Below are 55493 nucleotides of genomic sequence, written 5' to 3'. Positions count from 1 at the left end.
TCCGGCGAGGCTGCGCAGGAGAACACCCGACGCATCGTCGAATATCACCGCATCCAGGGCAGCCCGATGATGTCTGCGGTCGCCGAACAAGTCGTCCTTCCCCGCCTGAAAGCTGCTGGACTTGAAGCCAGGATCGAGCAGTTTGTTTCCGACGGCAAGACGAAGTACGGAACCTACATTTCGCCCATGGGCTGGGACATGCGTAGCGGCGAGCTATGGGTTGATCAACTAAGGCCCGAGGGCGTTGCCGGCGCAAAGGACTTCAAGCCCATCATGCTCTGCCGCTATGCAGACGTGCCCATGTGCGTCTCGACGTATTCCAAGGGCGGCGAGTGGTCAGGCGAACTGGTGGACGTGGGCAGCGGCGCCAGTGACGCGAATTACCAGGGCGTTGATGTTCGTGGCAAAGTCGCTCTTGCATCTGGTTACGCCGCCAACGTCGTGCGCGAAGCCGTTTTAAAATACGGCGCTGTCGGCGTTGTGATCTATCCCTCCGCGGGTGACCGGCCTGACCATCCGGACATGATTCGCTATAACGGCATCTGGCCGCGCGCTGAAGAACTCGACAAAACCAGCGGCGGCTTCCAGATTTCCCGCAATCAATACGACATGCTCAAGTCGATGATGAAGCAGGGCGCGGTGCGGGTGCATGGCAAGATCGACGCCACACTCAGCCCGGGCAAGCTCACGCTGGTCCATGCTTACATCCGTGGCACGGAACATCCTGAACGAGAGATTCTTATTACAGGACACCTCGACCATCCCAAGTGGAGCGCCAATGACAACGCATCCGGCTCTGGAGCTATGATGGAAGCCGCGCGTGTGCTACAGACTTTGATCGCGACGAAGAAACTTACTCCACCGAAGCTGACGATCCACTTCATGTGGGTGCCGGAATACTTCGGCACGCTGGCTTATGTGAGCAACCATCCCGAAGCGCGCCATTGCGATACTCCATGGGGCGACCCACGCAACAAGCCCGACGCGTTTGCTGAAGGCAAGCCCTGCATCCTTGCCAATATCAATATGGACATGGTCGGTGAAGACACGGTCAAAACCAATTCGCGCTTCTACTTCACCAAAGCGCCGGATTCGATCGTCCACACATTTTTAGACGCTTTGCTATCGGATCTACTGGATCAAACGCGCGAAGCTGATCTCTATGCACAAACTGGCACGCGCAACTACTGGCAGCCAGAGGCTATCCCTTATGCACAAGGCAGCGACCACGATGTTTTCCTTGGGCTTGGCATTCCCGCAACCATGCTGGGCCACGATCCTGACTGGACACATCACACCAGCGAAGACAAGATCGATAAAACCGATGCCAGCGAGTTTAAGCGTGTCGGTGTGTTCGCCAGTGCAGCCGCACATTTTCTGGCTTCAGCAAACAGCAGTGATGCTGAAAAGCTCGGAGCTGCCGACCACGCCAGCAGGGTGAGAGAACTTGCCCATCGTTTGGCTCAGGATGCAACTGCGGACACAAGCAAACCAAATCGAAGAACAACAAGAAATCTCGAGGAGCTTAAGAACCAGGTTGACCGTCTGAACACCTCAGTTGCTCCATCCGGCAAAACTGGCCGCGCAAAAATGGCTGGTAACCCCGGCTCTGGCCCATATCGACTCACCATTCTTCCTCTCGACGCCTCCGCTTTCGAAGGCGTAAGCGCAGAAGACGGCAAGTGGCTCGCCGAACAGGAAGCCCGTTTCGCCAGCGACTCCGAAGGCCTTGCCACAAAACCAAACTTCGCACTGATCAGTTTTGAGGCTGTAAATTTCATGGACGGCCATCGCGGCACCGCAGAAATTGCAGACCTTCTCTCCGCCGAATACTTACTCGACATCGACCAGACCTGGGTGGATCGTCTGGTAAGTATTCTGGAGAAACAAAAATTGGTTTCCAGATAACATGTTTTCCGACGATCTTGAACCTGGCAACGAAATCGTCTTCACAGTAACCGATTATTACGATGGCCCTCTTAATGGGATCGCTAACTTTCAAAGCAAACCACATTTTTACGAGCGCATTTGATGCAGCCCAAGATGATTACTCAGACATGTACCGACTCACGCCGATTGATGATCGGACATTTCGATTAGCTATGGAGGCGTGGGAGATCTGGGGTAGATGGGAACTGGCGCTTCATACCGGCAAGGTTAAAATCGAATCACATCCGGCTTTGCCAGAAGACGTTGCTAGACATGAAGAGTTAAAACATATCCTTGACTGGGCGCTTCAGACTAGTCCCAGCGCAATCATTCAAAGAGGATGGTTCTTCAGCCTTGGGAAAATCAAAGGCTTATGGAGTAAGACAGCTGAAAGTGAAATGGACAGATCAATAAGATTCGCGTCTTTAGCGTTTATTCGCGGCTAAATCCTGTTTGATCTGCGCCCATCCGCTGAATCTGCGGCGCGGATTCTCTACCACTTGAACCGCTTATGTCCCTCCATCACGATCTTCCTTGCTGCGTCCTCATCGGCCCAGCCCGCCATCTCCGTCTTCTTGCCTTCGAGCGCCTTGTAGATGGAAAAAAAGTGCTCGATTTCGTTCACCGTGTGTGAGAACACCTGCGAATAATCATGCACGTTCTTGTAGAGCGGATCGCTTTCCGCCACGGCCAGAATTTTCTCGTCTTTCTTGCCCTGGTCCATCATCTGCAACACGCCGATCGGCCGCACCTCAATCAGGCATCCGGGAAAGCTGGGCGCTTCCACCAACACCAGCACGTCCAGCGGGTCGCCATCCTGCCCGAGCGTGCAGGGAATAAAGCCGTAATCTCCGGGATAGTGCACCGGCGAAAACAAGGTGCGATCGAGCTTGAACACGTGGAGCTGTTTGTCATACTCGTATTTGTTGACTGAGTCTTTGGGAATTTCAATCACCGCGTTCACGCGGTGCGGGGCTTTCTCGCCTATGGGGAGTCTTGTGTAATCGGGCATGCTTTAATTTTTAACCTGCGGCATTCCTCATTCTAGGGTATTTTAGTGGGGCTGTGAGGTGTCCCCATGCGCCTTGTCATTGGAGTCCTTGCTGTTCTGCTTTCGTCCCCGGGCCTGGCCCAGGAATGCACCACCACTGTCGTGGCGTCCTTTTATGATCAGCTCACAAAAGACGAGATTGAGACGCTCAAGCCAGGCGACCTAGAGATAAAAGTCGACGGCCAGAAACTCCCGGTGCTGAGCGCCAGCCGTGACTTCAATAATCGATTGTTAATTCTGCTGGAAACCGAGGGTTCGGCAAAAAATGAAAAACTCGCTGACCTGGTAAGCACCGTCACGCAGCAGGCGCGGCAAGCGCCGGCAGGTAAGCCCGTCGCCTTCGGAGTTTTTGCTGAAAAAGCTTCCTTCACCAAAGGCTTTCCTTCCGAACCGGAGATGCGCACAGCCGCCATCAATGAAGTAGTTGAAAGCGCGCCTCCGCTGGGGAAACGCGTTGCGCTATGGGACGCTCTGCATGAAGCTCTCGCGCTTTTTGGGCCGCACCAGCCGGGGGATACCGTCCTGCTCGTCGGCGATCCCTATGATGACTCCAGCCACCGTTCACCGGAAAGCGTAGAGAAAGAATTTATCGCCAATGGAACGCGGCTGTTTATGATGCGTCGAACGGAGGGCAGCCACGTGGAGCGCGACTTTCTGTGGAGCAATCATGAACTGGAGAAAATGGTGCTGGCACGCACCACAGAGGAAACCGGCGGCCTCCTGAGCATGTATGTTGCTTCACTCATCCGTTTTGCCTGGGCCGGGTACATGCTGGAAATCAAACTACCCTCCGGTATGAGACGGCCGCACAAATGGAAGGTGGAATTCCGCGGCGATGCAGCCCAGACGCACAGGAAAACGAATTTTTATTATCCTGCCCGGTTCCCCGCATGCGAACAGGAAGAGACTCCACCCAAAAAAGAAAGCGCCCATAAGAGCAACTACTAAAAACAAATTCGCCCAAGTACGACGTTGATTCATAAACATGAGGTGTTTTGAAACGCATCATTGTTTTTCTTCACTATTAAAGTGGAGGGATAACGATTTCAATGGTTCGTACCGTCTGCTTCTTCGCCCTTATCGCACTGGCTGCAACCACTGGTTTTGCTCAAACTTGCACTACTTATGTTCTAGTAGACACTTTTAACGACAAAACCCATTTTGGCATTGATGGCCTGAACGCCGAAGACTTTGAGGCGCGAATGGGAAACGCCTCTCTGTCTGTGATCAGCGCCACTCAGAGCTTCAACAATCGCGTATTGGTGCTGACTGAGAGCAGCGGAAGCGCCGACGACAAGGAAGTGGACGCGCTGGTGCGCGGAATCGCCGCAAAGGCGCGTACAGCGCCAGCTGGGCGGCCAATCGCCTTCGGAGCATTTGCTGAAGAGGCGTTCATCGGCAAAGAATTTCTTACTGATCCACAAAAACGGTCTTCTGCCATTGACGAAGTGCTTGCTCAAGCTGCCCGACTTCCGGGTAAATATGCCTCACTCTTTGACAGCTTGCATCAAGCCATTGCCGTATTTGGACCGCACCAGCCGGGAGACACCATTTTGCTTCTGACCGATGGCCATGACAACAAGAGCAAGCGCAATCTGAATGACATGAAAAAGGAATTCGCGGCCAGCGGCACGCGCCTGCTGGTGGTAATTCGGCCGAAATTCACGCCCAGAGGAGTTTTCAAAGACTTCCAGCAGCATGACAGGGAAGAAAATTTGTCCCTGAAGATATTAAGTTTAAGCACCGGCGGCGCCTATACGGGTTTTAGGAATGACCGTTTCTTGGAGTTTGCCTGGGCCGGCTATCTACTGGGCATCCAGGCCCCGGCTGCGCTCAACAAGCCGAAAGAGTGGAAGCTCCAGATCAGGAACTCCAACGGCAAAATTGACAAAAACATACTTCTCTACTCACCCTGGCAATTAACCCCGTGCGGCCCAGTTACCACGGCCGCGCGCTAAGACAAAACGCGCCAAAAATGGCGCATTTTGAAAAGCTGAGTGCAGGCCTTTATAGGCAATTCACGACAATAGACTTGAATCTTTCCAAAATGGGATTTTCGCCCATTTTCGGAAATAAAAAAGCCATCGTTCTGCCGTTGCTCCCGCTTTCTGGAGGATTAGATTAGTTGAAAGTTGTAAAGGAGCTTCAAAGATGAATTATAAAAGATTGCTTTTCAAGTTTGCAGTACTCGCGCTCAGCTTGGCTGCTCTTCATATGATACCTGATCGGGCAAAAGCCTCTTCTCTCACTTGCCAGTTAAGGTTTTGCAGTACCGCCACAGCCGGGGGCCATTGTGGTACATTCGGGTCGGATTGTAATGTCTGCCACGGTAGTGATGGATCCACGGGACCTTGTGGTATCCAGTGAAGGTGAATCGCAGGCTGCCAACTGGTAATAGGGGCAGCCTGCCTTAATGAAGATAGAATCGAATGTGCTGAGTGGCCGTCGCTACTTCTTTTCTTCCTCGCCGCCGCCTTGTTCAGCGGCCGCAGCTGCCTGCTCTTCTTCCATCTGCTTGCGGACTTCTTCCTGGCGCTTGGTGCGGATCTCTGCCCGTTTGGCGCGCTTGGCCTCAATCACCTTTTCACTGCCCAGTAACTCGATGTAGCAGGTTGCTGCGCCATCGCCCTGCCGCCATCCTTTGTGGATGATGCGCAGGTAGCCGCCGCTTCTGTCGCCAAAACGCGGCGCCACGGTTTCAAACAGCCGGCTCACCGATTCACGCGTCATCAGGTAGCTGCCCGCCAGACGCCGCGCGGAAAGGTCTCCGCGCTTGCCCAGTGTGATCATCTTTTCCACGTGCGGACGCATGGCTTTGGCCTTGGCCGGGGTGGTTTCAAGCCGCTCTTCCATGATGAGTGAGGTCACCAGGTTGCGCAGCAGCGCGCGCCGATGGCTGGTGTTACGTCCGAGTTTCTTCGTGTGTCTCTGGTGACGCATAGTCTTAAGTCCTTCACTGAATTTCTTTTGCTCAACAGCTACTAGCTTCTGGGTGCTAGCTTCTAGCTTCTAGTTGAAAGGCCTTTGGCTCTTGGCCATTGGCTATATCTTTTTGGGATTGTGGCATCAGGAGATCGCGTTACAGCTTTGCCGATCTCCCGATCACCCGATCCTAGAATTCCTGCCCGTCGCCGCCAACGTCATCCAGAACACCGCCGCCCATAGACACTGCGGACGGCATCTGGCTGGTGGGTCCGGGAACGGCGTTGCCCTGATCGTCAATCTTCATGCCCAGCGAGAGGCCCATGGAAGCAAGGATTTCCTTGATCTCATTGAGCGACTTGCGGCCAAAGTTCTTGGTCTTGAGCATCTCCGCTTCCGTCTTCTGCACCAGCTCGCCGATTGACTGGATATTCGCGTTCTTCAGGCAGTTGTAACTGCGCACGGAAAGCTCCAGCTCTTCAACGGAACGGTTCAGGTTTTCATTCTTGATCAGCGGCTTCTCTTCACCACGCGACTCCGTCTCTAACTCCTCTTCAAAATTGATGAAGATAGTCATGTGGTCCTTGAGCAGCTTCGCCGCCAGACCCAGCGCGTCAGCCGGGGCAATGGAGCCGTTGGTCCAGATTTCGATATCGAGTTTGTCGTAATCGGTGATCTGTCCCAGGCGGGCCGCTTCCACCGTGTAATTGCACTTGCGCACCGGTGAGTGTACAGAATCGATCGGGATGAAGCCAAGACCCAGGTCTTCGTCAAAGTTCTTGTCGGCTGCCACATAGCCGCGACCGCGCTTCAGGCGCATTTCCATGTCCAGCTTGCCGCCTTCAGAAACCGTGGCAATGTAAACATTCTTGTCCAGGATTTCCACGTCGCCATCCGCCTCAATCATGGCGCTGGTGACCACACCCGGCTGCTCGGCTTTCAGGTAAATAGCTTTAGGACCGTCGCCGTTCAGCTTGAACGGGACCTGCTTCAGGTTAAGAATGATGTCAGTTGCGTCTTCAACAACGCCGGGAATCGATTGAAATTCATGCAGCACGCCTTCAATTTTCACGGCGGTTACGGCCGCGCCTTCAATGGATGACAGCAGTACGCGCCGCAGGGCGTTGCCAATAGTTGTGCCGAATCCACGCTCAAAAGGCTGAGCGTAAAAGCGGCCGTATTTATCGGTGAGCGTCTCGGTATCGGTGGCAAGACGTTTGGGTTTTTGGAAACCTCTCCATAGAACCATGTGCTTTTTTGTCCTTTCAACTCCGCTCCGTTTGGCGCATGCAGCTGGGAGGCGGCAAGGCTGTTCTGGTGCGGGCAATTGTGAAGCTAATGGCTGTGAGCCACTAGCTTCTGGCTAAACCAAATTTTGAGTGGATGAATCAGTTGGAAGTTATTTGATGCTGGATCTCACTTCCTTGATTCATCAGCCGAAACCGGTCTCCCGGCCTCTTTCCGGCTAGCAGCTAGAAGCTAGTAGCTAGTAGCTCTATTTCGAATACAGTTCGACGATCAACTGTTCATTGACCGGCGCATTGATGTCTTCTCTCTTCGGCAGTGACAAAACGCGGCCCTTCAGGTTGTCGCGGTCCACTTCCAGCCATCCGACTACAGGCTGGTGGCTCGAATAATCGCGCGCACCCTCAATCACCGTGAATTTCTTGGCCTTGTCGCGCACCTGGATCTCGTCTCCGGCGCTCACCTGGAACGATGGAATATTCACACGGCGTCCGTTCACGTCAATGTGGCCGTGGCGCACAATCTGCCGCGACTGGCGGCGCGACGTGGCAAAGCCCAGCCGGTAAACTACATTGTCCAGCCGGCGCTCCAGTTGTTGCAGGAGCAGTTCACCGGTGACACCCGGCTTGCGCGCGGCTTTCTCAAAGTAGTTGCGGAACTGGTTTTCCAGGGTGAAATACATGCGCTTGGTCTTCTGCTTTTCCCGCAGCTGCAAGCCATAGCCTACGACCTTGGCCTTGCGGTCCTTGCCATGCTGGCCGGGAGCAAAGTTGCGCTTTTCCACGGGGCACTTGTCAGTGAAACACTTGGCCCCTTTTAAGAACAATTTCATGCCTTCGCGACGGCAAAGACGGCATACTGCACCTTTATAACGTGCCATTATTTCTCCTCTTCGAGTGACGATCGGTTTACGGGGTGGCTACCCTTTCTTCCCGATCCGTTTATTCAAGGGCTCCGCAGCATTGCTGCTCTGCCCTCGCGTTGCGTTCGCGCGGGCCAGCGCTCACTTCATGCTTCACCCGTGCCAACAAAACTTGCAATCAAACGCGTCTGCGCTTTGGCGGACGGCATCCGTTGTGCGGAATGGGCGTCACGTCCTTAATCGTCTTCACGTCCAGCCCTGCGGCTGCCAGAGCGCGAATTGCCGACTCACGTCCTGATCCCGGGCCATTCACGCGCACTTCAACAGAACGCATGCCATGATCGCGCGCCTGGCTGGCGGCATTGCTGGCAGCCTGCTGCGCGGCAAACGGAGTGCCTTTACGCGACCCGCGGAAGCCCAGCGAACCGGAACTCTTCCACGCCAAAGTTTTGCCTTCACTGTCCGTGATGGTCACAATGGTGTTGTTGAAAGACGCCTGAATGAACGCCACGCCATGCGGAACGTTCTTGCGCTCTTTCTTCTTGAAAACTTTTTTCTTGCCTTTTGTTCCGGTCGCGCCGGTGCCCGGTGCTGCTGTTGCTTTTGCCATAGAAGTTTTTTCCTGTATATCTTTCAAAGGCGACTGTCATTGCCAGTCGCGCCCATACTCAAGCTAATTGCCAAATGCCAATGGCTAATTGCTAGGTTTTCGCCGCCGTCTTCTTCTTGTTCGCGACCGTGCCTTTGCGCGGGCCTTTGCGGGTGCGCGCATTGGTGTGTGTGCGCTGTCCGCGTACGGGCAGGTTGCGGCGATGACGATAGCCACGGTACGAACCAATTTCAATCAGCCGCTTAATGTGCATGGAAATGTCTTTGCGCAGATCACCTTCCACGTCGCCTTCGGCTTCAATAGCCTGGCGTATGCGGTTGACTTCGTCCTCGTTCAGGTCCTGGACTTTCTTCATGGGCTCGACCTTCGCCGTGGCCAGAAGCCGCGTGGAACGCGAGTTGCCAATGCCGTAGATATACGTCAGCGCGATGTTCACATGCTTGTTGCGCGGAAGATCAACGCCTGAAATGCGTGCCATGTCTTTTCTCCTGAGGGCTCCGCCGCGTTTCGCTGCTCCGCCCTCGCGCTCCGTTCGCGCGGGACAGCGCTCTCTTCGCGCTTCACCCGTCCCTTTAACTCAAGTGTCGATCGGTTTACAGCCGGCGGCCTTCATCCCGATCCCGATAAATTAACCTTGTCTTTGTTTGTGTTTCGAGTTCTCGCAGATCACACGCACCACGCCTTTGCGGTGCACGATCTTGCACTTGTCACAGATTTTCTTTACCGATGCCCGAACCTTCATGTCTCTGCTCTCTCTGATATCCGAACCGCCGGGGTCTTGCTCGGCCTGAGTTCTTCTTCAATTTGGTAATTGGGTAAATTTGTAATTTGGTAATTGAGAATCCCGAGACGTTCTTCAATTACCCATTTACCAAATTACTCAATTACCAAATCCTCAAAGCTCTTTCACTCACTTGTATCTATACACGATGCGTCCGCGAGTGAGGTCGTACGGTGAGAGTTCCACCGCAACCTTGTCCCCTGGAAGAATACGGATAAAATTCTTGCGCATTCTGCCGGAAACGTGTGCCAGCACCTGATGCTTGTTTTCCAGTTCCACCCGGAACATGGCATTCGGCAGCGGCTCAAGCACCGTTGCCATCACTTCAATCGCGTCTTCTTTACTCACCTAGCTCCTTGGTTTGCAAGCTTCTAGCCGCTAGCTTCTGGCTTCTAGCAAAAGCATTTTGACTCGCTCACCGATCATCTTTCTTCTTACATCCCGCATTGTGCGCAAACTGAGCGCGATTTCTTAAATTCTCCGGCCAAGCGGCTCCCTACTCAGTCAATACCAGCGGCCCATTTCTCGTTACTGCCACGGTGTGCTCGAAGTGTGCGCTATAGCTGCCGTCTTCTGTAACCGCAGTCCATTTGTCATCCAGAACACGCGCTCCCGGCTTGCCGATATTCACCATTGGCTCAATGGCGATGACCATGCCTTCACGCAACCGTGTTCCATGCCCGCGCGTGCCGAAATTAGGGACCTGCGGGTCTTCATGCAGCCGCGTTCCAATTCCATGTCCTACAAATTCGCGCACCACGCTGAACCCGTTGGCTTCAACGTATTCCTGCACTGCCGCGCCTACATCGCCAACGGTTTTGCCCAGCCTGACTTCTTCAATAGCTTTTTTCAGCGACGTCTCCGTCACGTCAAGCAGCTTTTGCAACTCTGGCGCAATCGCCTTGCCCACGGGAACGGTGATGGCTGAATCGCCATAATAACCATCCAGCACTACGCCGCAATCGATGGAAACAATATCGCCTTCCTTGAGCACCCGCTTTTCTGACGGTATGCCGTGAATAATTTCATTGTTCACTGACGTGCACAGCACGCAGGGATAATCGCAATAGCCTTTAAATGCGGGCTTGGCGCCGAACTCACGAATCTTTTCTTCCGCGGCATTTTCCAGGTCCATGGTGGAAACGCCCGGGGCGACCATGGCCTTTACCGCGTCCAGAACCTGCCGGACAATCTGCCCGCTGCGTTTCATCTTTGCCAGTTCGGATTGTGATTTGCAATTAATCATTTTTGCTTCAACTGCTCTTACTTCAGTTACTCACTGCCTGCGGCGGCCGCGCCGCCTTCAATCGCGCGAAACATCTCCGACATCACCTTTTCAACGGGCTGATCCCCGTTGACACAGCGCAACCGTCCCTGCTTCTGGTAAAACTCTTCCAGAGGCTTGGTCTGGCGCTCGTAGCTTTTCAAACGCTCAGATATGACCTCTTCCGTATCGTCAACGCGCTGGAACAACTGGGTGCCGCAGACGTCGCAAACGCCTTCAGTTTTGGGCGGCTGGAGATAGATGTTGTAAATCTTGCCGTCGACAGGACAAGTACGGCGGCCTGTAAGCCGTTGCAGTAATTGATTATAACTTACCTCAACGTCTACGACAACCGTCGGCTTCTTCTCGCCTGCCTTCGCCGCCAACTCTTTATCCAGCCATTCCGCCTGCGCCACAGTCCGCGGAAAGCCATCCAGCACGAATCCTCGATCGCAATCCGGCTGCTTGATCCGGTCCGCAACCATGCCGTTCACCAGGTCATCGGACACCAGGTCGCCCCGTTCCATGACCCTTTTTGCTTTCCTGCCCAGGTCCGTACCGCGGGCCACATTGTCCCTCAGGATGTCCCCGGTAGAAATGTGGGGGATCCCGTAATGTCCGGCAATCAACTTGGCCTGTGTACCTTTGCCTGCTCCGGGAGCTCCCAGCAAGACGATCGGACCCACAGGTATATTTTTTCCGCTCATAGCGTCAACACCCGTTGCCGGCCGGAATTCCGTTTAGCCCCAGCTTCTTCTGCCGCGAACGCGTCCGCTGCGAGAAGTAAAGCCTTCATAGTGGCGCATGACCAATTGTGATTCGATCTGATTCACCGTGTCCATGGCCACGCCCACCACGATCAGCAGCGATGTGCCGCCAAAGTAAAAGTTCACGTTCAATCCGTGCAGCACCCATGTAGGCAGACCGCTGAAAACTCTCGGTCCGATCCATGGGATGTGATCAAGATGGATTCCGGCAATCATCCATTCCGGAATCAGCGAGATCAGGATCAGGTACAAGCCGCCCACCAGCGTTACGCGCGTCAGCACGTCGTTAATGTAGTCGCGCGTGCGATGGCCGGGACGTATGCCGGGAATAAAGCCACCGTATTTCCGCATGTTGTCCGCCACGTCAGACGGATTGAACACGATGGAAACGTAAAAATAAGCGAAGAAGATGATGCCGACAGCGTACAGCAGCGTGTAAAGCGGCTCGCCCCACTTGAGCTGCTCCATGGTGCCGCCAAAATATCGGTTTAGCGTTCCGCCAGGCTTAAACGCGTTTGAAAGCGTAAGCATCTGCGGAATGCTGAGCAGCGACGAAGCAAAAATTACCGGCATTACGCCGCCGGAATTCACGCGCAATGGCAAGTGTGTAGACTGGCCGCCCATAATGCGGCGTCCTACAACGCGCTTGGCATATTGCACCGGAATGCGCCGCTCTGAGCGTTCCATAAAGACGATGAATGCCACCACCAGAATCATGATGGCGACAAGAATCAGCAGAGCTGGAACGGTAAAGCTTCCCCAGGCTGACGACTTCGCCTTTTGCGCCAGATCGACTACGGCTTTTGGCAATCCGACGACAATGCCGGCGAAAATCAGCAATGACATGCCGTTGCCCACGCCGCGTTCCGTAATCTGCTCACCCAGCCACATGATGAAGATGCTACCCGTGGTCAGGGTAATGATCGTCATCAGGATGAAGCTCCATCCCGGGTTCATAACGAACTTCTGCGTCTGCAGCGTAAATGCGATGCCCATGCTCTGCAGCACGGAAAGAATCAGCGTGAGATAACGCGTCCACTGGGTGATCTTGCGCCGGCCCAGGTCGCCCTCTTTTTGCAGGCGCGCCAGCGGCTCCCAAACCACCGTGAGCAGTTGCAAGATAATCGATGCCGTGATGTACGGCATGATGCCCAGAGCAAAAATCGTCAAGCGGCGCAGGTTGCCTCCACTGAAGAGATCATAGAAGCCCAGCAATCCGCCGCTCTGCTGCTCAAACGCCTTCTGCAACTGGTCAGTATTAATGCCCGGCGTAGGAATGTGTGATCCCAGGCGATAGACCGCCAGCATGGCCAGCGTAAACAGCACGCGCTTGCGCAGGTCCGGTACTCGAAAGATATTCGCCAGTTTCTCGAACATTTAGGTCACCTTTTTCTTTAGTTTCGAAGGTGCCTTGCTTTTGCCCGATTGGGGTTCGTCCTTGGCCGATGCCGCAACGGCAGCGCCGCCAATAATCTCAATCTTGCCGCCGGCCTTGGTGATTTTCTCTTCAGCCGACTTGGAGAACTTATGCGCCTGCACAGTCAGCGCCGTTTTTAATTCGCCATCGCCCAGCACCTTGATCAGATCGTTCTTATGTACTACGCCGTTCTTGATCAGGAGTTCCGGGGTAATGTTCTTTTCGCCCAGTTCTACAAGGCGATCCAAATTCACAACCTGGTATTCCACGCGGAAAATGTTGGTGAAGCCGCGCTTGGGCAAGCGGCGATGCAATGGCATCTGGCCGCCTTCAAAGCCGCGCATCATGCGCGAACCTGAACGGGAACGCTGGCCCTTGTGGCCGCGCGTTGAAGTCTTGCCCATTCCACTGCCCATGCCCCGGCCCACGCGTTTCTTGTTGGACGTGGCGCCCTTGGGAGGCCGTAAGTTCGATAAATTCGTTGGCACTTGATTTCCTTTTGCGCAATCACCGCTGACTTGCGATGACTACTCGGTTTCCCTGTTTTTGATTTGGCAATTTACCCAATTACCCATTTACCAAATCTATTTTTCTAAGATCTGCACCAGGTGCGGAACCTTGGCGACCATGCCACGAATGGACGGCGTGTCTTCCCGTTCCACCACCTGATAAAGCCGGGTAAAGCCCAGCCCTTTCACCACCAGCTTGTGTTTCACCGGCGTGCAAATCTTCGAGCGCACATATTGAAGGCGAATTTTCTTTTTAGCTGCCGTCATAATTCCCTTATTCCTTCGAATTCTTATGCACGGGCACTCTTGCCTATGCCGAAGCGAGACTTGGTATTTGGTACTTAGCCGTCAGCCCCCGTCTGTCTCATCTCACCAGAACCGCCTCGGTCTCTCAAACAAGCTAAATATTAAGTACCCAGTATTAAATACTGCCTTCTTACAGCTCCTGCAGCGTCTTGCCCCGCAGAGTGGCCACATCCTGGCGGTCGCGAAGTTTATACAGCGCATCAAACGTGGCTTTGATCACGTTGTGCGGATTGGCCGTGCCAATCGATTTCGTGAGTACGTTCTGCACGCCCACTGAGGTCATCACCGCGCGCACCGCGCCGCCGGCGATCACTCCGGTGCCTTCCGGGGCCGGCTTGAGCAGCACACGGCCAGAGCCAAATGTGCCCAGCACCGCATGCGGAATCGAGGTCTTGCTCAGGTTGACCCGCATAAGATTTTTCTTGGCCGATTCAATCCCCTTGCGGATGGCCTGCGGCACTTCCTTGGCCTTGCCGGAACCGTATCCGACCACACCCGCACTGGGGTCGCCCACCACGACCAAGGCTGCGAATGACATGTTTTTGCCGCCCTTGACCACCTTGGTCACGCGGTTGATGGCCACTACCTGGTCTTTCAACTGATAGTTGCCGGCATCGAGCTTTCTTTTCGTTGCAGTTGCCATTTTATTTAGAACTCCAGACCTGCTTCACGCGCTGCGTCCGCCAGCGCCTTGATGCGCCCGTGGTAGAGATAACCGCCACGGTCAAACACTACTTTCTTGATTCCTTTTTCCTGCGCCCGCTGCGCAATCTCTTTGCCGATTTCCTTGGCGCTGGCCACATTGCCGCCCGTCTTCTTGCCGCCCTTTTTGCCCTTCACCGTGCTGGCTGAAGCAAGCGTGGTGCCGGACATGTCATCAATCACCTGCACGTAAATGTGGTTCAGTGAACGGTACACGTTCAAGCGTGGACGTTCCGTTGATCCGGAAAGCTTGTTGCGCAGCCGCTGATGGATCCGCCGCCGTGTTTTGTCTTTCGAACTATCTGGAATCATGTTTTTACCCTTTGCTTCGTAGCGCTATTGAGCGCCACGATCAAAATTCTGTCTTCTGCTTGCCATCAATCGGGTGATCCGATGATCGGTTCATCGGTTTCAGATCACTCCATCTTGTTACTTCCGCTCACCCAGTCTTGCAATCGGCCCGATCTGCGATCTTCACTCGTAACAATCTTCGGGGGTCGGCTTTCAGATCACCCGATCACGCGCGATCACCCGATCTCCCGATCTTTATTTCGCTCCGGTCTTGCCGACCTTCTTCTTCAACTTCTCGCCCACATAGCGGACGCCCTTCTGCTTGTACGGGTCCGGTGGCCGCAAACTGCGCATGTCCGCCGCAACTTGACCCACTTTCTGGCGATCAATGCCTGATACCGTCAACTTGGTCTGTTTGGGATCCACGGCAACCGTTACGCCGGTGGGCAGCGGAAACTCAATCGGGTGCGAATAGCCCAGCGTAAACACCACAGTGTTCTTGCCTTTCAGCTCCGCGCGATAGCCAATACCGACGATTTCCAGATCGCGGTTCCAGCCCTTGGTGACGCCTTCCACGGCGTTATTCACCAGAGCCCGCGCCAGTCCATGGACTGCGGCATGATGATCGTCCTTGCGGGTGACTTGTATGTGTCCGTCCGCCTGCTTCAGTTCAACGCCGGAAGGAAGATGCGTCTGCACCTGACCCTTGGGACCCTGCACGACCACGGTGTTGCCCTTTACTTCAAACTTCACTCCCTGTGGGAGCGGAATCGGTTTCTTTCCGATACGAGACATTTTGCTCTACCCTTCTCTTGAAGCGAGTCCTTCAAGCCGCTTGCGGCTGAATTCCACGCTGATTCTTAGCTGCTAGCGGCTGGCTTCTAGCTACTAGCCAAACCAAAGTAACTGTTAGTGCAATCGCCACTTGCAACAATGCATTCAATCTTGCCGAAAAGCACTTTTCGCCTTTCGGTCCTGCTAGCAGCTAGAAGCCAGTGGCTAGCAGCTGGTAAGCCGCGTAGCGGGTTACCATACCTCGCACAGTATCTCGCCGCCCAGGCCCTGTTTGCGCGCCTGGCGTCCCGTCATCACGCCCTTGGGAGTGGTGAGGATGTTGATCCCCAGCCCGCCGAGCACGCGTGGAATATCGTTGCGTCCCACATACACGCGGCAGCCAGGCCGCGAAATGCGCTGCAGGTTCGCGATGGCGGCATTGTTGTCCTGCCCGTACTTCAGGTAAATGCGCAGGACTTTTCTGCCCTCTTCCTCTGTTGGCTTGAAATTGGCGATATAGCCTTCTTCTTTCAGGATGCGCGCAATTTCCAGCTTCAGCTTGGAAGCCGGAACATCAAGCTTCTGGTGCCGTGCATGGATCGCATTGCGAATGCGTGCCAGCAAATCTGCGACCGGATCGGTCAAACTCATCTTCGTTTATCTCCTCTTATCGTCACCCGTTTGCTCCGACTCCGCCGGAGAACCTGCCGTGACGTACTGCAAAACCGGCTATTGGCTCTTGGTACTTGGCCTTAAGCGATCTGCTTTCTTATCTAACCGACTTCAACTTGCTGCCGGCCAACCAAATACCAACTACCCAATACCAATTACCACGACGACTTCGAAACCCCGGGAATCTCACCCTTGAGCGCCAGTCCGCGGAAGCACAGGCGGCAGAGGCCGAACTTGCGCAGAAAAGCGCGCGGCCGTCCGCAGATGCTGCAGCGATTGCGGTGCTGGGTGGAGAACTTGGGTTTCTTGTTCGTCTTGGCGATCTTCGCTGTTGTTGCCATTGTGTCCTTTGCTAAATACCAACTACCAAATACTAAGTACCGCTCTTTACTGCCTGAACGGCATCCCAAAATGCTTGAGCAACGCCCTTGCCTGGTTGTCGTCGCGCGCCGTGGTCACGATCGTGACATTCATGCCCTTCAGCTTGTCCACTTTCGCGTAATCGATTTCCGGAAAGATCAACTGGTCACGCAAGCCCAGCGTGTAATTGCCGCGACCGTCAAATGACTTCGTCGAAACCCCGCGAAAATCGCGCACACGCGGCAGAGCAACGTTGATCAACCGATCCAGAAACTCATACATGCGCGGACCGCGCAGCGTCACCATGGCGCCAATCGCCATGCCTTCGCGCACTTTGAACGCCGCAATCGACTTCTTGGCCTTGGTCACTACCGGCTTCTGCCCGCAGATTTCACCCAGGTCGCGCACCAGCGGATCAAGCATCTTGGTATTCTGCGTGGCTTCGCCTACGCCCATATTCACCACGATCTTATGCAGTCGCGGTACAGCCATGGGATTCGTCGTGCCCAGTTCCTTGGCCAGCGCCGGAGCAATCTCTTTATCGAATTTGTCCTTCAGTCTTGCCGTTACCTTTGTGGTTGCCATTGTTTCTCTGTACTTCCTTCTCCCACGGTTTCGGAGTGGTTACCGGTTCGTAGGGTCATCAATTCTTGGTTCAGTATTTAGTACTTGGCTGCTCGGAGCTGCTTCGCTTTCAGCAACATTCCCTTGTCTTTCACACAAGGCCAAATACCAATTACTAAGTACCGCCTTCAACTATTTATCCAACGGCGCATCGCAACGCCGGCAGATCCTCACATGCCGGCTGCCGTGCATTTTGTGTCCAATGCGCGACGGTCCGCAGCTCGGGCATACAACCATGACGTTGGAGATGGAGATGGGCGATTCCTGCTCCGCGATTCCGCCCTTGATGTTGCGCTGCGGATTCGGGCGCACGTTCTTTTTCACCATCATTACGTGCTCCACCAGAACTTTGCTGCTGCCGGGGAAAACCCGAAGCACGCGGCCCTGCTTGCCCTTGTCACGTCCGGTGATTACTTTCACCGTGTCATTGCGCTTGATATCGACTCTTGTATGCATTGTCTGCCTTCAACCATTTGGCGGCCTCAACCTTGCATCCGCCGGAAATCTTCCTGTCTTGCCGTATTCGTCTCCCTTACAACGCCTCGCTGTTACAGAACTTCCGGCGCCAGAGAAACAATCTTCAAAAACTTCTTTTCCCTGAGCTCGCGGGCCACGGGACCGAACACGCGCGTGCCAATCGGCTCGCCGGTTTCATTAATCAGCACTGCCGCGTTTTGATCAAAGCGGATATATGTTCCATCGCGGCGGCGATGCTCCTTGCGCTGGCGCACGATCACGCATTTCACCACCGTGCCCTTCTTGGCCGTGCCGTCCGGCGACGCTTCTTTCACCGCAGCCGTAACCACGTCGCCCAGGCTGGCGTTCAGGCCGGTGTGGCCGCCCAGCGGCAGGATCATCTGCAGCCGGCGCGCTCCGCTGTTGTCGGCCACATCGAGAATGCTTCTCATCATGACTGCCATGGTTTTGTCCCCTTATCAAATCTGTTTCATCAGCGATTCGGCCCGTTTGGCCGCCGAATCGCGCAGCAACGAGCGCTGAAATCCTTGCCCACGATCCGCACTCTTAAGCGGTTTTCGAATCGACGTTAACTGCTGACTTCTGCTTCCTCGCCGCCCACCAGCTTGGCCTTCTGGATCACGTTCTTCAACCGCCAGCGTTTCAGTTTGGACATGGGGCGTGTCTCTTCAATCTCCACAAAGTCGCCTACGTGCGCCGTGTTCTTCTCGTCGTGCGCGTAGAACTTCTTTGACTTGGCTACGACGCGGCGATAGAGCGGATGCGCTTTCTTCATGATCACCTGCACCACGATGGTCTTGCTCATCTTGGTGGAAGTCACACGTCCGATCTTGGTGCTGCGGCTGCCTTGTTTTTTTTCTGTCGTTGTCTCTGCCATTTACTTTTTCCTCGCCTTGGCTGCGGTCTTCTTCTTTGCCGGCTTGGCTGTTTTGCCCTTGGCGGCAGCCTTGGTCTTCTTTTTCTTGGCGCTCTTGCCGGCAGCGGCCTGCTTCGAACTTGGCTTTGGCTCGGCTTCACCCGCGGCGGCTTCAGTTTTGTGGCCGTTGCTGGGCGCTGCAATTCCCAGTTCCTTCTCCCGCATCACGGTATGAACGCGCGCTACGTCCTTGCGCAGGCCACGGATCTTGGTCAGGCTCTCCGTCTGTCCCATTTTCAACTGGAACTTGAGGCGGAAGAGCTGGTCATTGAGCTCCTGCTGCTGGTGCAGCAGTTCGGCATCGGTCAGATTTCTAAGTTTTTCGACATCCATTGTCTTTTCTCTTTTGGCTGCTAGCACTAGCCTCTGGCTTTTAGCCCTTAGCTTTTTGCCTGGGCTTTAATACTTTTAAATCCTTGCCTTGGATCCCTTCGTTTCCGGCTGCTCAATCTTGAACATTCAGCCCAAACTACGTCTCCGGCTGGGTGCTTGCTCAAGCCGATGGCAAGAAGCTAGTGGCTGTCGTGTCGGGCCACAAACTTTGTCCGCAAGCCCAGCTTGTTTGACGCCAGCCGCATTGCTTCCTGGGCATCCGTGCGGTTCACGCCTTCCATCTCAAACAGGATCTTGCCCGGACGTACCACGGCAACCCAGTGGTCCGGCGCGCCCTTGCCTTTGCCCATACGGGTTTCGGCGGGCTTCTTGGTCACAGGCTTGTCCGGAAACAGGCGGATCCAGATCTTGCCGCCGCGCTTCACAAAACGCGTCATCGCCACGCGGCTGGCTTCGATCTGCCGATCGGTGACCCAACCCGGCTCCATGACTTTCAACCCGAAATCGCCGAAGGAGAGCTCTCCTCCGCGCCAGGCCTTACCGCACATGCGACCGCGCTGCTGCTTGCGGTACTTAACTTTTTTCGGCATTAACATAAGTTCGAATCCTTGTAGCTGCTCACTTTTTCGCCAAGTACTTAGTAGTTAGTATTTAGCTGCAAGCTCGCGGCAATTTTGCCAATTTCAAGCCGCATCAGTCTTCTACACAAAGCTAAATGCTAAGTACCAAGTACTAAATACTGCTTTCTTAAAATGCTCCGGCACCCGCGCGCTCAGGCTGCCGCCTCTTCTGTGGCAGAATGTCGCCCTTGTACACCCAGCACTTTACGCCGATCACGCCATACGTGGTGCGGGCCTCAGAGAAACCAAAATCGATGTCGGCGCGCAGCGTGTGCAGCGGCAGACGTCCCTGCAGGTACCATTCGGAACGCGCGATTTCATTGCCGTTCAACCGGCCGGACACGCGGACCTTGATGCCCTTGCAGCCGAAGCGCAGCGCCGAATCCACTGACTTGCGCATTGCCCGGCGGAAGCCGACGCGCTTTTCCAGTTGCAGCGCGATCCCTTCCGATACCAGTTGCGCGTCCAGCTCCGGCTTGTGCACTTCCTGGATGTCGATAAACACATCGCGGTTCGTGCGCTTCTGCAGCTCGACCTTCAGCTTGTCGATTTCCGCGCCCTTGCGCCCGATGATGATTCCCGGACGCGCGGTGCGAATGATGATCCGGAGCTTGTTGCCCGGACGCTCGATTTCCACCGAGCTCACGCCCGCAGACTTGAGCTTGTCCTTCAGCTCGTCCTTCAGCTTCACGTCTTCCAGAAGAAGCTTGTCGTAATCTTTCTCAATGAACCAGCGCGACCGCCAGGGCTTGGTGTATCCCAGCCGAAATCCGTAAGGATGGACTTTCTGTCCCATGCATTTACCTCTTGTAATCTTTCTTCCGCGTAACTAATTGCGCTACAAAACTTTTTCCGAACCGAAATTCTTTACCGCGCCGCCGCGGTCTTCTTCTTGCCGGCTGATTTCTTCTTTGCGCCAACAGCTTTCTTCTTGGCCGTGGCCTTGGCCGGAGCAGCTTCTTCTTCGCCGACTACCGTTGCCAGTTCCTGCTTGTTCTCCGCGCCTTTTTCCGCCAGCACAATTTCCATGTGCGAGATGCGGCGTTGATAACGGAACGCGCGGCCCATCGGCGCCGGACGAATGCGCTTCATGCGCGGGCCTTCATTGGCGATGGCGTGCTTTACGTAGAGCCGGTCAAGGTCAACGTCCATGCCTTTTTCCTGGCTCAGGTAATTCGCGTTCTCCACCGCCGAGCGCAGCAGCTGAAAAATTGCCGGAGCAATGCGCTTCTTGGTAAAGGTAAGCGTGGTCAGAGCGTCTTCCACGCGCCGGCCTTTAATCAAGTCCAGCACCAGCCGCGCCTTCTGCGGCGATACTCGGGTGAATCGGGCTTTCGCTGTAAATTCCATGTCGGTTAACCTATGCTCTCAATCTTTGCTATTTCGCTGGGGGCGCTGACGATGCTGCCGGAGAAATCGCTCCCGGACCACCCGGCACACCCGCTGGCTTGGCGGAAACTTCCGCCGCCGCCTTCATCGAGTGACCTTTAAAGATCCGCGTAAAGGAGAACTCGCCCAGCTTGTGTCCCACCATGTTTTCCGTGATGTAGACCGGAATAAACTTTTTGCCGTTGTGCACCGCAATGGTGTGTCCCACCATCTCCGGCGAAATCGTCGAACGGCGTGACCAGGAACGGATGACCTTCTTATCATTCTTAGCGTTCAGGTCTTCAATCTTCTTCAACAGATGGCCGTCAATGTGCGGCCCTTTCTTTAATGAACGAGCCATTATTTCTGTCTCCTGCTGACAATGAACTTGTCTGTGCGCTTGTTGTTGCGCGTCTTGTAGCCGCGTGTCGGCTGGCCCCACGGCGTCACCGGATGGCGTCCGCCTGAAGTCTTGCCTTCACCGCCGCCGTGCGGATGGTCTACCGGGTTCATGGCCACACCGCGATTCACCGGCTTCTTGCCCAGCCAGATATTGCGTCCGGCTTTGCCGATGGCCACGTTCTCGTGGTCCACGTTGCCTATCTGTCCGATCGTCGCCATGCAATCGATCAGCACTTTGCGCGTCTCGCCGGAAGGCAGTTTTACCAGCGCATACTCATCTTCTTTTGCCACGAGCTGCGCTGACCCGCCGGCGGAGCGTACCATCTGCGCCCCTTTGCCCGGCTTTAGTTCAATGTTGTGGATCGTTGTGCCGGCCGGAATGTTCTTCAACGGCAGCGCGTTTCCAACAAGAATGTCGGCTTCAGGGCCGCTGACGATCTTCTGCCCTACGTTCAATCCCACGGGATGAAGGATGTAGCGCTTCTCGCCGTCGGCGTAGGCGATGAGCGCGATGCGCGCCGAGCGGTTAGGATCGTACTCGATCGAAACCACGGTCGCCGGGACGCCATTCTTGTCGCGCTTGAAATCAATGTCGCGCAGCTTGCGCTTGTGTCCGCCGCCGCGATGCCAAATGGTGATGTCACCCGCGTTGCGGCGTCCGCCGGTGCGCAGCTTGATGCGCGTGAGCGGCTTGTGCGGCTTGTCGGTCGTCAACTCATCGTTGGTCAGCGTTGTTTTAAAGCGCAACGACGGCGTAATCGGTCTGTATGTCTTAATTGCCATGTAAAACCAGCCTCTAGCTGCTAGCCTCTAGCCGCTAGCCTTTTTCTTCTACGGCTTCGAATCTCACGAAGCTCAAAATCGTGTCTCACTGCTTGCGTCAACCAGCTCTGGCTAGAAGCCAGGAGCTAGTCGCTAGCAGCTATATATTGGCCGCATACTCGGGCATTTTTTCGCCCGCCTTCAGCCTTACGTATGCCTTTTTCCAGTCCGGACGGTAACCGGCAAACTTACCCCGGCGGCGTTCCTTGCCTTGAAAGTTCGCGGTGCGCACCGAATCAACCTTCACCTTGAAGATCTTCTGGACGGCTTCTTTTACTTCCGTCTTGGTGGCCGCTGCGTTCACTTCAAAAACCAGCGTGCCCTGGTTCTCCTTTACGCCCAGCCCTTTTTCCGTGATCACCGGCTTGCGGATAATCTGATAGGCCGACTTCATTACGCCACCTCCGCTTTGTGCTTGGGCGCTGAGGCCTTCAGCGAATCCTGCAATTTCTCAAGAGCGGGCTTGGAGAAGATCGCCGTCTCATAACGCAGCAGGTGATAAGGATGCACTTGATTGCCGGGAATCAATTCCACTCCGCGAATGTTGCGCGAGCTCAGCTCCAGGTTGCGGTTCTCTTTTGCGCCATCCACCAGCAGCGTCGTCTTGCCAACGCCCAGCTTGCCCAGCGTCTTGCGGAAAGTGTTGGTTTTGGCTGCGTCCAGCTCGAACGCTTCCACCACCATCAGCTTGCCGTCAGAAAGCTTGGAAGCCAGCGCGGAACGCAGCGCGCCGAGCAGCTTCTTTTTGGGAAACTGGTAATCGTAGGAGCGGGGCTGCGGTCCGTGGACCGTGCCGCCATGACGCCACAGTGGCGACCGGATGGAGCCCACGCGCGCGCGGCCTGTGCCCTTCTGTTTCCAGAGCTTCTTGCCCGCGCCAGACACCAGCTTCTTGTTCTTGGTGGCGTGCGTGCCTGCCCGCTGCGCTGAGCGGTAATGCTTTACCGCTTCCCAGAGAAGGTCTTCATTGATACCGCCAAAGACCTCGTCGGCCAGCTCCAGTGAGCCTGTCTTCTTGCCTTCGAGATTTACAACATCGATCTTAGCCATATTGAACTCTTGTGGACCGCAGGCGCCCTCGCCTGCGTCCTAAAAATTATTTCTTCGACTTGCCAGCAGCGGCTTTCTTCGCTGCCTTTAGAGGATCAAGCGTGGTCGATCCTGCAAAGCCACGGCGCTCGCGAGGTGGTTTCTTTGCTTTCAGAATCACCACATACGCGCCCTTCGGACCGGGTACCGCGCCTTCCACTAATAGAAGGTTGTCGTCGGTATCAATGCCGCGAATCTTTAAATTCCGGACCGTGACCTGGTCCACGCCCATGTGGCCGGACATGCGCATTCCGGGAAACACGCGCGACGGAAACGACGATGCGCCGATGGAACCCTGCACCTGGAACATGTGTCCGTGGGCTCCGGGGCCGCCGCCAAAGTGATGGCGTTTCACGACGCCGGCAAAGCCGCGTCCCTTGCTTACGCCAATCACATCAACAAACTTTTCATTGGTGAAAATATCCACCAGCACCTTGCCGCCGACCTTCAGCCCATCGCCATTGCTCGCGGCTGCTTCGCCTTCGGCGGGCTGCGCTTCGGCTGCGGCTGATTCAGTGCCGTCCAGCATGGCAACTTCACGCATGAACTTTACCGGCGGCAGATCGTGCTTGCCAAAGTGTCCCTGCATGGCTTTGCTCACGTTCTTGCCTTTTACAAATTCCACCAAGCCGATCTGCGCGGCTTCGTAGCCTTCTTTGTTATTGCGCTTGATCTGCGTGATCACGCATGGGCCGGCCTGCAGGACGGTGACCGGGTGAACGTCACCCTTGTCGTCAAACACCTGCGTCATGCCGATTTTTTTGCCTAGAATTCCGTTAATCATTGTTTCCTCTCCTCATCATTCCTGCGCTGTTAGCAGCTTTCAGGAACTGTAGGTTTGGTACTGGTATTTGGCCATTGGTATTTGGTACTTAGCCAAATACCAACTACTAAATACCAAGTACCTATTTATGTTCTTTCCCGAACGCCTTGATCTCCACGTCCACGCCGGCCGGCAGGTCGAGCTTCATCAGCGCGTCCACCGTGTTCTGCGTCGGCTCCAAAATGTCAATCAGGCGCTTGTGCGTGCGGATCTCAAATGCCTCGCGCGACTTCTTGTCCACGTGGGGGGAGCGCAGCACGCAATATTTGTTCTTCACCGTGGGCAGCGGAATCGGTCCAGCAATCTGTGCCCCGGTACGTTTGGCTGTGTCAACGATTTCGCCCGTGGACTGGTCCAGGATGCGATAGTCGTACGCTTTCAGCCGTATGCGAATTCTCTCTTTGCCTATCACTCGTTTTATCCCTCAAAGATCCTTGCGGTCAGGCCAGTGTTGAAAAGATCGAAGGTCGCTGCCGCTTTTGATTTTGTGGCACAGGCACTTCTGCCTGTGCCCGTTAGCTACTGAATAATCTCGCTGATCGTTCCCGCGCCCACCGTCCGTCCGCCTTCGCGGATAGCGAAACGCAGTCCCTTTTCCATGGCCACCGGCGTAATCAGCTCGATCTGCAATGAAACGTTGTCGCCCGGCATCACCATCTCCGTGCCCGCAGGCAGTTCAGCCACGCCCGTCACGTCTGTGGTGCGGAAGTAAAACTGCGGACGATAGCCCTTGAAGAACGGTGTATGACGTCCGCCTTCTTCCTTATTCAGGACGTAGATCTCGGCCTTGAACTTGGTGTGTGGCGTGATCGATCCCGGCTTCGCCAAAACCATGCCGCGCTCAACATCGTCTTTGCCGATGCCGCGCAGCAGCAGTCCAGCGTTATCACCGGCCATGCCTTCGTCCAGCTGCTTCTTGAACATTTCCACGCCCGTGACCACGGTCTTTCTGGTGTCGCGGAAACCCACAATCTCAACTTCCTCGCCGACTTTTACCTTGCCGCGCTCAATACGGCCTGTTACCACGGTGCCGCGGCCGGAGATGGAGAAGATATCTTCAATCGGCATCAGGAACGGCTTGTCGATATCGCGCGCCGGCAGCGGAACGTACTTATCGACGGCAGCCATCAGCTCGTCAATCTGCTTTTCCCACTTGGGATCGCCGTTCAACGCGTTCAGCGCCGAAAGACGAATCACCGGAACATCGTCGCCGGGGAACTTGTAGCTCTTTAGGAGCTCGCGGACTTCGAGCTCCACCAGATCGAGCAGCTCGGCGTCATCCACGGCATCGCACTTGGGTTCGGCGTCTCATATTCCACGTGCGCCGTGGCGATGGTAATACCGCGCTCGCGCTCTTCCGGCGCATTATCAATCGAGGCAAAATCGCGAAACTTGATCTTCGGATTGTGCTTCGACAACACCTTGGTGATCGCCGCAGTCAACGTCGTCTTCCCGTGATCAATGTGACCAATCGTGCCTACGTTTACGTGCGGTTTGCTGCGATCAAATTTTTCTTTTGCCATTGCCTGAAGCTCCTCTAACTTTTGCTAAGCCAGAACGCGCCCAAACGCGTTTCTGATTCCGTTAAACCTTCAAATTCTTTGTCCAACCGCTCATACTCGGCCAGGTTCTGCTCGCGGAAGCGCTTGAACTCTTCTTCCGACTGCCAGTAATCCAGCGTGAGATAGCGAAAATCAACAGCAACATCTCTTACCAGCTCCGTTCGAATGTAGCCTGGGGACATATCGTCAGGCGCCCCACGGAAGAAACGCGCCCAGTCTCCCTCAGGCCCGTACTTCTGAACAAACTCTGCTTCCCTTGCCCGCCGTACCCGAAATTCCCAGACGATCACGTACTCGCCTGCGCCGATCATCACCTTGCTGCCGGCTTGCCCTGCACCTTGGCGACAATCTCTTCCGTCACCGCGCGCGGCGCTTCATCATAATGCGCAAAGTGCATGGAGAACGTCGCGCGCCCCTGAGTGTTCGAGCGCATGTTTGTGGCGTAACCGAACATCTCGGCCAACGGCACCAGGCTCTTGATTACCTGCGAACCGGCGCGATGCTCAATGCCTTCAATGCGGCCACGGCGTGAATTCAGGTCGCCGATAATGACGCCCATGAACTCTTCCGGCACCACAACTTCAACGCTCATGATCGGCTCCAGCAGGACCGGCGAAGCCTTGCGCGCCGCTTCCTTAAAGCCCATGGAAGACGCGATCTTGAACGCCATTTCGTCGGAATCTACTTCGTGATAGCTACCGTCATAAAGCGTGACCTTGATATCAACCATTTCATAGCCGGCCAACACGCCGCCTTCCATGGCCTGCTTCACGCCCTGCTCAATTGGCTTGAAGAACTCGCGAGGCACCGCGCCGCTCTTGATCTCATTGATGAACTCAAATCCTTTGCCCATCTCATTGGGATCAATGCGCAGCTTCACGTGGCCGTAATGGCCCGAGCCGCCGGTCTGGCGGATGTACTTGCCTTCCGCTTCAGCATGCTTGCGAATGGTTTCGCGGTACGCCACCTGCGGCTTGCCCACATTGGCTTCCACTTTGTATTCGCGCATCATGCGGTCAATGATGATTTCCAGGTGCAGTTCACCCATGCCGCTGATGATGGTCTGTCCGGAATCCGGGTCGGTTGCGACCTTGAACGTGGGATCTTCCTGCGCCAGACGGCCCAGGGCAACGCCCATTTTTTCCTGGTCACTCTTGGTCTTGGGCTCGACGGCGACGGAGATGACCGGCGCGGCGAACGTGATCGACTCCAGCAGGATCGGTGCTTTGTCCGAACAGATGGTGTCGCCGGTGGTGACGTTCTTGAGGCCGACGCAGGCGCAAATGTCGCCGGCGTAAATCTCGCTAATCTCTTCGCGCTTGTTGGCATGCATTTTCAGCAGGCGGCCAATGCGCTCAGACTTGCCTTTGGTTGTGTTCAACACGCTATCGCCGGTTTTTAACTGGCCGGAGTACACGCGCACGAACACCAACTGGCCGACAAACGAATCGGCCATGATCTTGAATGCCAGCCCGGAGAACGGTTCATTGTCCGCCGGTTTGCGCTCCAGCGCTTTTTCCGGATGATCGGGATCGTGGCCCTTCGTGGCTGGGATGTCCAGCGGCGAAGGCAAGTAATCGACCACCGCGTCCAGCAGAGTCTGCACGCCTTTGTTCTTGAAGGCCGTGCCACACAGGACCGGGAACAGCTTGAGGCTGATCACGCTTTTGCGCAGCGAGGCGCGCAATTCGTCGGCGCTGATGCTTTCGCCTTCCAGAAACTTGTGCAGGATCTCGTCGTCGTTTTCCGCGACCGACTCGACCAGTTGCGCGTGGAATGCTTCCGCTTTCTTTTTCAGCTCAGCGGGAATCTCTTCAACTTCGTATTTGGCGCCCAGGGTTTCATCGCGCCAGTAAATGGCCTTCATGTCGACCAGGTCGACGACACCTTTAAAAGCTGCTTCTTGTCCAATGGGGATTTGAATCGCTACAGGGCGGGCATTGAGGCGCTTGCGGATGGTATCGACCGCGTGCTCAAAATCGGCGCCCATCTTGTCCATCTTGTTGATGAAGCAAATTCGGGGAACGCCGTATTTATCGGCCTGGCGCCATACGGTTTCCGACTGCGGCTCGACGCCATGCACGGCGTCAAACACGGCGACCGCGCCATCAAGGACGCGCAGCGAGCGCTCAACTTCGGCGGTAAAATCCACGTGGCCGGGTGTATCGATAATATTGATGCGAATGTCGCGCCATGTGCACGTGGTGGCGGCGGAGGTAATGGTGATTCCGCGCTCCTGCTCCTGCTCCATCCAGTCCATGGTGGCGGTGCCTTCATGCACTTCGCCAATGCGGTGCGTGATGCCCGTATAGAACAGGACACGTTCAGTCGTAGTTGTCTTGCCGGCATCAATGTGGGCCATGATCCCGATGTTGCGGCAACGTTCTAATGGTGCTTGTCTGGGCATTTTCCTGAAATTCTTTCGGTTCTAAATCTTTTTGTATCTGGCTCTTGGCCTTTAGCTGCTGGCCTTTAGCCCGTTTTGTTGTCGCAACCGGCTTGGCTAATTGCCAGTTGCCAATTGCTAGCTGCTGCTGTTACCAGCGATAGTGCGCAAACGCCTTATTCGCTTCGGCCATCCTATGCACATCTTCCTTTTTCTTGATCGCCGCGCCGCGACCGTTGGCCGCGTCTAGCAGCTCGTTCGAAAGCTTGTCCACCATGCCTTTTTCGCCGCGTTCGCGCGCATAGCTCACGATCCAGCGGATCGCCAGCGAGGTGCGCCGATCCGGATTCACTTCCACCGGCACCTGGTAGTTGGCTCCGCCCACGCGGCGGGTCTTCACTTCCAGCATGGGCTTGGCGTTTTCCACGGCCTTCTTGAACAGCTTCAGGGCTTCGTCGCCGCCCTTGGCCTGCAGGTTTTCCATGCATTTATAGAAAATTCCCTGCGCGGTGGATTTCTTGCCGCCCCACATCATGGCGTTTACGAACTTGGTGACCAGCGTTGAGCTGTAAATCGGGTCCGCGATCGGATCGCGCTTTGGAACATGTCCTTTACGTGGCATCGTCTTTAAATCCTCTAAATCTCAATCCTTCTTCTGTTATTGCCAAAACTGCCAAACATCGCCGAAATTGGCTTGCCTTTGAGATCCTTCGCGCTTCGCGCTCAGGATGATCGCAGCAGGCTCCCGCTTCGCTCACGCCTGCTCAACGTGATCACTTCGGTCTCTTGGCTCCGTACTTGCTACGTCCCTGCTTGCGGTTGGCGACGCCGGTGGCATCCAGCGTCCCACGCACAACGTGGTAGCGGACGCCGGGAAGGTCTTTTACGCGGCCTCCGCGGATCAGCACAATCGAGTGCTCCTGCAGGTTGTGGCCGACGCCAGGAATGTAGGTGGTAACTTCAATTCCATTTGTCAGGCGCACGCGGGCCACCTTGCGCAGGGCGGAGTTCGGCTTTTTGGGTGTTTGCGTATAAACACGCGTACAAACGCCACGGCGCTGCGGCGATGATTGCAGGGCCGGACTGGCCGTCTTGTAATTCGGCGCCGTCCTGCCTTTTCGAACCAGCTGATTAAATGTCGGCAAAGTTATTTCCTCTTATATTCAAGGACTCCGCAGCTGCGCTGCTTTGCCCTCGTGCTACCCGGGTCCCCAGAGAGCCAGGTTTTGGCCCGATGGGGTGTTTTTCGCGCGGGACAGCGCTCTTGGCACTTCACCCGCTGCTTAAAACTGTTGCTTTTTCAACAGGCAAATGGCCGCGCACACGGGCGCGTCCAGTCTGCTTTAGGATCCCGCATTGCGAGACTGGCTGCGATGCATGCAGCCATAAATCCGCCAAATGGGCGGAGAATATCGAATTACCCTATCTGTGGTTGAGAAACGACGGTGGCACCGAGCCTGATCGGGGGCACTCCGTTTCGTTCTCCTGGCCCGCATACCCTTCCGTGTGGAAGGTAGCGCGGACCATTTCAGCGAGGCATGCCCTGATATCAGAACAAGTCTTGGGCAAAAAATACGCTACAGCTCACTACAGGCAAGCTAAATTGTACTCGCGGAACCTTATAAATATAGCAACTGGAACCAGATTCCGTCAACACGGCCACCCGGCAAATCGGCGGAATCAGCCCAGTAAACCAGCCTTGACGCATTTCTTTCGGGAATGCGGCGTCCGGTGGTATTCCATTGCCGAACGCCGACGCCGGATTGCCCGTGGTGTTGAAGAAATCGGCGCAAGAATCTACACTGAACTCTCTTCTATATTATGCGCAATCAAGTGTTTCTCAAGATGCAGGGACAAACCCCACGCTACCCATTTTTTACCGGAATAGCCCTTATTGCTTTATTTGTCTTGTTGACAGCGGGTTGTGGCGGTTCAAAATCCGCGAATACCACCATAGCCGCAGTCAGGCTAGGTTCTTCGACGCTTTCCCTGGTGGCAGGCGAGGTCGTCGGGCTGAGTGTATCGGCCGTGAATTCCGACAACGCTAATGTTTCCACCACCTTTACCTTTAATTCTTCAAACACCCAGATTGCCACAGTTTCACCCGCGGGCAACGTTTGCGCAGGAGTATGGGATTCCGCCTTTGTGGTGTGCAACGGCTTGGACGCAAGTGGAAATCCCATCAGCGGGACAGCGATCATTACCGCAACCGCCGGCGGCGTGACCAGCGGGCCCGTGACGGTGGCCGTTCATCCATCGATTACGTCAGTAAAGGTTGACCCGGTGACGGAGCCCTGCTTCTCCATTACGCAGACACACCAGTTTGTGGCGCATGCATTCCATAACAACACGGAAATTACCAATCAGATCGGCAATTTCAGCTGGTCCGCTTCATCGCCCTCTGTAGCCAGTGTGGACGCCAACGGATTGGCCACGGCCCACACGCCCGGAATCACAGGCGTGATAGCCAGCGTGGGCACAACCACATCCCCGGCCGTTTTTTTGAAGGGTTGCATGCCGGTGCTGATTGTGTTGCATATTAATGGAGACCCAGCGGGTGTGCCGACTGAGAATTTAGTCATGAACGTTGCCGACACGAAAACGGTACAGGCCGACATGGTCGACGAGCTGGGAGCTGTAACGCCGAACGCTCCGGTAACGATTCTCAGTAACAACAGCACGGTGGCGACGGTAAGCGGAACAGCGTTGACGGCACAATCGCCCGGCGGCGCCGGTTTACAGGCGGTATGCGCGCCACCCACCTGCGGCATTGGGATCAATACTCCTATCTACAGCAACCTGTTGAGCATCTTTGTGGGTGGAACCAGTCCCAACACCACCACGGTTTATGCCACCAGCACCTTTCCCAATGTGCCAGGCACCAGCATTACACTGATTCCGATTGATGCCAGCAAGACGCCACCGGCAGTAGGCTCACCGATCTTTCTTCCCGGCTTTCCTAACTCGCTGTTGTTTGACCGGACGGGCGCAACTGGTTACATTGGCACCAGCAATGGGCTGGCTTCATTAAATACTGCAAGCAACGTGGTGACTCTGCTTTCACCAGTGCCGATAGGCAAAGTGCTTGCAGTTTCCGCTGATGGAAATCAGGTAATCGTTTCCAACGCCGCTAAAGATCCTTCCACCGGCCTGCCCATTGATCCGTTCCCTTCCGAGCAGCGCGTGTGGGTTTTTGACAAGGCCGGGAACACCATTACAACTTTTGTAGTGCCGGGCGCGGTGGCGGCAAATTTTGACGACGACGGCTTCAGGGCCTACATTGTTGCGGACAACGGCAATGTCTATGTTTTCTCGCCGTTTCTGACGCTCCAGACCTTTAACATCGGCGGCGTGAACACAGACGTGACCCAACTGGCTTCCGGTCCCTTCTCTTACGTGGCCAATTCGGCTGGCCTGCAATCGATTGCCACCTGCAACAATGCTCCTCAGACCACGAACCCGCCCACCAACTCCACCGCCATACAGTTCGTGCAGTCCGTGCGGAATACGAACACGTTGGTGGCAGTAGACTCCCCGGGACTTGACATTGAAAGCGTCAATACCGCTGATCTGACGCCGCCGACCACGATTACTCCCGCGAATTGTCCGGGCATAGTCAGCTATAGCAATAACTTCCTCGACTTCGGGGTTGGCGCTTTTACAGCACACCAGTTACTTGTAGGATCAGCCGGGACGCACATCGCCGTTTTACCCGCAGGCCTCAACAAGGTGCTTACAGCGGTAAATACGAACAATGTATTCAGCGCCGCCACCGTGCCATTACCTGCCGGCGCCACGGAAGCATTGAACGGAAGCCTGACTCCCGATGGCGCGACGCTCTGGGTGGGCGTCGCCGGAACCAACACTGTGGACCGAATCAACCTGAACAGCAACGCCGATGAAGCCCAGATTCCCATGACCTTCAAGAAAGCCGACGGATCGCCCGCGCCGCCGAATCTGGTTGTGATTAAGCCGAAGTAGCAGCTAGCACTTAGCAATTAGCAATTAGCATTTAGCATTTAACCATTGTGTTTTAGCTGCCAACATGCACTGCTAAAGGTTGGACCCAAGTTTATTCAGCCATTTTCCCTGAGCTGTTGGCCTTCAACCGAAATTACTTGAGTCTAAAACAGCCAGGCTAATTGCTAATGGCTATTTGCTAATCGCTCAATGCTAAATGGCTAAAAGCTCTTCTTATCGCGGTCGGCTTGCGCCTTCTCCCACCGGCTATCTCCATCTGGGACATGCGCGCACCTTCTGGGTGGCGTGGCAGCGCGCACGCGCCGCGCACGGCAAACTCATCTTCCGCAATGAAGATCTCGACTATCAGCGATGCAAGCCAGAGTTTGTCCAAGCGATGTATGAAGACCTGCAATGGTTGGGCCTGGATTGGGACGAGGGGCCTGAGCTTTCATTCCAGATCGGCAAAAGCGGCCAGCCTGGGGAACCTGATCTTGGCAGAACTGTCAGTGGTGTAGTCAATCGCGGCAGCAGTGTTAGTCCCGGAGGAGCTGGCCGCGGCGGCTTTGGCCCGTATTCACAAAGCGAACGCCGCAGTTTTTATCTCGACGCATGGCGCAAGCTGCGCGACAGCGGATTGATCTATCCGTGTACGTGTTCACGTAAAGACTTGGAGCGGGCATTATCTGCGCCGCACGAGGAAGAAACTGGTGGACCGCAGGCGCCCTCGCCTGCGGGGAAGGATCTTCGTGGGACGCAAGCTGGGATCGCAGCGCACGCCAAGATTGTACGAGCTGGTGGGGAACCGCCCTCGCCTGCGTCTTTGGAAGAGAATTCCGCACGGCCGGGGGCGGCTGCGGTCCAATCACAACCCATTGACGACGAACTTCCCTATCCTGGCACCTGCCGCGAAAATATCGGAACCGCTAAAAACTATGACTCTCCCGCAGGCGTGAGCTGGCGATTCAAAGTCCCTGACTGCGAGACGATATCGTTTGAAGACGGTTATTTCGGACGGCAAGAGTTTGTCATCGGACGCGACTTCGCAGACTTTCTGCTGTGGCGGCGCGACGACATCCCCGCGTATCAACTTGCCGTGGTAGTCGACGATGCCGCGATGCAGATCACAGAAGTCGTCCGCGGCGCGGACTTGCTCAAGAGCACCGCACGACAACTACTGCTGATCCGCGCACTGGGGTATCCAGTGCCTGCATATTTTCATTGTCCGCTGCTGCGGGACGAAAAGAATGTCCGCCTGGCAAAAAGGCATGATGCGCTGAGCTTGCGGAACTTGCGAGAGCAGGGGGTGAAGGCGGAGGAGTTGCGAAAGAAGTTTGCGGAAGAAGCGCATTGGGACAAAGGGCTCCCATCGCTTTAAAATTTTCTTCGGCTGCAGGAAAGAACCCCAACAAACACCATAGCAATGAGAGTTTGTACCTGCCGACGATGGATGTTGGGAGCTGCATTTTGCGACGCAGCTCCCAATCGATTTACTTGGTCACCATGAAAACGTCGTAGGCCATCGGGCCCACATCTGAAGCGTTTCGCATTCCACGGTTTACGCTGGCCTTGTATTGGAAGACATTGCCAAATTGGTCTTTTCGCCCAGACAGCGTGTAATCCACACTGAGAGAATAAACGTCCATGTCCGCCAATGTATGCAATTCTCCCGGCTGGCAGATGCCATCGTGATTGGCGTCAACCCATAAGCGCAAGAAGGGAAAGACCTGGTCTTTGGCGTCAATCACGCCATCGCCATTGCCACCGTTCGCCGGCAAATCATATTGCGCCAACGCCTTGAAGCCGTTCGGACTCGGGTCGAGCGGCTGGGGGCTCACGTTCGAGAACAACTCCGTGCCGTCATCAATCGCGCCATTGCCGTTGCGGTCCAGGACCAGGAATGCCGTGCTGCTCGCGCCGCTTGTCCATGGAATCTTGATTGGCTTTCCCGTTGCGCGGATATCAAACATCACGCCGCTGGCGGCGCTCGTGAGCTCAAATCCGTGGCCATCCAGATCCAGAATGATAGGATCGCATTCTAATGGCGCGAAATCATCCGATGGAGGAGCGCATCCGCCGCCACCGCCACCCGCTAACGCTGGGTCAGGCTGTGCTGGACAGTTGTTGCTCGCGCCATCAGCGAATTGGAAGAAGCCGTCACTGGTGATGGTGGCTCCAACGCCACTTTGGCTGATAGAGACTGTTACGCCGCATGCGCAGGCAAAGCATGCCTTGACCGCACCGCCAGCTGCGCCGCTGCATGAAGCACCAGTGCCAAAGCCGGTAGCGGTAGCATGGCTGGTGTCTGCATTCACTCCGGGTTGATGGCAGAAACTACTGAGGAATCCTTCGCCATCGTCAGCTAAAGGAACAGCTGATACCATGCATGTTGTATCGCAGTTCCCACTTGATGATGCGCTGGCCGTAAAAGTGCAACTGGTCGATTTTGTCACATCCACGAAATGAATCTCTGGGCCTAGATGGAATTGGTTGCCATTCAAGAACCCCAGCGGCAGGGCGAAGGTGGTGTTGTAATCCGAACAGGTCGCTTGCAGCAGAAGCGGCTGCTCCCGCTTGATCGGCGGATGAAAACCCGCTTCCATCAAACGGTATTGGCCTGATTGCCATTTTGTTTTCGGCGCCGAGAAGTGGATCGGCTTCAATTTTTTGAAATCATCTTCATGAATCGAGCAACGGCCTGTCGCGGCATCACAGTTCAGCTGCCCCGGCTGGCCCTGGGCGGTTTGCTGTGACCGCAGCCAGTTGCGAACCAGCGGGTCTTTGGCGGCAAATTCGCCCTCGATCAAGCTTCCCGGATACCCGTCGTGTTTTAAAAAGAATGTGAGACCGCCGCCGCCAAGGTTGGCAACGGTATCTATCGGCAGGATGGGATTGTCTTTTGGGCCAAACAAGAACATCGCGTGATAGATACGGCTCCGTCCCTGGAAGGTCACTTTGACCTGATACGCGGCATATTTTTGATGCTGTCCCGCTTCTTCTGTGAGCGGATATATCGTAGCGAATGACATGTCCCAATTTTCACCAATATCAAACGATGGCTTCCATTGGACTTGTGCTATCGCGGAGCTGCCCTCACTCAATATTTTGCCGTATTGGTCTTTAGTGGATGTGCCGCTCAAGCTGCTGACAATGTACAGCATTTCAGTCTGTTTGCTTGGCTTGGTAACCAATTGGCTGTAATTGACGGGAAGAATTTCCGAGATCGGCCCGACCTTGAAGTCCGATAAATCGAAGCGCAGTTGCTGGTCCATGCGCAATTTGAACTGGATTGGATCGATCTGTTGACGATGTCCCTTTTCCATCCACAGCGTTTGGATGTCATTGACCTGGGCCGCATAACTCAAGCGGGCATAAGTTGTTCGTACTACCTGTTCTTCATGGCTCATCGCCTGCTGCCCTTTGGCATATGGCACTAACAGCAATAAAACAATTAATCTCAATCGCATACTTGCCTTTCTTTGCTCGATTAAGTTTTATTGGGCCTAAGGGGGTGTGCGAGTATAGGCAGAACTAGCGATATGTCAAGCAGAATTGCTGGAAGATTTCCGTTTTCCAAAGATCGACCTGTAGCTCAATAAAGCCATCAGCGCCGGCTCTGGCCACAGTAGCAGTGCTTTTCAATAGACGACATCAAGGGCGGCGATGCGGCAACAGGCATTGCCAAGGCTAAACCAATAAGATTTTTATAATTCTAGTTCAATTAAGATGGGGGCAGAACCTACTCCAAAGATACAGGCGGGCAGATCCCTGACAGAATCTGCCCAGCAAAGTTCCTTCCAGCGCTAGTTCTCTCCACCGCTCGGCGTCGCGGCGGACTTCTTGTCGTCGGGCTTGCCCAAATCACCGAACGTCCAAATCCCGTAGGCCTTCAGCATCACGTCGTTATGTTTTTCCACCAGCATCTTGGCGGTCTTTTCCGGAGGCCACGGGCTGGCGAGGCGCTCAGGGCGGTCGGCGATCCAGAAAGCGGTCAGGCCCATGACGGTGGCGTCGCGGGTGAGCAGGTCAGGCTTTACTTTGTCAAAGGTATCCACGGCGGAGTGGTGCGTGAATTTGTATTCAGGCGAATCCTGGCCCATGTTGATGCCGGGCAGCCCGGCAAGAATGAATGGCCCTGCGTCAGTGCCAAAGACGGTGCGGTCGTCGACTTCAACTTCACCAAAGGACTTTACCGAGTCGGCAAATTTTGTGACTGCCGGAATCAGGTCATCGTGGCCGCCCATATCGAGCCGCACGACGGGACCCTGGCCGTTATCCAGAACGAGCGCGGCAACGTGGTTAGGCAGTTCGTCCTTATGCATTTTGGTGTAAGCCAGCGAGCCGAGCAGGCCCTGCTCTTCACCGGTGAAAAGCACAAAGCGGATAGTGCGTTTGGGCTTGAAGCCGCTTAGCTTGATGGCCTTGGCCGCGCCCAGAGTTGTGGCCACGCCGCAGCCGTCGTCGGTGGCGCCATCTGCCAAGTCCCAGGAATCAAGATGGCCGCCCACAACGATGACCTGTTCAGGATGCTCGGTGCCGCGAATTTCACCCACAACATTGGCTGAATCCACCGGGCCGCTGGTCACGCGATTCTGCACGTTGATCTGCATGCGCACGCGCTTGCCCCGGTCAAGAAATCGGCCGATCTGCTGCACGTCTTCAGCAATCATGCTGACTACGGGGATTTCATAGTAAGTATCAAATCCCATTGCGCCGGTGTGGGTAAGGTGCATGCCTGCGGGAAATCCGCCGCCTTGTCCGCCAATGATGGCAACGGCGTGTGCGTCATGCGCTTTTTTCAGGAAGTCGCCAAAGCGGGCAAAGTTGTTTACGCCCGGTTGTGGCGTGGGCGCAGCGCCTTTCTTCACGATCAGCAGCACCTTGCCGGCCCATGATGCGGAATTGTTCTTCATCTCGTCTTCAAGATGGTTGGAATTTACCGCCACCACTTCAGCTTCTTCTCCGCCTTGTTTGGTGGACCCGACCCAGCCCATGGAATCGATGGAGAGATGGCGATGGATAGGAACAACCAATTCTGCCGAGGCGGAAACGCGTGTCCAGCCGCGCGAGATCTGCCATTTTTCCGCGCGAACATTTTCAAGTCCCATGGCGCGCATTTTCTGCAAGCCCCATTCAATGGCTTGTCCAGCTTCAGGCGATCCCGTCACGCGACCGCCAATGTAGTCAGAGAGTTGTTCCAGATCGTCATAGGCTTCCTGGCTCATCATGCCCTGGCCGGCGATGGCCGTAAGCGCAGGCATGGTGCCGTCCTGGGCTGGAGCAGCGGGTTCGGCCGGATTGGCGGCTAAACCGGTCGTTGATCCGATCAAAGAAAAGCACAACAGCATTGCCAGTCCGGCGGTAAAGGAGAGCAGTTTACGCATGTGAAATTGCACCTCTGGAAGATTCTCAATCAGTGTGAAGGCAGATTATATCCTGTATTAAGGACGGGCCATGCGATTCAAGGTGAGCAGCAAATTGCATGGGTTAGAATGTGTCGCGATTTTAAACTTATGAAAACCCCAATTCTGTTGTTGGTTCTTTGCTCCGGCAGTATGTTGGCGCAGCAATTGCCGCAAGCGCCGCACGCCCACGTGACTGCTGTAACCCCTGCGCCCGGATATTTCAACGAGCCCGCCATCGCCGTGAACCCAAAAGATCCGCAGCAGGCGGTGGTCGCGTGGCAAGTGCCCACTAGCGCCGCGTATTCCCGCGATGGCGGACAAACATGGAAGGTGGCGGAAGGCACCACGCCCGGAATGTATCGCGTCTCCGGCGACGTTTCTCTGGCATATGACGCCGCGGGCCACGCTATTCTGTGTTACATCGCTTTTGACAAGCTCGGCAGCACCAACTATTGGGCGCGCGGCGCAACACGCAACGGCATCTTCATCCGCCGCTCGCTCGATGGCGGCCAGACCTGGGAGCACGACACGCATACCGTGATTTCCCACGAGTCAACTCCGGGCATTCCCTTTGAAGACAAACCCTGGATTGTGGCAGACACCGCCGGACCGCATGCAGGCAATCTTTATATAGGATGGACGCACTTCACTCTTGCTGCCAGCGAGCTAATGTTCTCCCGCTCCACCGATGATGGCATCACATGGTCCAGTCCCATCAAGATCAGCAGCGTTCCCGGCTTGCCGCGCGATGACAACGGCGCGCTCGAAGGCTTTCACGGCGTAGTTGGCCCCGATGGCGCGCTGTATACAATCTGGGACGCGCGTGACGGCATTATGATGGCCACCTCGCATGATGGCGGCGCAAGTTTCAGCAAAGACCGGCTCATCATTCCCGCAGGTCCCGGCTACTTCGGCATCACCGGCGTTTCGCGCTCCAACGGCTTTCCCCAGATTGGCATGGATATGCGCGGCGGAAAACACGGCGGCAAACTTTACGTCGCATGGAGTGACTACTCTAACGGTGACGTCGATGTTTTCGTTGCGTCGTCGGCCGACTATGGCAAAACGTGGAGCGCGCCTGTGCGCGTCAACACCGATCCTATCCATAACGGCAATGATCAGTTTTTTCAATGGATGGCTGTTGACCCGCAAAGCGGCGCTGTAAACCTCATTTTTTATGACCGCCGCACAGACAATGAGGAAACCACGGTCACGCTGGCCCGATCTACCGATAGCGGCAAGACTTTCCAGAATTACACGTGGGATCCTGATCGGTTCAACGCTGAAGGCGATTTCCTCGGTGACTACCTCGCCATCACCGCTTATGGCAACAAAGTCTTTGGCGCGTGGGCGCACCAGACATCGGCAGAAGCCAAGACGGAGCGCGGCAAAAAAACAAGGACTGTACTGCGAGTGGGCACCGCGGATTTTAATTAGTGTTCGGCACTCAGCAGTCAGCATTCAGCCAAACCTATTTACCGCAAAGGGCGCCACGGACGCGAAGAAACAGGAGAATCTCTTTTCTGAATTCTGGTTTTCCTTTGCGTTCATTGCGTCCCGTTGCGGTGAAAAGGTTTTGCTGAGTGCTGAATGCTATGCTGGTTGCAACCATCCCGCCCACAGCCTTCATCGCATTAATCACGATGAACGCTAACATTCGCATCGGCACTTCCGGCTATCACTACAAGCACTGGGTGGGCACGTTTTATCCACCAAAAACGCCGGCATCAAAGATGCTCGACTATTATGTCCGTAACTTTGACACCTTAGAACTGAACAACAGCTTCTATCGCCTGCCCTCGATCGAAGCTTTCGAATCATGGCGCGACGCTACGCCGACGAATTTCATTTTTGCCGTAAAGGCCAGCCGCTTCATCACGCACAATAAGAAACTTAAAGATCCTGAAAATGCTCTCGATAACATTCTTCCCCGCGCTGAGCACCTGGGCAAAAAGCTCGGGCCTGTTCTGTTTCAGCTGCCGCCAAAGTGGAAGTTGAATCTTGAGCGGCTAGAAGGTCTGTTGGAAATTCTTCCGCGTGAGCGCCGTTACGCGTTTGAGTTTCGCGAGCTGAGCTGGATGACTCCGGAAGTCAACCGCCTGCTGGAGCGCCATAACGCAGCGTTCTGTATTTATGAGCTTGCCGGTTATCACTCGCCGTTCGATATTACCGCCGATTTTGCCTACGTCCGCCTTCACGGCCCTGAGGCGGGGAAATACCAGGGCAGTTACAGCAAAGCGCAGTTACGCGAATGGGCGCGGCGCATTGAGCAATGGTCGGCAAAGATGAAAGCGATTTATATTTATTTTGACAACGACCAGGCTGGCTACGCGGCGCAGAACGCGCTGACGCTGAAAAAGATGGTCTTGGGTCGGTCAGACACCAGACGCCCGGCCGCTTGACATAACAAACAGGTCGTAACAATCGGGAAACTCCATCCGAAAGCCGCGAAAAATAGAGTGGAATAAATTCCTCGCCACCCAGTTATTCAGCTAAATTATTGCGAGCGTAATTCTTGAGCCAGCAGGGGAGACTACTTGCGGAACACGGTTGCCGGCATACTATTTTTCTATCTGGTGGTTTCCGCATGGGCGCAGGAGGCTAATCCCGGTCGGCCCACCGTTTCCACGCCTGCCACACTCACGCCCGTCGGCTACCTGCAATTTGAAACCGGCGTACTGGGCGCGGAACATTCTCCTGATCTGCCCAACCAGCTCAGCTTCAATGAAGTGATGAAGTTCTCTCTGAATGAGCGCATCGAGTTGCTGCTGCAAAGCCAGCCTTTCGCTCACTCCGACCTTGGCCCTTTTGGATCGAATGATCCCGGCGATCTTTCTGCGGGACTTCAGGCTGTGCTTCTGCCCGGAACCAAAAAACGCCCAACCATCTCTGTGAGCTATTTCCTGCGCGTCTTTGGCGGCACAGCTCCCGATCTCGACATCGGTTCCAACCGCCAATCCGCGCTGCTTCTGCTCTCAACCGACATTGCCAAGTTTCACATTGACACCAACGCGCTCTTCAATGAGCAGATTCAAGATGCGCGGCATCGAGCACAGTTCGGCCAGACGCTTTCAATTTCTCATGGGCTGCCGCATAAATTCGGGGTGGGAGGCGAACTCTGGCACTTTACGCAGCCATTTCAAAATGGGCACGCTGCCGGATTTCTTTTTGCGCCAACATACACGCCGCGGCCAAACCTGGTTTTTGACGCCGGCTTCAATCGCGGTCTTACCTCAACCAGCACGCGGTGGGAATTATTTATGGGATTTACTTATCTGCTGCCGAAGAAGCTGCTTTAGGTTGCGCAACCCAGCATCGGTCTTATGATTTACGTGACACAGGCACTCTTGCCTGTGGCCGAATTGGACCCGAAGGACGCAGGCACAGACAGGAGTGTCTGTGCCATAAATTCTGTCCAGAGTAAGCTCTAAAACAACTAGCTCTTGCCTTTGCCCGCCACTTCCAGCCTGGCTTGCGCGCGCTGCAACGCTTCCTGCGCTTCCTCATTAATCTCAAGGCCAGACTTCTGCAATTCGGCTTCGGCTTTTTTCTTTGCTGCCTCGGCGCGCGCGGTATCTATTTCTTCTGCTTTCTCCGCCGCTTCCGCCAGGATCGTGACTTTGGTTTGCAGGACTTCCACAAATCCCCATGCCACTGCCAGCCGCTTTGTCTGGTTGCCATTGCGGTACGTAAGTTCGCCGGGGGCCACCTCACTGATAAGAGGAGCGTGGCCGGGCAGGATGCCGAGATACCCGGTCGCGCCCGGGATCTCAATGTACTCGGCGGGCTCGCTCACCACCAGCCGCTCCGGCGTCACGATTTCGAGTTGAATGGTCTCTGCCATTGCTTACGCTGCCGCTCCAGCTTTCATCTTCTCCGCCGCTTCCAGCACTTCTTCAATCGCGCCCTTCATGTAGAAGGCCTGCTCCGGAACATCATCGTGCTTGCCCTCGATGATCTCCTTGAAGCTGCGCACCGTGTCCGCGATCTTTACATAGCGTCCGGCCATGCCGGTAAACTGCTGCGCCACAAAGAAGGGCTGCGAGAGGAACTTCTGCACCTTGCGCGCGCGGGAAACCGTGAGCTTGTCTTCTTCGCTCAGCTCTTCAATACCCAGAATGGCAATGATGTCCTGCAAATCGGTATAGCGCTGCAGGATCCGCTTCACGCCCTGCGCTACGTCATAATGCTCCTGCCCGACGATGTGTGGATCGAGAATGCGCGACGTTGAAGCCAGCGGATCGACTGCCGGATAAATTCCAATTGCCGTCAACGGACGCGAGAGCACTGTGGTTGCGTCCAGGTGAGCAAAAGTCGTCGCCGGAGCTGGATCGGTGAGATCGTCGGCGGGCACATAAATCGCCTGCACTGAGGTGATTGATCCGCGCTTGGTTGAGGTGATGCGCTCCTGCAACTCGCCCATCTCGGTGGCCAGGTTCGGCTGGTATCCCACGGCGGAAGGCATGCGGCCCAGCAGTGCGGACACTTCAGATCCGGCCTGGGTGAAGCGGAAAATATTGTCGATAAAGAGCAGCGTATCCGCGCCTTCGTCATCGCGGAAGTATTCGGCCACTGTCAAGCCGGTCAGCGCCACGCGAAGGCGCGCTCCGGGGGGCTCGGTCATCTGGCCGTAAATCAAGGCCGCTTTCGACTCCGCGGGAACGCCCGGCTTGATCACGCCGGACTCGCTCATCTCCAGCCAAAGATCGTTCCCTTCACGGGTGCGTTCGCCCACGCCGGCAAACACTGAGTAGCCGCCGTGCTGCTTGGCCACGTTGTTGATCAGTTCCATGATCACAACCGTCTTGCCTACACCTGCGCCGCCAAACAGGCCGATCTTTCCGCCCTTCAGGAACGGCTGGATCAGGTCGATGACTTTTACGCCGGTCTCAAACATTTCCGCTTTGGTCGCCTGCTCGTCGAACGAGGGCGCCAGGCGATGGATAGGCAGCCGCTTGGTCGCCTTGATTGGGCCAAGCTGGTCCACCGGCTCGCCGATCACGTTCATCACGCGGCCCAGTGTCTCTTTGCCCACAGGCACAGAAATCGGCCCGCCAAGATCAAGCGCGTTCATGCCGCGCACCATGCCGTCAGTGGCCTGCATGGCCACTGTGCGCACGCGGCTCTCGCCCAGATGCTGCTGCACTTCCAGCACTACGTCGATCGGCTCAGGCACTTTGAAGCCTTCGCTGGTTACGCGCAACGCCTGGTATATCGGCGGCAAATTTCCAGGTGTGAACTCCACGTCAACCGCGGGACCCGCGATCTGTATTACCTTGCCTATGTTTTGAGTAGCCATAATCTCCCAGCAATTAGCAGTTAGCAATTAGCAATTGGCAAAACCTAAATCTCTTGCCCGTCCTTCGCATCTCTGTTGAAATCCCGAACCCGAGTTCTTCTGCGGGTCTTTTCTGCAATCCCGAATCCTGCGTTTTTGCGGGTGAGGGATCACTAGGTTTTTCTAAGCACCCCTCCCACGAACTTACAACCCTAAAATTCTTCCCAGCTATAGCGATCCCTCGCTCTGCTCGGGAGTTCCCACTTCACTGCGCGGCAGCCGCGCCGCTCACAATCTCAATAATCTCTTTGGTAATTTTCGCCTGGCGTGCCCGGTTCATGGCCAGCGTGAGCGAATCAATCATGTCAGAAGCATTGCTGGTGGCAGAGTCCATGGCCGTCATGCGCGCCGCATGCTCGGCGGCCTCTGATTCCAGCATGGCGCGAAACAGCTGCGTGTAAACGTAGCGCGGCAGCAGATCGCGGAACAACTCCGCCGGCGGCTGCTCGTAAATATAGTCAACCGGGGAGGTGGCAAATCCCGCAGCCTTCTTGTCCATTTCCGTTGTATCTACTTCACGCACCGACGTGCGAGCATGCGCCGCCGCTTCCAGCCTTCGCGTGCGTTCCTCTCCGGTGACTTCCTCGGCAAACTCATGCACGGTCTCGCCAATCGCGAGGATAGGAAGCACGTCATCCACCACCACCTGCTGCGCAATCACTGACTTGAATTCGTTGTAGGCGATGTAAACGGAATCGACCTTTCCTTCCGTATAAAGGCGGATTACCTTGTCCGCAATTTCACGTGCGCTTTTCAATTCTGAGCGATTCATCAGGCCCACGTATTCTGCTACCACCTGGATTGGCCCCTTGCGTTCCGCTCCGGCCTCAAGCGACACCGGATACCGGCGGCGGAAGTAGTCTCGCGACTTTCTTCCCAGCGCCAGAATATCGATGTTCTTGTCCTTCTTTAGCTCAATAAACTTGGCCGCGGCCTTGAGGATGTTGGAGTTGAACGCTCCGGCCAGTCCCTTTTCGCCGGATACGACGATCAACATCGTCGTCTTTTCCTCACGACGCACGAGCAACGGATGCAGCGCTTCGCCCGTTACCGGATCATAGACATCCGCGCGCGAAACCAGCGACTTGAGCACGTTCGTGATCATCTGCCCGAAAGGACGGGTCTGCAGTGCGCGTTCCTGAGCGCGGCGCAGCTTGGCCGCTGAAACCATCTGCATGGCCTTGGTGATCTGCCGCGTGTTGCGCACGCTGCGGATTCGCCGCCGGATGTCTAAAAGGTTTGCCATGTTTGCTTCAACGTTTCCCTAAAAAGTTTCTTGCGTTCAGGTCCTTCGACTCGCGCTTCGCGCTCGCTCAGGATTTCAGCAGCGGGCTCCCGCTTCGCTAACGCCCGCTAGTCGCCTCAACCTTCGCGGCCGCCGTCTGCCGTTCGGCGACAAAACGCTGCTTGAATTCCTTCAGCGTCTTTTCAATTTCCGCCTTCATCGCGTCGTCGATTGTCTTTTTCTGCATGATGGAATCCAGCAGCTTGGGATTCATCGACTCAACGTATTTGTTCAATTCTTCAGAGAACGGACGCACCTGCTCGACTTCAAGGTCGTCCAAGTAGCCGTTGGTTCCGGCAAAGATGATCATGATCTGCTTGCCGAATGAAAGCGGTTGATACTGGTCCTGCTTCAGGATTTCAACCAATCGTTTGCCGCGGTTGAGCTGCGCCTGCGTGGCTTTATCCAGGTCAGAGCCGAACTGCGCGAACGCCGCCAGTTCACGATACTGCGCCAGTTCCAGCTTCAATGTGCCGGCAACCTGCCGCATCGCTTTGATCTGCGCTGAACCACCCACGCGGCTTACTGAGATGCCGACGTTCACCGCCGGACGCACGCCGGAGTTAAACAAATCGGTTTCAAGGAAAATCTGTCCGTCAGTGATCGAAATGACGTTGGTCGGAATGTAGGCTGAAACGTCACCAGCCTGCGTTTCAATGACCGGCAGCGCAGTGAGTGAACCGCCGCCCATCTTGTCTGACATTTTTGCGGCGCGCTCCAGCAAACGGGAGTGAAGATAAAACACGTCTCCGGGATACGCCTCGCGTCCCGGCGGACGGCGCAGCAGCAATGAAATCTCGCGGTAGGCCGCGGCGTGCTTGGAAAGATCGTCGTAGATCACCAGCGCGTGCTTGCCGGTATCGCGGAAGTACTCGCCCATGGCGCAGGCTGCATAAGGCGCAAGGTAAAGCATAGGCGCGGGCTCTGAAGCTGAAGCCGCCACCACGATCGTGTAATCCATGGCGCCGTTGTCTTCCAGAACCTTGACCACCTGCGCAATCGACGAACGCTTCTGTCCAATCGCGTTGTAAATGCAAATCAGGTTGTTGCCCTTGCTGTTGATGATGGTGTCCAGCGCCACGGCGGTCTTGCCGGTCTGACGGTCGCCGATGATCAGCTCGCGCTGGCCGCGACCTACGGGGATCATGGAATCGATGGCCTTGATGCCGGTCGCCATAGGTTCACGCACAGGCTGGCGGTCAATCACGCCCGGAGCAATGCGCTCAATCGCAATCTGCTTGTTGGAGGCGATCGGGCCCTTGCCGTCAATCGGCTGGCCCAGAGCGTTCACCACGCGGCCAATCATGCCTTCACCCACGGGGACTGACATGATCGTTCCGGTGCGCTTCACCTCGTCGCCTTCTTTGATTTCAGTGAATTCGCCCAGCAGCACCGCGCCTACCTGGTCTTCTTCCAGGTTCATGGCCAGTCCGGAAACGCCGTGGCCGAACTGAAGGAGTTCGCCGGCCATGACTTTATCCAGCCCATGGATGCGGGCGATACCGTCACCGAGAGAGATGATGGTGCCCACCTCGTCCACAGAAACCTTGGATTCGTAATTTTCAATCTGCTCACGGATGAGCTTTGTTATTTCGTCTGCTTTGATTTGAGCCATAAATCCTTTTTTCTTTGTTCCTACGCAGTCACAAGTTCCTGCCGCATGCGCTGCAGGCGACCACGCACTGATCCGTCATAGATCGTGCTGTCCACGCGCACCAATACTCCTCCGAGCAGACCGGGATCTTGCGAATACGTTGCCCGGACTACCTTTCCGGTAATGGTAGCCAGCTGTTGCTCCAGTGATTTCTTCTCTGCCGAAGATAGTTCGCGGACGGAACTCACTTTTGCATCAGCGATGCCTAAACGCCGGTCCAGTTCCCGCTTGAATTGCTCCAGCAGATCGCCAATGTTGCCAATGCGCCGGTGGTCAATCAGGACGGCCAAAAAGTTCCGCAACATCTTTGTCGCGCCAATGTGCTGGATGATGGAATCGAGCAGCTTGAGCTTCTGCTCCCGGCTCACGGCCGGGTTCTGCAAAACATTCCGCAGCTCGCGGCTTCCGTTCACCACATCAGCCATCTGCTGAAATTCGGCAACTGTCTTTTCAGGATTTAATTTGTGCGTGACCGCCACTTCAGCGTACGCGCGTGCGTACCGCCCCAGGACTGCTGCCATTTAATTGCCGTCCTTTCCCATTTGGGCGGTGAAAGCGCGCACCAGGGCTTGGTCAGTATCGTTGCTCACGCGGATTTTTTTCTCCGCCAGCTCCACCGCTAATTCCGCCACGTATGCCTTCAGCTCGCGGCGCGCCGTATTGGCGGCCATCTCAATTTCCTGCTCGGCGGACGTAACGATCCGGCGACGCTCTTCTTCTCCGGCAGCCAGCAGGCGTTGCTCTTCAGCTTTGGCGTTCTCATCGGCCTCACGCTGCATTGCGGCGATATCGGCATCCAGGCGAGAAAGCCTTCCTTCAACCTCCGCCAGCCGGCGGCGCGCGTCTTCACTCATCTTGCGGGCTTCTTCAATACCTTGCTGGATGGTGGTGGTGCGGCCCTTGAAATAGCCGGGCAGAATCTTGCGCAGCAGGCTGGCCATGGCGACAAAGATCACGGCAAAGTTCAGGCCGAAACAGAGCCAGTACGCCTGGTTATTCGTCAGGCCGGTATGGCGCGCGATCCACTTGACCGCCGGAGCGTTGCGGATGGCGTCGGCTTCCCCGCCGTTTTCCAACTGTTGTTCACCCTCGTGCTTCGCTGACTGCTCGGCTGGCTTTGCCTGACCGTGGGGCTCCGCAGTGCTCGCTGGGTTCGGGCTTTCCTGAGCTCGCAAGGTCCCGACAGACATCATCGCCATTCCAAGCACGGTGATCACGGCGTAAATCCAAATTCGCTGGAGTGATTTTTTCATCTACCGGCCTCCTGCTGCCGCAGCCGGCTTCAGGACCGTTGCAATCACCTGGTCGGCCAGCACATTGGCCTGCTGCTCCAACGCCGCTTTCGCGCCGATCGTGTCTTTCTCCACGGCCGCCCGGGCTTTCTTCACCATTTCACCGGCATTCTTGCGCGACTCCGCCAACGCGGCGTTGCGCTCATCCAGCACGCGCAGACGGTTGGCCTGCTGGGCTTTATAGATCTGTGACCGTGCCTCGCGGAATCGCTGCTCGTATTCCGCTGTGCGTTTTTCGGCAATGGCGATTTCCTGCTGCGCGCGATCCATGGCGCCTTCCGTCAGCGCATGCCGCTGCTCCAGCACCTGCCGGAGCTTGTTGTGCACAAGAAAAGTGTACGCCGTCCACAGGACCAACACAGAGATGATCGTGGGGATGGAATTAACCAGTAATTCGCCTATTTGCCTGAGTACTATATCCATGCAAAATAATCTTTAAGTTGTTGTGAACAAGAAGCGGTCGGGGGCTACCACCAAACTCTTTAACTTAACATCCGATTCGCGGCAGTGTCAACGCGAGCAGCCCTTTTCAGAAGGCTTATCTCGTGGATTTGGAACATCGATTCCCGCTCTGCTTCCATCGTCTTTTGACGATCTCTTCTTCTCACGTCGCACGCAGCAAGCCTTCAACATTGACCTTCCGATTTTCATTGTCACGATTTTCAACAAAAGCCCGGTTTCGTTTTATTATTCCGCCCATGACTTTTCTCTACATACTGCTTGGCCTTGTGGTTGGCGTGCTTTCAGGGATTGTGGGCATTGGCGGCGGCATCATGATTATTCCCGCTCTGGTTTATTTCTTTCATATGAGCCAGCACAAGGCCCAGGGAACGTCGCTGGCGGCGCTGCTGGCCCCCATTGGGGCGCTCGCTTTCTGGGAATATTACAAGGCAGGAAATGTGGACCTGAAGGCCGGTCTGCTCATCGCTTTGGGCTTTCTCGTCGGAGGCTACTTCGGCGGACTCTGGGCACAGCACCTGCCCGAAATAGTACTGCGCAGGGTGTTTGGCACTTTGCTGGCAATCATTGGCATCCAGTTACTACTGTCACGCGGATGATCACTTTGAAGATGTGCGATTGCAGATCGCCGGAATGCATTTCCCCTTTATTTACAGGGCTTTGCCAAGGCGCGATCATACGGTTATCAAGATAATCATGTAGGTATAAAAAGAGTTGGCAGATCGCTTGACTTCATCCTTAAGTGGCCTAGAATAAGTACATCACCTCCGATCCGATTCAGGATCGAATGGGCTTGTGGGCAAGGAAACCGTCACCGCTTCTTGCTCTCAGGCCCATTTTGATTTTTGGGCTTGGCTTCGCCATCCCAAAATGGCTTTTAGCCGTTAGCTCCTGGCTTTCTCTTGTTCCGCAGACTGATTTCATTCCCGCGTGAAGGCTCGTTGGTTCCATTTGTGGCTCTTCCGCTGACTGCCATCCGGATTTACCTTAAAAGGAAATGAGAAATGTAATCTTCGGAATCAACATTACGCTGGATGGCTGTTGCGACCACACCACACAATTTACGGATGAAGAGACCCATGAATATTGGACGGATGTTCTGCGAGAAGCTGGCCTGCTCGTCTATGGGCGCAAGACCTACGAGTTGATGGTTCCTTTCTGGCCTGAGGTGGCAAAAACGCAGTCGGCGACAAAAGCATTGAACGAATTTGCGCGAGTGTTCGACTCCATCAACAGGGTTGTTTTTTCACGATCCCTGGATGGGGTTGAAGATAACAAAAAGCGAATTGTTCGCACGGACCTGCGCGACGAAATACTTAAGTTGAAACACGAACCAGGCAAAAATATTTTGACAGGCGGTGTAGATATCCCGTCGCAGCTGATAGAGCTTGGCCTGGTGGATGAATTTCGTATTGTGATTGGCCCAGTCATTGCCGGAGAAGGCAGACGGTTATTGGACGGGGTGAGCCTGCCGGAGAAATTGCAATTAAAACTTGTTGAGTCAAAGATTTTCAAATCAGGATGCGTCGCGCTCCGTTACCTGAAACAGTGAGCTCTTGGCCATTAGCTTTTAGCTTTGTCTCTGCAAAACCGACAAAGATCAATGAACGCCCAAAGTCGGCGGCTTGGACTATCGGTCTTCGGCCTTAGGGGCCTTCGGCCTTGGGCGTCGACTGAGCTCCTGGCGGTTCGCGAAAAGGATCCATCGGAATCGGCGCGTACTCAACGCGGATGATTTCGAGATGCTCCGTCTTCGCTGGTGCGCGCAGGGCCACGCTGTCACCGGGGCTCGCCTTCATGAGAGCATTCGCGAGAGGCGAGCGCCAGCTGATATAGCCGCGATCGAGGTCTACCTCGTCAATGCCGACGATAGAGACGACGTGTTCTAGGCCGGCGGCGTCCTTGTAGGTCACGGTTGCGCCGAAGAAGACGCGCGTAGCGGCTGATGCCGGCCGCGGAGCGGCGGGATCAACGATCACGGCCGCGGCAATGCGTTTCGAGAGAAAGCGAATCCGTGAATCGATCTGGCGTAACCGCCGCTTGCCGTACTGATAGTCGGCGTTTTCACTGCGGTCCCCGTTGCCGGCCGCCCACGCGACAACCTCCACCACCGCCGGCCGCTCGCGACTCAGCAGGAACCGATGCTCGTCTTTCAACCGCTGCAACCCGGCGGGCGTGATGTAGTTTTTGGGCGCGGGCCCCGGTTCCTCGCGCACTGGTTCCCGGAGCGGTCGCTTTTCTCGTATTGGCCAATCTGACATAAATCAGCTCTCAGCTCTCAGCTCTTAGCCATTAGCTCCTGGCTTTGTCTCGTTATTCCAGACTGATTTCATTTTCGCATGAAGGCTCGTTCGTTCCATGTGTGCACCCAGTCCATTCCGGGAACAATCATTGGTGTCCAATGGCATATAACTTCTACTTGACTTATGGTGTCCAATGGAGTACAAGAGAACCCTGTGCAGACGGTTGTCGAGACGCCTACATATCTCGCAGTTGCCAACAAGCTCTTCAGCGAGGAGGAGCGTGCGGATATCGTGGCACTCGTTTCGGCAGACCCTGAATGCGGAGATCTAATCCGTGGGACGGGAGGATTTCGAAAGATCCGGGTTGCACGCAAGGGAATGGGAAAAAGTGGCGGGGCCCGGGTTGTGTATATATGGCGCAACGAAACATTCCCGCTTTTTCTGATCACAGTTTTTCCAAAGAATGAGAAAGAAAACCTGTCGATGGCAGAGCGCAACGCGCTAATGAAACGGGCCGATAGTATTTTCGAGACCTATGGGAGATAGCATGAAAACGCAATTCGAGCAGATGATGGATGGCCTTAACGACGTCGAGGCTTTTCTTGCCGGGAAGCAAGAAGGATTCAGGGCACATGTGCCCCAAGAGGTTGATGTGAAGGCCATCCGCAACCGGCTTGGCATGACGCAGGCCAAATTCTCTCACACGTTTGGGTTCAGCCTTGACGCGATCAAGCACTGGGAGGGAGGGCGGAGGACCCCGGAAGCGCCAGCACGCACCTTGCTCACTGTGATCGACAAGAATCCCGCTGCAGTGCTCACTGCGCTCAATCCTGCCAGGTCTGCTGCCGCTGTCGGCTCATCCAAACCCACCACAGTTCACGCTAGGATGGCTAGAAAGCGTCAGGCGTCTCGTGGCCTTACAAGACGAAAGGCCCATTCTGCCAGTGGCAAAAGAATGAGCAAGTGATGAGCCTTTTGAACGCGGCGAGATCGGCAGGAGCAGATCGCCATTTTCTCGTGTACAAAGCCGTGGTTGCGCAATATGCGAAACCTGACTAAACCGCCGGCGAATATTACGGCGGTGCCCATTCCTTTGCGCAGTAAAGGGTAGAATCGACGATGCTCCGATCTTAGGCCCCTTCTTAATCAGACCGCGCAAATGTAAGTGAATCACGTACACCTTTTCGACACCGTGATAATCCTGATCCCACCCTTTCCTTCGCCGACGCAAAAACCCGCGCGTCTTCTCAGGAAAGAGTGGGGCACCCGGCATCCAGGGCACCCCTCCAGAGGCAATCCGTTTTCCTCCGGTTCCTGATGCCGGCTCACGCTCCTGCGCAGAGATCAGGGAAACAGAAAATCAGGAATCGCAAAAATTCACACTTGACATTGGCAAAAAATCCACTACCATATGGTTGTGGATAGATTGGGTACAACATTTGCGGCTTTGTCTGATCCAACCCGGCGGGCAATGATCGAACGGCTCTCACATGGGCCCGCTACTGTGCATGGATTGACGGAACCGTTTGCACTCTCGCAGCAGATGATTTCAAAACATATTGCCTACCTGGTGCGGGCACGGATTGTGATCAAGACAAAGCGTGGACGGGAAAGCGTATGCACGCTCAGGCCCGAGGCGATTAAGACAGTCAGCGACTGGGCGATCAGCTATCGCCGATTCTGGGAAGAGAGCTTCGACAAGCTGGCTGTGGTTGTGAATGAAATGAAGAAAGCGGAGATGAGAAATGACAAAAAATACGGGCAGTGAAATAGAGCGGATGGTCATTACAAGAGTTTTTGATGCCCCACGCGAATTGGTTTGGAAGGCGTGGACAGACCCGAAGTACGTGATGCAGTGGTGGGGACCGAAGGGCTTTACTGCGCCCGTCTGCAAGATGGATTTTCGGGTCGGGGGAAAATCTCTCTTCTGCATGAAGGCGCCGGATGGGCAGGAGTTCTGGAATGCGATCGAATATCACGAGATCGTGCTGCACGAGAAGATCGTTTCCGACATGTACTTTTCGGACTCAGAGGGAAACAAGGTTGAGCCTGCGGAATTAGGAATAGAACACGAGGCCATAGACGGTGCGCACGACGTGACCATCTTTGAGGATCTCGGAAACGGCCAGACCAGACTCACCCAGATTGGAAATGAGCCCATGGAGAGTGCGAAAAATAGCGGTCAACTGGAAGGCTGGAACCAGATACTCGATAAAGTTGCTGCGGTTATTGCGGGACTGGTGCGGGCCAAATAAGTACCTTGAAGTATTGTTGATGGGTTCGACCTGCGCGAGCTACGGAACGTAAGCAAGCGCAGGTCGATCCCGGAGACCCCAGCAAAGGGTGGCGGGGGAACTCTGTCGAATACTATGTCCCCCGCTCAATGTTCGCGAAACTCAATCGTGGAGAAAGAAATGAAAAGAATACCGTTTCTCGCTATCGTCCTGCTGGCATTCGCATTTCCCGCCCATGCCCAGGACGCGATGAAGAAAGATGCAGCCGTCAAACCTGCCGACCCCGAACTGAAGGTCGTGCTGGATTCCTGGAACGAGGTTGGCCGCAAACTCATCGCCATGGCCGAGGATTTTCCTGAGGACAAATACGACTTCAAGCCCACGCCGGCGCAACGCAGCTTCGCCGAGCAGTTGCTGCACGCGGCGGGTTCAAGCTACTACTTTACCAATCCCGTCATGGGGAAGAAGCCTCCGGCAGCAGAAGATCCCAAGCGCGACCAGTACAAGACAAAGGCCGATATCGTCGCATTCGTAAAGAAGTCCGTTGCCGACGGCGCGGCCGCCATCCAGTGGAAAGGCGAAAAAGGCCTGACCACGGAGGTTGTTTATTTCCCTCACCAGAAAGCGCGCGTTCTCGACATAGCATACGGCCTCATCGAACATAGCGGTGAACACTACGGCCAGCTCGTTGTGTACTACCGCCTCGTAGGGCTTGTGCCGCCGGAATCGCGGCCCAAGAAGTAAAGCTCAAGAAACCGGGTACCCCGTCCTTATCGCGCGCCGTTTGCGCGAATGGGCCGGGGACCCAGGCTGTTGATCTCGATGGCGTCATCGCACAGGGGGCGCCCCATACTTCGCGTTCTTGGCGAAGAGCGGGAATCGAAAATGCCGGCGGGGGTGGGCCGCCGCCTTTGGTCTTTTTGTGCGCTCCGCTGCGCTGCGCGTGGGCCGTCGGCAGAGAGGAATTGGTTTTATTTGCGTTGTTACGGCACGACTGAAGTCGTGCCCTGACACTTGTCTCGTGTGCCGGGAAGATGGGCCGTTCGCTTGCTATTGCGGTGGAAGAGCAAGGCAGACTCCGTATAATGAAGCCAGACGCATACAAAGCTTTGGTTGCGCAATATGGGAAACACGACTAAACCGCCGACAAATATTCTCGAACTGCCCATGGGGGAACGCGCTGAAATGGCCCTCAAAGCGGCTGTTGAGAAGGTCATTGAATCGCATATACGCGACGGGCGTCCGATCTCAATCTGGCGCGATGGTAGGTGGTTGAGGGGTCAGCCCAGGAGTCGCGAGACACGCCTGTCGAGCCGCAGTAATTTCCTGCGAAATCAAATTTTATGCCAAACTTCCTCGCCGCCAGCCCTATATTCTGTTCCGGCGCATCATGCAGGTAAGGTGGAGTTTCGTCAGCGGGAGTGCCCATAGAGTAGCCGAATGGCGAGATTCCAGCGGCATTCAGGGGATGGAAAGCGCAGGCGCAGTCCCAATCGTAAGTCTATTAACATTCGCGCTGTGTTGGGCGCACGTTCGCCGCAAGTTTTGCGATTTGCAACAACGCACGCTTCATTGGTGCGAGTGAAGCGCCGCAACGAATCACAGCGCCGGTCAGCTGTTGTCGCGGTATACCAGGAACAGGTAGGGCCCGTTGGCTAGCGCGAATGCGGCCAGCGCGGGTCCTTCTGCGGTTTGGACAAACCCGCCCTGCGAGACGCTGATGTCCTGGGCCAGCCACTTCTGGCCGTCGAACACGTTGTACCAAATGTCGTCGCTGCCGCCGCCCCGATAAGCGAGGTAGAGCTGATTGCCGTAGACCGCAAGCGCCGGTCGCCGACTCGTCTGCGAGTGTCCGTTGTGAGTGATCTCAAGATCGGTCGACAACCACTTGTTGCCGTCGAACACGTTGTACCAAAGGTCGTCGGTGAGCGAGCCCTTGTAAGCAAGGTATAGCTTGCCGTTGTACGCGGCGAGCGCGGGCCCTGCGCTGGTCCTGGAGTGCCCACCTTGGGTAATCTTCGAGGTCGGTCGGCATCCACTTGTTGCCGTCGAACACGTTGTACCAAAGGTCATCGCTACCCGAGCCCCTGTAGGCCAGATAGAGCTTGCCATTGTACTCGGCCAGCGCCGGTGCGTCCCCGGTCTTGGAATGCCCGTTCTGAGTGATCTCGAGATCGTTCGCCAGCCACGAAGTGCCGTCGAACACGTTATACCAAAGGTCGTCGCTGCCCGAGCCCTTGTAAGCGAGATAAAGTTTGCCGTTGTATTCGGCCATCGCTGGCGCCGCACTGGTCAAGGTGTGCCCGTTCTTCGAAATGGGGTTATCCGGGATGACCCAGGTGTTTCCGTCAAACGCGGTGAACCAGATCCACTCCGCAGGTCCCGAAAACGCGCTGCCGAAAAAGTTGACGATGCTGTTGATCGTCCATCCGATCGCGCCGCCGATTAAGGTACCCAGCAGTGCGCCAATGGCGACGCCCAGCGGCCCACCCACGAACCCTAACACCCCGCCGATCACCGCGCCCAGCACCGACCCGATCGCGCCGCCGAAGTTGCTGAACCCGAAGATCGAGAAGGCTCCCGCGACCAGCGACGCCGGCCAGGTGAGCAACGAGCACCAGACCCGCCCCACGCTGCTCGAAGTCTTGACCGGGTGGTCCGTAGCGTTCTGCAGCGCCTCGGCATAAGTCTGCGTGCCGATCGGGGTGGCCATCGGCCACGCGTCGCAATTTTCGCAAGGAGCCTTTGAGCTGAAATTCGCCGTCACGTAGTCGCGGAGTACGCCGTCCGCGCCGCAGTTGCTGTCGACAGTGCCGTTGGCAAAATCGTAAGCCTCTTTCTCCAGCGCGTTGCCGCAGGTGGACCAGCGTCCCTGGCAATTGAGCAAGCGCGAGGTGTAATAAGCTGTCCACGACCCGGGAATGCGCCCGCCGCCAAACATGCCCTGGATCTGAATAACGTGCACAAGCTCGTGCGCGATCGTCAGGAAATTCTCCGAAGAGCAGGGGGCGTATTTCTTGATGAAGACCCGGATGTCGGGGATCGCGGCACCAGATGCCATTGTGAATCCATCCGGGTCTGAAAAAAGTGAGACCGCGGTGGGCAAGCCCGAGTAGAACGCTACGCGAGAGAAATCGAGATTGGGGTATAGGACCTTGTAGCAGTCCATCAGGCACGCGGGCAAATTAACGGCGTTGGGCATAGGTTCCTCATTATGGACTTAGACCGATTAGAGGACACGGTCGGTCGGGGATTTTGAGCGAAATCATAAAGCAGCGCGAGCAGCGACGGCAAAAAGATACCTCACGATGAGGGCGGCGGCCTCGAGTATTTTGAACGTAGCAGTTTCGCTATTGCATCGCCCCAAAGAATGCGCTATTCTCCAGCAGCCCTCAGGGGTGGAGTTGTGTTCGATCTTTGACAAAAAGCAACTAGCAAATGGCAAATGGTAATTAACCGAGCCGGTACTTGGTTATTGGTACTTAGTACTTGGTGAAGCGTCCGACCCTCTGCCGACCGGACAGTAAAAACGAGAAAATAAGGCTGAAATTGACCGCGATTGAAGCCCTGGAAAACGGAAAAAATGGGGTTTGACCGGTCGGTACAGACCGGGCACATCCCTGACAGAACAGACCGGGCACATATCTGACACTGCAACCAAGAAGCAGGCGCGAGTAAAAAGGAGCGCATGCCATGGAGAAAGAGCAGTGTTATGGAAGAGAAGCTGCGGTTCATTTTG

The 55493-nt window shown here is 55.5% G+C and carries 64 protein-coding genes and 1 pseudogene (1 of these 65 running past the window's edge); 16 read left to right on the top strand and 49 right to left on the bottom strand.

Going from position 1 to position 55493, the window contains the following annotated elements:
- Both LAO76_08770 and LAO76_08765 read left to right on the top strand, forming a co-directional pair.
- On the top strand, positions 1-1908 hold the 3' portion of the coding sequence (locus LAO76_08770; GenBank protein ID MBZ5491010.1) for a DUF4910 domain-containing protein. The gene continues 102 nt to the left of window position 1, outside the view; 1908 of the gene's 2010 nt are visible here — the last part of the coding sequence; its start codon lies off the left edge, out of view; its stop codon occupies positions 1906-1908.
- Between the two features lie 62 nt (positions 1909-1970).
- Positions 1971-2375, top strand: coding sequence for a hypothetical protein (locus tag LAO76_08765; GenBank protein ID MBZ5491009.1), 405 nt, complete (start codon positions 1971-1973; stop codon positions 2373-2375).
- 47 nt (positions 2376-2422) lie between these two features.
- Here the strand turns inward: LAO76_08765 and LAO76_08760 are convergent, their stop codons facing one another.
- The gene (locus LAO76_08760; protein ID MBZ5491008.1) at positions 2423-2941 is read right to left on the bottom strand and encodes an inorganic diphosphatase; all 519 of its coding nucleotides are present in this window, start codon (positions 2939-2941) and stop codon (positions 2423-2425) included.
- A 66-nt stretch (positions 2942-3007) separates the two neighbouring features.
- Here LAO76_08760 and LAO76_08755 point away from each other — a divergent pair, with 66 nt between their 5' ends.
- Positions 3008-3928: a hypothetical protein gene (locus LAO76_08755; GenBank protein ID MBZ5491007.1), complete on the top strand. Its 921-nt coding sequence runs from the start codon at positions 3008-3010 to the stop codon at positions 3926-3928.
- Positions 3929-4029: 101 nt separating this feature from the next.
- A complete protein-coding gene (locus LAO76_08750) occupies positions 4030-4938 on the top strand; it encodes a hypothetical protein (protein ID MBZ5491006.1) in 909 nt (302 codons plus the stop codon).
- 490 nt (positions 4939-5428) lie between these two features.
- On the opposite strand, the gene rplQ is transcribed toward LAO76_08750, so the two are convergent.
- The 36 genes and pseudogenes from rplQ to rpsL all read right to left on the bottom strand — a co-directional run bounded on the left by rplQ (position 5429) and on the right by rpsL (position 29029).
- Positions 5429-5920 carry a 50S ribosomal protein L17 gene (gene rplQ, locus LAO76_08745; GenBank protein ID MBZ5491005.1) on the bottom strand — a complete coding sequence of 164 codons (492 nt, stop codon included), beginning with the start codon at positions 5918-5920 and terminating at the stop codon, positions 5429-5431.
- 172 nt (positions 5921-6092) lie between these two features.
- Positions 6093-7151: a DNA-directed RNA polymerase subunit alpha gene (locus tag LAO76_08740; protein ID MBZ5491004.1), complete on the bottom strand. Its 1059-nt coding sequence runs from the start codon at positions 7149-7151 to the stop codon at positions 6093-6095.
- A gap of 246 nt (positions 7152-7397) precedes the next feature.
- The gene (gene rpsD / locus LAO76_08735) at positions 7398-8027 is read right to left on the bottom strand and encodes a 30S ribosomal protein S4 (protein MBZ5491003.1); all 630 of its coding nucleotides are present in this window, start codon (positions 8025-8027) and stop codon (positions 7398-7400) included.
- Positions 8028-8187: 160 nt separating this feature from the next.
- A complete protein-coding gene (rpsK, locus tag LAO76_08730; GenBank protein ID MBZ5491002.1) occupies positions 8188-8619 on the bottom strand; it encodes a 30S ribosomal protein S11 in 432 nt (143 codons plus the stop codon).
- A gap of 91 nt (positions 8620-8710) precedes the next feature.
- Positions 8711-9097 carry a 30S ribosomal protein S13 gene (rpsM, locus tag LAO76_08725; protein ID MBZ5491001.1) on the bottom strand — a complete coding sequence of 129 codons (387 nt, stop codon included), beginning with the start codon at positions 9095-9097 and terminating at the stop codon, positions 8711-8713.
- A 150-nt stretch (positions 9098-9247) separates the two neighbouring features.
- Positions 9248-9361: a 50S ribosomal protein L36 gene (rpmJ, locus tag LAO76_08720; GenBank protein ID MBZ5491000.1), complete on the bottom strand. Its 114-nt coding sequence runs from the start codon at positions 9359-9361 to the stop codon at positions 9248-9250.
- Positions 9362-9529: 168 nt separating this feature from the next.
- Positions 9530-9748: a translation initiation factor IF-1 gene (infA, locus tag LAO76_08715; GenBank protein ID MBZ5490999.1), complete on the bottom strand. Its 219-nt coding sequence runs from the start codon at positions 9746-9748 to the stop codon at positions 9530-9532.
- Positions 9749-9896: 148 nt separating this feature from the next.
- Complete coding sequence (gene map, locus LAO76_08710) at positions 9897-10646, bottom strand: type I methionyl aminopeptidase (protein MBZ5490998.1); 750 nt, start codon at positions 10644-10646, stop codon at positions 9897-9899.
- 26 nt (positions 10647-10672) lie between these two features.
- The gene (locus LAO76_08705) at positions 10673-11371 is read right to left on the bottom strand and encodes an adenylate kinase (GenBank protein ID MBZ5490997.1); all 699 of its coding nucleotides are present in this window, start codon (positions 11369-11371) and stop codon (positions 10673-10675) included.
- Between the two features lie 33 nt (positions 11372-11404).
- The gene (gene secY, locus LAO76_08700; protein ID MBZ5490996.1) at positions 11405-12808 is read right to left on the bottom strand and encodes a preprotein translocase subunit SecY; all 1404 of its coding nucleotides are present in this window, start codon (positions 12806-12808) and stop codon (positions 11405-11407) included.
- Positions 12809-13336, bottom strand: coding sequence for a 50S ribosomal protein L15 (gene rplO, locus LAO76_08695; GenBank protein ID MBZ5490995.1), 528 nt, complete (start codon positions 13334-13336; stop codon positions 12809-12811).
- 96 nt (positions 13337-13432) lie between these two features.
- Positions 13433-13624: a 50S ribosomal protein L30 gene (rpmD, locus tag LAO76_08690; GenBank protein ID MBZ5490994.1), complete on the bottom strand. Its 192-nt coding sequence runs from the start codon at positions 13622-13624 to the stop codon at positions 13433-13435.
- A gap of 169 nt (positions 13625-13793) precedes the next feature.
- Positions 13794-14306 carry a 30S ribosomal protein S5 gene (gene rpsE / locus LAO76_08685; protein ID MBZ5490993.1) on the bottom strand — a complete coding sequence of 171 codons (513 nt, stop codon included), beginning with the start codon at positions 14304-14306 and terminating at the stop codon, positions 13794-13796.
- 5 nt (positions 14307-14311) lie between these two features.
- A complete protein-coding gene (gene rplR, locus LAO76_08680; protein MBZ5490992.1) occupies positions 14312-14677 on the bottom strand; it encodes a 50S ribosomal protein L18 in 366 nt (121 codons plus the stop codon).
- 234 nt (positions 14678-14911) lie between these two features.
- A complete protein-coding gene (gene rplF, locus LAO76_08675; GenBank protein ID MBZ5490991.1) occupies positions 14912-15451 on the bottom strand; it encodes a 50S ribosomal protein L6 in 540 nt (179 codons plus the stop codon).
- A gap of 231 nt (positions 15452-15682) precedes the next feature.
- Complete coding sequence (gene rpsH, locus LAO76_08670; protein MBZ5490990.1) at positions 15683-16081, bottom strand: 30S ribosomal protein S8; 399 nt, start codon at positions 16079-16081, stop codon at positions 15683-15685.
- 176 nt (positions 16082-16257) lie between these two features.
- Positions 16258-16443 carry a type Z 30S ribosomal protein S14 gene (locus LAO76_08665; GenBank protein ID MBZ5490989.1) on the bottom strand — a complete coding sequence of 62 codons (186 nt, stop codon included), beginning with the start codon at positions 16441-16443 and terminating at the stop codon, positions 16258-16260.
- Between the two features lie 46 nt (positions 16444-16489).
- Entirely contained in the window at positions 16490-17047 is a 558-nt protein-coding gene (rplE, locus tag LAO76_08660) for a 50S ribosomal protein L5 (protein ID MBZ5490988.1), read from the bottom strand.
- Positions 17048-17218: 171 nt separating this feature from the next.
- Positions 17219-17542 (bottom strand): 50S ribosomal protein L24, encoded by a 324-nt coding sequence (gene rplX / locus LAO76_08655; GenBank protein ID MBZ5490987.1) that lies wholly within the window; start codon positions 17540-17542, stop codon positions 17219-17221.
- A gap of 92 nt (positions 17543-17634) precedes the next feature.
- Positions 17635-18006 (bottom strand): 50S ribosomal protein L14, encoded by a 372-nt coding sequence (rplN, locus tag LAO76_08650; GenBank protein MBZ5490986.1) that lies wholly within the window; start codon positions 18004-18006, stop codon positions 17635-17637.
- Between the two features lie 125 nt (positions 18007-18131).
- Positions 18132-18440 (bottom strand): 30S ribosomal protein S17, encoded by a 309-nt coding sequence (rpsQ, locus tag LAO76_08645; GenBank protein ID MBZ5490985.1) that lies wholly within the window; start codon positions 18438-18440, stop codon positions 18132-18134.
- A complete protein-coding gene (gene rpmC / locus LAO76_08640; protein ID MBZ5490984.1) occupies positions 18441-18812 on the bottom strand; it encodes a 50S ribosomal protein L29 in 372 nt (123 codons plus the stop codon).
- 179 nt (positions 18813-18991) lie between these two features.
- Positions 18992-19408: a 50S ribosomal protein L16 gene (gene rplP, locus LAO76_08635; GenBank protein MBZ5490983.1), complete on the bottom strand. Its 417-nt coding sequence runs from the start codon at positions 19406-19408 to the stop codon at positions 18992-18994.
- Between the two features lie 151 nt (positions 19409-19559).
- On the bottom strand, positions 19560-20228 hold the full coding sequence (gene rpsC, locus LAO76_08630) for a 30S ribosomal protein S3 (protein MBZ5490982.1): 669 nt from the start codon (positions 20226-20228) through the stop codon (positions 19560-19562).
- Between the two features lie 71 nt (positions 20229-20299).
- Positions 20300-20782, bottom strand: a complete 483-nt coding sequence (gene rplV, locus LAO76_08625) for a 50S ribosomal protein L22 (protein MBZ5490981.1) — start codon at positions 20780-20782, stop codon at positions 20300-20302.
- A 28-nt stretch (positions 20783-20810) separates the two neighbouring features.
- The gene (gene rpsS, locus LAO76_08620) at positions 20811-21161 is read right to left on the bottom strand and encodes a 30S ribosomal protein S19 (protein ID MBZ5490980.1); all 351 of its coding nucleotides are present in this window, start codon (positions 21159-21161) and stop codon (positions 20811-20813) included.
- Positions 21161-21985: a 50S ribosomal protein L2 gene (gene rplB, locus LAO76_08615; protein MBZ5490979.1), complete on the bottom strand. Its 825-nt coding sequence runs from the start codon at positions 21983-21985 to the stop codon at positions 21161-21163. The genes rpsS and rplB overlap by 1 nt, the downstream gene beginning before the upstream one ends.
- Before the next feature lie 139 nt (positions 21986-22124).
- A complete protein-coding gene (locus LAO76_08610) occupies positions 22125-22418 on the bottom strand; it encodes a 50S ribosomal protein L23 (protein MBZ5490978.1) in 294 nt (97 codons plus the stop codon).
- Positions 22418-23074 (bottom strand): 50S ribosomal protein L4, encoded by a 657-nt coding sequence (gene rplD / locus LAO76_08605; GenBank protein MBZ5490977.1) that lies wholly within the window; start codon positions 23072-23074, stop codon positions 22418-22420. Before rplD ends, LAO76_08610 begins: the two co-directional genes overlap by 1 nt.
- A 46-nt stretch (positions 23075-23120) precedes the next feature.
- Complete coding sequence (gene rplC, locus LAO76_08600) at positions 23121-23897, bottom strand: 50S ribosomal protein L3 (GenBank protein ID MBZ5490976.1); 777 nt, start codon at positions 23895-23897, stop codon at positions 23121-23123.
- A gap of 121 nt (positions 23898-24018) precedes the next feature.
- Entirely contained in the window at positions 24019-24345 is a 327-nt protein-coding gene (rpsJ, locus tag LAO76_08595; GenBank protein ID MBZ5490975.1) for a 30S ribosomal protein S10, read from the bottom strand.
- A 110-nt stretch (positions 24346-24455) separates the two neighbouring features.
- Positions 24456-25459, bottom strand: a pseudogene (locus tag LAO76_08590) (elongation factor Tu).
- Between the two features lie 14 nt (positions 25460-25473).
- Positions 25474-25809, bottom strand: coding sequence for an antibiotic biosynthesis monooxygenase (locus LAO76_08585; protein ID MBZ5490974.1), 336 nt, complete (start codon positions 25807-25809; stop codon positions 25474-25476).
- A complete protein-coding gene (gene fusA / locus LAO76_08580) occupies positions 25809-27905 on the bottom strand; it encodes an elongation factor G (GenBank protein ID MBZ5490973.1) in 2097 nt (698 codons plus the stop codon). Before fusA ends, LAO76_08585 begins: the two co-directional genes overlap by 1 nt.
- A gap of 130 nt (positions 27906-28035) precedes the next feature.
- Positions 28036-28506, bottom strand: coding sequence for a 30S ribosomal protein S7 (gene rpsG, locus LAO76_08575; protein MBZ5490972.1), 471 nt, complete (start codon positions 28504-28506; stop codon positions 28036-28038).
- Positions 28507-28657: 151 nt separating this feature from the next.
- Positions 28658-29029 carry a 30S ribosomal protein S12 gene (gene rpsL, locus LAO76_08570; GenBank protein MBZ5490971.1) on the bottom strand — a complete coding sequence of 124 codons (372 nt, stop codon included), beginning with the start codon at positions 29027-29029 and terminating at the stop codon, positions 28658-28660.
- 676 nt (positions 29030-29705) lie between these two features.
- Between rpsL and LAO76_08565 the strand changes: the two genes are divergently transcribed.
- Positions 29706-31865: an Ig-like domain-containing protein gene (locus LAO76_08565; GenBank protein MBZ5490970.1), complete on the top strand. Its 2160-nt coding sequence runs from the start codon at positions 29706-29708 to the stop codon at positions 31863-31865.
- 196 nt (positions 31866-32061) lie between these two features.
- Positions 32062-33222, top strand: a complete 1161-nt coding sequence (locus LAO76_08560; protein MBZ5490969.1) for a tRNA glutamyl-Q synthetase — start codon at positions 32062-32064, stop codon at positions 33220-33222.
- A 112-nt stretch (positions 33223-33334) separates the two neighbouring features.
- Here the strand turns inward: LAO76_08560 and LAO76_08555 are convergent, their stop codons facing one another.
- Together LAO76_08555 and LAO76_08550 are read right to left on the bottom strand one after the other, a co-directional pair.
- Complete coding sequence (locus tag LAO76_08555) at positions 33335-35311, bottom strand: hypothetical protein (GenBank protein MBZ5490968.1); 1977 nt, start codon at positions 35309-35311, stop codon at positions 33335-33337.
- A gap of 336 nt (positions 35312-35647) precedes the next feature.
- The gene (locus LAO76_08550) at positions 35648-37228 is read right to left on the bottom strand and encodes a M20/M25/M40 family metallo-hydrolase (protein ID MBZ5490967.1); all 1581 of its coding nucleotides are present in this window, start codon (positions 37226-37228) and stop codon (positions 35648-35650) included.
- Positions 37229-37357: 129 nt separating this feature from the next.
- Here LAO76_08550 and LAO76_08545 point away from each other — a divergent pair, with 129 nt between their 5' ends.
- From LAO76_08545 to LAO76_08535, 3 genes are all read left to right on the top strand, one after another.
- Positions 37358-38686 carry a glycoside hydrolase gene (locus LAO76_08545; GenBank protein MBZ5490966.1) on the top strand — a complete coding sequence of 443 codons (1329 nt, stop codon included), beginning with the start codon at positions 37358-37360 and terminating at the stop codon, positions 38684-38686.
- A gap of 206 nt (positions 38687-38892) precedes the next feature.
- Positions 38893-39651, top strand: coding sequence for a DUF72 domain-containing protein (locus LAO76_08540; protein ID MBZ5490965.1), 759 nt, complete (start codon positions 38893-38895; stop codon positions 39649-39651).
- 135 nt (positions 39652-39786) lie between these two features.
- A complete protein-coding gene (locus tag LAO76_08535) occupies positions 39787-40548 on the top strand; it encodes a transporter (GenBank protein ID MBZ5490964.1) in 762 nt (253 codons plus the stop codon).
- A gap of 137 nt (positions 40549-40685) precedes the next feature.
- On the opposite strand, the gene LAO76_08530 is transcribed toward LAO76_08535, so the two are convergent.
- The 7 genes from LAO76_08530 to LAO76_08500 all read right to left on the bottom strand — a co-directional run bounded on the left by LAO76_08530 (position 40686) and on the right by LAO76_08500 (position 47241).
- Positions 40686-41093: a F0F1 ATP synthase subunit epsilon gene (locus tag LAO76_08530; GenBank protein ID MBZ5490963.1), complete on the bottom strand. Its 408-nt coding sequence runs from the start codon at positions 41091-41093 to the stop codon at positions 40686-40688.
- Positions 41094-41096: 3 nt separating this feature from the next.
- The gene (gene atpD, locus LAO76_08525) at positions 41097-42548 is read right to left on the bottom strand and encodes a F0F1 ATP synthase subunit beta (GenBank protein ID MBZ5490962.1); all 1452 of its coding nucleotides are present in this window, start codon (positions 42546-42548) and stop codon (positions 41097-41099) included.
- Positions 42549-42792: 244 nt separating this feature from the next.
- Complete coding sequence (gene atpG / locus LAO76_08520; GenBank protein ID MBZ5490961.1) at positions 42793-43833, bottom strand: ATP synthase F1 subunit gamma; 1041 nt, start codon at positions 43831-43833, stop codon at positions 42793-42795.
- 97 nt (positions 43834-43930) lie between these two features.
- Positions 43931-45487 (bottom strand): F0F1 ATP synthase subunit alpha, encoded by a 1557-nt coding sequence (gene atpA, locus LAO76_08515; GenBank protein MBZ5490960.1) that lies wholly within the window; start codon positions 45485-45487, stop codon positions 43931-43933.
- 20 nt (positions 45488-45507) lie between these two features.
- Positions 45508-46047, bottom strand: coding sequence for an ATP synthase F1 subunit delta (atpH, locus tag LAO76_08510; GenBank protein ID MBZ5490959.1), 540 nt, complete (start codon positions 46045-46047; stop codon positions 45508-45510).
- Positions 46048-46779 carry an ATP synthase F0 subunit B gene (locus LAO76_08505; GenBank protein MBZ5490958.1) on the bottom strand — a complete coding sequence of 244 codons (732 nt, stop codon included), beginning with the start codon at positions 46777-46779 and terminating at the stop codon, positions 46048-46050.
- A complete protein-coding gene (locus LAO76_08500; protein ID MBZ5490957.1) occupies positions 46780-47241 on the bottom strand; it encodes an ATP synthase F0 subunit B in 462 nt (153 codons plus the stop codon).
- 275 nt (positions 47242-47516) lie between these two features.
- Here LAO76_08500 and LAO76_08495 point away from each other — a divergent pair, with 275 nt between their 5' ends.
- Entirely contained in the window at positions 47517-47876 is a 360-nt protein-coding gene (locus LAO76_08495) for a sulfite exporter TauE/SafE family protein (protein MBZ5490956.1), read from the top strand.
- 398 nt (positions 47877-48274) lie between these two features.
- Entirely contained in the window at positions 48275-48829 is a 555-nt protein-coding gene (locus LAO76_08490; GenBank protein ID MBZ5490955.1) for a dihydrofolate reductase family protein, read from the top strand.
- Between the two features lie 94 nt (positions 48830-48923).
- On the opposite strand, the gene greB is transcribed toward LAO76_08490, so the two are convergent.
- Positions 48924-49538, bottom strand: a complete 615-nt coding sequence (gene greB, locus LAO76_08485; protein ID MBZ5490954.1) for a transcription elongation factor GreB — start codon at positions 49536-49538, stop codon at positions 48924-48926.
- A 195-nt stretch (positions 49539-49733) separates the two neighbouring features.
- Between greB and LAO76_08480 the strand changes: the two genes are divergently transcribed.
- From LAO76_08480 to LAO76_08460, 5 genes are all read left to right on the top strand, one after another.
- On the top strand, positions 49734-50066 hold the full coding sequence (locus LAO76_08480; GenBank protein ID MBZ5490953.1) for a type II toxin-antitoxin system RelE/ParE family toxin: 333 nt from the start codon (positions 49734-49736) through the stop codon (positions 50064-50066).
- 1 nt (position 50067) lies between these two features.
- Entirely contained in the window at positions 50068-50487 is a 420-nt protein-coding gene (locus LAO76_08475) for a transcriptional regulator (GenBank protein ID MBZ5490952.1), read from the top strand.
- 444 nt (positions 50488-50931) lie between these two features.
- Complete coding sequence (locus tag LAO76_08470; protein MBZ5490951.1) at positions 50932-51288, top strand: metalloregulator ArsR/SmtB family transcription factor; 357 nt, start codon at positions 50932-50934, stop codon at positions 51286-51288.
- Complete coding sequence (locus tag LAO76_08465) at positions 51266-51775, top strand: SRPBCC domain-containing protein (protein MBZ5490950.1); 510 nt, start codon at positions 51266-51268, stop codon at positions 51773-51775. The genes LAO76_08470 and LAO76_08465 overlap by 23 nt, the downstream gene beginning before the upstream one ends.
- A 159-nt stretch (positions 51776-51934) precedes the next feature.
- Complete coding sequence (locus LAO76_08460) at positions 51935-52498, top strand: DinB family protein (protein ID MBZ5490949.1); 564 nt, start codon at positions 51935-51937, stop codon at positions 52496-52498.
- 867 nt (positions 52499-53365) lie between these two features.
- Here LAO76_08460 and LAO76_08455 read toward each other — a convergent pair.
- Positions 53366-53659 carry a hypothetical protein gene (locus LAO76_08455; GenBank protein ID MBZ5490948.1) on the bottom strand — a complete coding sequence of 98 codons (294 nt, stop codon included), beginning with the start codon at positions 53657-53659 and terminating at the stop codon, positions 53366-53368.
- Complete coding sequence (locus LAO76_08450) at positions 53622-54956, bottom strand: hypothetical protein (protein ID MBZ5490947.1); 1335 nt, start codon at positions 54954-54956, stop codon at positions 53622-53624. The genes LAO76_08455 and LAO76_08450 overlap by 38 nt, the downstream gene beginning before the upstream one ends.
- Positions 54957-55493: the final 537 nt, after the last annotated feature.

The organism is Terriglobia bacterium, assembly GCA_020072645.1.
GTDB lineage: Bacteria > Acidobacteriota > Terriglobia > Terriglobales > Acidobacteriaceae > Angelobacter.
Note: the sequence above shows the minus strand (reverse complement) of the source record. Positions and strands in the feature narration are given on the sequence as shown.

Coding starts and splice junctions, on each gene's coding strand:
- fusA (MBZ5490973.1), bottom strand. CDS start 27,905: ATGCCCAGACAAGCACCATTAGAACGTTGCCGCAACATCGGGATCATG.
- atpG (MBZ5490961.1), bottom strand. CDS start 43,833: ATGGCAAACCTTTTAGACATCCGGCGGCGAATCCGCAGCGTGCGCAAC.
- rpsE (MBZ5490993.1), bottom strand. CDS start 14,306: ATGGCAACTGCAACGAAAAGAAAGCTCGATGCCGGCAACTATCAGTTG.
- rplB (MBZ5490979.1), bottom strand. CDS start 21,985: ATGGCAATTAAGACATACAGACCGATTACGCCGTCGTTGCGCTTTAAA.
- LAO76_08475 (MBZ5490952.1), top strand. CDS start 50,068: ATGAAAACGCAATTCGAGCAGATGATGGATGGCCTTAACGACGTCGAG.
- rpsG (MBZ5490972.1), bottom strand. CDS start 28,506: ATGCCACGTAAAGGACATGTTCCAAAGCGCGATCCGATCGCGGACCCG.
- LAO76_08540 (MBZ5490965.1), top strand. CDS start 38,893: ATGAACGCTAACATTCGCATCGGCACTTCCGGCTATCACTACAAGCAC.
- LAO76_08750 (MBZ5491006.1), top strand. CDS start 4,030: ATGGTTCGTACCGTCTGCTTCTTCGCCCTTATCGCACTGGCTGCAACC.
- rpsD (MBZ5491003.1), bottom strand. CDS start 8,027: ATGGCACGTTATAAAGGTGCAGTATGCCGTCTTTGCCGTCGCGAAGGC.
- LAO76_08505 (MBZ5490958.1), bottom strand. CDS start 46,779: ATGAAAAAATCACTCCAGCGAATTTGGATTTACGCCGTGATCACCGTG.
- LAO76_08740 (MBZ5491004.1), bottom strand. CDS start 7,151: ATGGTTCTATGGAGAGGTTTCCAAAAACCCAAACGTCTTGCCACCGAT.
- rplC (MBZ5490976.1), bottom strand. CDS start 23,897: ATGATTAACGGAATTCTAGGCAAAAAAATCGGCATGACGCAGGTGTTT.
- LAO76_08585 (MBZ5490974.1), bottom strand. CDS start 25,809: ATGATCGGCGCAGGCGAGTACGTGATCGTCTGGGAATTTCGGGTACGG.
- greB (MBZ5490954.1), bottom strand. CDS start 49,538: ATGTCAGATTGGCCAATACGAGAAAAGCGACCGCTCCGGGAACCAGTG.
- map (MBZ5490998.1), bottom strand. CDS start 10,646: ATGATTAATTGCAAATCACAATCCGAACTGGCAAAGATGAAACGCAGC.
- rplX (MBZ5490987.1), bottom strand. CDS start 17,542: ATGCATACAAGAGTCGATATCAAGCGCAATGACACGGTGAAAGTAATC.
- LAO76_08490 (MBZ5490955.1), top strand. CDS start 48,275: ATGAGAAATGTAATCTTCGGAATCAACATTACGCTGGATGGCTGTTGC.
- LAO76_08555 (MBZ5490968.1), bottom strand. CDS start 35,311: ATGCGATTGAGATTAATTGTTTTATTGCTGTTAGTGCCATATGCCAAA.
- LAO76_08530 (MBZ5490963.1), bottom strand. CDS start 41,093: ATGGCAGAGACCATTCAACTCGAAATCGTGACGCCGGAGCGGCTGGTG.
- atpD (MBZ5490962.1), bottom strand. CDS start 42,548: ATGGCTACTCAAAACATAGGCAAGGTAATACAGATCGCGGGTCCCGCG.
- rpmD (MBZ5490994.1), bottom strand. CDS start 13,624: ATGACGGCAGCTAAAAAGAAAATTCGCCTTCAATATGTGCGCTCGAAG.
- LAO76_08705 (MBZ5490997.1), bottom strand. CDS start 11,371: ATGAGCGGAAAAAATATACCTGTGGGTCCGATCGTCTTGCTGGGAGCT.
- rplN (MBZ5490986.1), bottom strand. CDS start 18,006: ATGGCAGTCATGATGAGAAGCATTCTCGATGTGGCCGACAACAGCGGA.
- rplP (MBZ5490983.1), bottom strand. CDS start 19,408: ATGTTAATGCCGAAAAAAGTTAAGTACCGCAAGCAGCAGCGCGGTCGC.
- LAO76_08460 (MBZ5490949.1), top strand. CDS start 51,935: ATGAAAAGAATACCGTTTCTCGCTATCGTCCTGCTGGCATTCGCATTT.
- atpH (MBZ5490959.1), bottom strand. CDS start 46,047: ATGGCAGCAGTCCTGGGGCGGTACGCACGCGCGTACGCTGAAGTGGCG.
- LAO76_08550 (MBZ5490967.1), bottom strand. CDS start 37,228: ATGCGTAAACTGCTCTCCTTTACCGCCGGACTGGCAATGCTGTTGTGC.
- LAO76_08765 (MBZ5491009.1), top strand. CDS start 1,971: ATGGCCCTCTTAATGGGATCGCTAACTTTCAAAGCAAACCACATTTTT.
- rplF (MBZ5490991.1), bottom strand. CDS start 15,451: ATGTCTCGTATCGGAAAGAAACCGATTCCGCTCCCACAGGGAGTGAAG.
- rpsC (MBZ5490982.1), bottom strand. CDS start 20,228: ATGGGACAGAAAGTCCATCCTTACGGATTTCGGCTGGGATACACCAAG.
- rplV (MBZ5490981.1), bottom strand. CDS start 20,782: ATGGAATTTACAGCGAAAGCCCGATTCACCCGAGTATCGCCGCAGAAG.
- rplR (MBZ5490992.1), bottom strand. CDS start 14,677: ATGATTCCAGATAGTTCGAAAGACAAAACACGGCGGCGGATCCATCAG.
- rpmJ (MBZ5491000.1), bottom strand. CDS start 9,361: ATGAAGGTTCGGGCATCGGTAAAGAAAATCTGTGACAAGTGCAAGATC.
- rpsQ (MBZ5490985.1), bottom strand. CDS start 18,440: ATGGCAGAGACAACGACAGAAAAAAAACAAGGCAGCCGCAGCACCAAG.
- LAO76_08610 (MBZ5490978.1), bottom strand. CDS start 22,418: ATGAAGTCGGCCTATCAGATTATCCGCAAGCCGGTGATCACGGAAAAA.
- atpA (MBZ5490960.1), bottom strand. CDS start 45,487: ATGGCTCAAATCAAAGCAGACGAAATAACAAAGCTCATCCGTGAGCAG.
- rpsS (MBZ5490980.1), bottom strand. CDS start 21,161: ATGGCTCGTTCATTAAAGAAAGGGCCGCACATTGACGGCCATCTGTTG.
- LAO76_08565 (MBZ5490970.1), top strand. CDS start 29,706: ATGCGCAATCAAGTGTTTCTCAAGATGCAGGGACAAACCCCACGCTAC.
- LAO76_08545 (MBZ5490966.1), top strand. CDS start 37,358: ATGAAAACCCCAATTCTGTTGTTGGTTCTTTGCTCCGGCAGTATGTTG.
- rpsM (MBZ5491001.1), bottom strand. CDS start 9,097: ATGGCACGCATTTCAGGCGTTGATCTTCCGCGCAACAAGCATGTGAAC.
- LAO76_08470 (MBZ5490951.1), top strand. CDS start 50,932: ATGGTTGTGGATAGATTGGGTACAACATTTGCGGCTTTGTCTGATCCA.
- LAO76_08450 (MBZ5490947.1), bottom strand. CDS start 54,956: ATGCCCAACGCCGTTAATTTGCCCGCGTGCCTGATGGACTGCTACAAG.
- LAO76_08500 (MBZ5490957.1), bottom strand. CDS start 47,241: ATGGATATAGTACTCAGGCAAATAGGCGAATTACTGGTTAATTCCATC.
- rplQ (MBZ5491005.1), bottom strand. CDS start 5,920: ATGCGTCACCAGAGACACACGAAGAAACTCGGACGTAACACCAGCCAT.
- rplD (MBZ5490977.1), bottom strand. CDS start 23,074: ATGGCTAAGATCGATGTTGTAAATCTCGAAGGCAAGAAGACAGGCTCA.
- LAO76_08755 (MBZ5491007.1), top strand. CDS start 3,008: ATGCGCCTTGTCATTGGAGTCCTTGCTGTTCTGCTTTCGTCCCCGGGC.
- rpsK (MBZ5491002.1), bottom strand. CDS start 8,619: ATGGCAAAAGCAACAGCAGCACCGGGCACCGGCGCGACCGGAACAAAA.
- rpmC (MBZ5490984.1), bottom strand. CDS start 18,812: ATGGATGTCGAAAAACTTAGAAATCTGACCGATGCCGAACTGCTGCAC.
- rpsH (MBZ5490990.1), bottom strand. CDS start 16,081: ATGAGTTTGACCGATCCGGTCGCAGATTTGCTGGCACGCATTCGCAAT.
- rplE (MBZ5490988.1), bottom strand. CDS start 17,047: ATGGCAACCACAAAGGTAACGGCAAGACTGAAGGACAAATTCGATAAA.
- LAO76_08495 (MBZ5490956.1), top strand. CDS start 47,517: ATGACTTTTCTCTACATACTGCTTGGCCTTGTGGTTGGCGTGCTTTCA.
- LAO76_08760 (MBZ5491008.1), bottom strand. CDS start 2,941: ATGCCCGATTACACAAGACTCCCCATAGGCGAGAAAGCCCCGCACCGC.
- LAO76_08560 (MBZ5490969.1), top strand. CDS start 32,062: ATGGCTAAAAGCTCTTCTTATCGCGGTCGGCTTGCGCCTTCTCCCACC.
- LAO76_08665 (MBZ5490989.1), bottom strand. CDS start 16,443: ATGGCAACAACAGCGAAGATCGCCAAGACGAACAAGAAACCCAAGTTC.
- LAO76_08465 (MBZ5490950.1), top strand. CDS start 51,266: ATGACAAAAAATACGGGCAGTGAAATAGAGCGGATGGTCATTACAAGA.
- secY (MBZ5490996.1), bottom strand. CDS start 12,808: ATGTTCGAGAAACTGGCGAATATCTTTCGAGTACCGGACCTGCGCAAG.